We start from the raw sequence: 57,671 nt of genomic DNA on the forward strand, positions 1-57,671 counted from the left end.
AACGACGAAAGGATAAAAGAAAAATTAGGATACTTATCACCAGTAGAATATAGAAAGAAGAATACAGCATAAAAATTTCCTACCTTTAGGGGAGGAAAGATATAAAGAAATACCAGACTTAGCATTAGAGCTTACTCTGGTATTAGGTACAACTTTATGGGGTCACCTTAGTTTAGGCTGTCTTTTTTTTATATGACATTATATAATATTTATATTTTTTTAAATATTGAGTATTTTTATTGTTTCCATTTGCAATCTATTGGAATAATAGTTGTGGGCATACCTATAATTTGTATATCAAATTTCAAACTAGGCTCAACTTTAGTTGAAGCGTTGTGTATTCTAAAACTAAATTGCCATCCAGCATCAAGGTATAGTTCTAAAGTGTTTTTACTATTAGGTTTAAAATCTAAACTTACAATTCTTGTAGGTAATATTGATATTGGTATTTCAATATTTTTCTTTCTTTCATTGCCTGGTTTATTTAATGTTCCTCTTAAATTATAACTTTGTATTTGAGTTATTTTTTTATTATCAATTCCAATAATTTTATAAAAATCAAACTTACCTAGTAAATATTCAACTATTAACTTTGGAATTTCTTTTTTATTCAAAGTATTTTGTCTTTCCAACTCTTTTTTAAATGCTTTTAGCAAAGGTACATATACATCATCTTCTTTGTTAGGTAAATCACTCCATTTTGAAGATTTTTTCTTTTCGTTATCGAGATATTCAAAAATAGGTTTAATATCTCTCCAATATAGTTCTGAGCAATTTTTACCATACCATTTTTCACCAAAATCTAATTTTTTTGATAGTCTGCTATGTTTTACAGCAAAATGATTATGTTTTATACTAAGACCAATTTCCCATTCAATACCTTGTCTTATAATTAAAATATCTCTAACATCTCCTAATTTCCCTTTATCATCTGCTTGAATTTCTATCTCTAATTCATCATTACTATCGTCTAAAATTAATGGTTCAAGGTCGAAAATAGTGTTAATTCCAGCTAAAGCACTAACTTTATATAAATTTTTATTATCATCCGTTAATGTATTCCATGCTTTTTCAGCAGAAAAATAACTACTGTTTTTATTTATAATTACAGGTCTGATTTTAGAAATTTCTTTATATAAAGTTATTAAATATGAAAATTCATAAGCTCTACCTTGATTATTACTTTTTTTACTCATAAACTCCTCCAATTAAAAATTTATATTTAATTATTCTTTATTGCTGAAATAATTGCTTTTGCCATTTCGTATGCAAGATTTACAGGAACAGCATTGCCAATCATTTTATATCCGTCATTTAAATTTGTATAATAAAATTTAAAATTATCTGGGAAACCTTGAATTCTCGCACATTCTCTTACCGATAATCTTCTGTACAAATATTCTTTACCATTTTTGAATACATGTTTATTTTTTTCTATTTTAGGCATTACAGGAGCTTGTGGATGCAACTGACATTGTCTACCAGATGCTTGTACAGTAAATGCTTGTTGTTCCCATGTTCTTACTCTATTTCTACTCATAAAAATAGGTGAGTAGTCTCCAATAAAATACTCATGATTAGAAATTTTACATTTTTCTTCATTAGTTTTATTTTTTTCTAAAGCTGGTATTGCACTATCTTTCAAATCAAAAATTGCATCTTTAAATGTTAATTTAAAATTATATGATTTTGGTGGTTCATTAAATTTAATATTTAAATCTTTTCTAAATCCAACATAAAATACTCTTTTTCTATCTTGAGGAACACCATAATCGCTTGCGTTTAATAAATGAATAAAAACGTCATAACCAGCTTTTTCAAATTGAGAAACAATATTTTTAACTGCTATATTGTGTCTTTTGGCCATCATTCCCTTTACATTTTCAGCAAGAAAAAATTTTGGTTGTTTATCTTTTAATACTCGTATATATTCATAAAACAACTGACCTCTAGGGTCATCAATTCCCTTTAAAGAACCTGCTTCACTCCAAGATTGACAAGGAGGACCTCCTATAATACCATCGCATTCAGGGAACATACTTGATGGTATATTACATATATCGCCTTTTATAAGTGCTGTATTATGATTTTTTTCATATGTTTTCCAAATAGTTTTATCATATTCGTTTGCTACTACTATTTTAAATCCAGCTTTTTTAAAACCTAAATCTAATCCACCCGCACCTGAAAATAAACTTATTATATTCATATTAAGCATTCTCCTTTTTAATATCTATAATTTTAACCACTCTTTTAACTTTAAAATCTGGAGCTATATAGATTTTTATTATATTAATTTAACCTAAATATATTCAATAAAACTTATTTTTCCATATAATTCTTCTAAATTTTTTGAATTTGTTAGTATCATCAAATATTTAATTTCTCTTTGCCATTTTTTAATTTCTTCAATTAAAATTTCTTTTCCTTCATTTAATAAAATATCTAAAAAAGTTCGAGATATACCCACAGCTTTTGCTCCGAGTGCTAGACATTTAATTACGTCTAAAGGATTTCTAATTCCACCACTAGCTATAATATCAATTTCATTTTTATAAATTTTTGCTATTTCTAAGGATTTAGCAGTAGTGTAGCCTATTTCTTCTAAATATAAAGAGGGGAAAGAAGTTCGTTTATTTTCTATACGAGCAAAGTTGGTGCCATCTTTACCACTAATATCAATAGCATTTATTCCTAAATTGATTGCCATTTTAATAGTGTTTTCGTTCATTCCAAATCCTGTTTCTTTTAAAATTATCGGAATAGGAGATTTTTTACTGACTAATTCAAGGGTAGAGTACCAATTTTCAAAATTTCTATCACCCTCTGGCATTATCATTTCTTGTAGGGGATTAGTGTGAACTTGTAAGTATTTAGCCCTTGTTTCTTGAATAGCAATTAGAATTGTTTCTGCATTTTTATCCAAACCTAAATTTACAGAACGATTTTTCGGATAAGATTTTTTATCATCTTCATTTTTTAGGGCTGGAGAGTAAGAACCTGCAAAAAATTCTATATTACATTTTTCACAAATTTCTTCTAGGTCTTTATTAATTTTATTACAGTATTCTCCACCAGCAGTAATAGCATTTATAAAAAAAGGCCATTGCCATTTTTTGCCACAAATAATGGTTGAAGTATCTAAGTCCTCAATTCCAAATTTTGGAACGCTATTGTATTCTATTCTATATTTATCTAAACTTGTTTTGTTTGTTTTTTCGCTAAGTGCAATTTTAATATGGTCTTTTTTTCTCACGCTTGCTCCTTTATAGTTTTTCTAAGTCTAGGTTAATTGTAAATTTATTGGTAGTAGCTGTTCTAAATCCTAGTACCATATCGCCACAACCAGAACCGCTTTGTTTACCACATGGGAATTTCATAATATATTTTTTCATGGCAATAGTTTCCATGGGAATATTTGATATTTGTTCTAGGTATAAAAGATTTTTTCTAATATCTTTTATAATAGGTATTATGAGTTCAGGATTATTTTGTTGTAAAAATAATTTTAATCTTAAAGTAAGTTGATTAGAACGGTCAATAAATTTTTTATATTTTCTTTTTTCTAACATACGTTTTACTTTAGTTCTAAGGTGATTAGTTTTTAAATTCATTTCTTTTTTAGTTGTAGCCCAATTTTTTACATGAATTTTTGTATCTATTACTTCGCCAGTCCATTTTGCTATCATTTCAACAGGCGCTTTAACATTTATTAATTCTATTACAAGACCTTGCCACTCTAAGTAGTCAATTATTTCTTTTGGACTCTTATTTTTTATGTAGTTATTTAATTTTTCTTGATTAAATTTTTGATAATAGATTACTCCTTCATTACAAGAAGAAGCTACATCTCCCATAGAACCTTTTATACCGTTTAGTAGGCTAAAAGTAACAACGATTTTAAAGATTTTCATATTATCAAAAGGAATATTATAAAATTTTAAGATTGCTTTTGTAATTGCTACTAAGACTGCTCCTGATGAACCTAAACCATATTTTTTATTTTCTGTAATAAGTTCATTATGAATAGTTAAGAAAAAATCTGTATGAATACCGGTATATTCTCTGATAAATCTTATCAACTTTTGAATATTTGTAAAATTTTTATGCTTATCATTCATACAAATTTCTGTATTGTGCATATTATCATAAATTGTTGTTTTTTCAGCCTTGCTAATAAAAGCAAATATTTGTTTTGGCACACTTGTTATAATTGCTTTTGAGTAATCTTCTAATATGGCATATTCTCCACAAAGATATAATTTTCCATATCCTATGCCATACATTTGATTATTTTTTTCGTCCATAATTTTTTTATTTCCTTATATATGATGTCGTGATTTTCTTTTAGATAAAGGACTTTCACATTAGGACCAGCATCCATTGTAAAATAAATTTCTAGCCCTTTATTTCTAAGTGATTTTACTATTTCCATAGCCTTGTAACTATCTTCGGTTAGGAAAGTAAAGGGGGGGGTAGCATATTTTGTAGTAGAGTGCATAGCTAGGGCATTACTTTCTGTTATTTGACCTATTTTTGTAAAATTATTTTCTGCAATTGCTTTTTTTAACAAAACAAAATCTTTTTTTGCTTTTGCTAACCAGTCAGAAAAATTTGTTGAAGTTTTCACACAAAGTTCCATAGCATTTCTGCTGGATATTTTTTTTCTATTTTCATCTACTACCAATACTAACATAGCTAATTTTAAATCACATTTAATTTCTTCTACGCTACCGTCTTCTAACCAACTAGCCATTTTATAAAAGCTACGGCAAGAAGATCCTGACCCTTCTTTTGCTATTGCTACCATTTCTTGAATAGTTTTGCCGAGTTTGAAATAATCGTTACAAGCTAGGACTAAAGCCATAGTGCCACTTGAACTTGATGACAAACCAGCAGCAGTTGGCACAGTATTAAAACTTATTATTTTAATTTTTTTTCTGTTTTTAGGAACAAACTCATTTATAAAAGAAATTATTTTTGTAACTTCTTCGGCTGATTGTTTTTCATCATTAATATAAAATTCATCTTCACCTGATAGGCTAGCTTCTATTTTTGTTTTTGAATATAGATTGTCTAATCTCAATGAAATGTTTGGATTATAGGGTAAGACTGGATTTTTTGATTTTTTTCCCCAGTATTTAACCAAGGCAATATTAGCATATCCTATACTGAAACTATCCATGATAAATATCCTCTTTCTTTCAGTTTATCTTGTATAATTTTTGCTTTTTCAAAATTTTCGCTTAGGGCTATACAGCAACCACCATCACCGCCACCAGTAATTTTAGCACCGATAGCACCGCTATTTTTACAAATTTTTACAACATCATCATTTTTTTCATGACTAACACCAATTTTTCTTAAAAGTTCGTGAGCCTTATCCATAAAAAATCCTATTTTTCTTAAATCTTTTTTTAATAAATAGGGCAAAACTTTTTCTGTAATTTCACCTAATTCTTCAATATAAATTTTATTAAATTCATAATTTTCTTTTACTCTTTTTACTGCGTCTTTAGTAATTCCAATAAGGCCTGTATCTATGACAAGTAAAAAAGCATTAAGATTAAAATTTAAAGGCTTAGCTCCATCTTTTTTTGAAAAAATTAAAGGTTTTTCGCTTAAAACTTGGTTTACATCTATACCACTGGGGTTGCCATGGATAAATTTTTCGCAATCATCAGCAATTTCTTTTATATTAGGGCACTTATTTGCTCTTGCAATAGCAACAGATAAAGCAGCAGAAGAACCAAGTCCACGACCAACAGGAATTGAACTTTTAATTATTATTTGCGTAGTGTCTGCAACATTACATTTTTTAGCAATGTAGGTTAGTATTTTATCTCTTTTTTGAATGTGATTATTTTTATTTAATTCAGCAGTAACTTTCATTTCTGGCAGGGGTATAGTAATACCTTTTTTGCCATAAACAACAGAATGTTCTCCGAAAAAAATAGCTTTAGCATGTGTCATATAAACCTCAATATATTTTTGTATAAATATGGTATACTAATTATAATAAAAAACTTGTATAAAGTAAATTAATTTTTAATTTATGCTAATATATAAACTATAAAATTTATAATAGATTTTATATGTAATAAAAAAGTAATTAAAAAGTAATTTAAAACTTTGATGAAGAATTTGTTAAAATATGATATAATAAAATAAATTTATATTAAGGAAATGATTTATATAATGAAAGTAGGAAAAAGTAAGGCTAAGAAAAATATAAAAATTATTTTTGAAATATTTATAAGTGGAGTAATTATTTTTTCTGTTTTCTATTCAAGAAATGTTTATGGACACCTATTTTTGAATGAAGTTAAAAATGTTGAAAATACAGAAAGTAAAGAAAGTAATCAAAACAAACAACAAGATAATCCTTTACAAGTAAATGAAACTCAAACAAAAGAAAATAAATTATCTATCGAACAATTAAATTCTGAAATAAAAAAAATAATAAGTCAATATGAAAATAAAAATAAAAAGAACAAAATAGGTTTAGTATATAATGACTTGAATAGTGGTTACAGATTTGCTCATAACGAAAATGAATATTTTTCAATGGCAAGCACCACAAAAGTTGTTTATGCAATGCACGTTTATAATAGAATTGCTCTAGGTCAAATCAGTGAGAATGAACAAATTTCTTATAAATCTAGCTATTTACAAGCAGGCAATGGAGAAATAACTAATAATCCTAAAAAAGAAAGTTATGACCTAGATTATGTTATAATGAACATGTTGACATATTCTGATAATACAGCAACTAATATGATACTAAGAAGTGATGCTAATGCTTTACAACTTCTAAAAAAGTTTTTCTCTAACTTTAATATAAATATGCCAGACCTAATGTTAAAAAATAATAAATTAACGCCAGCAAGTATGGAAACTGCATGGATATATTTATATAAAAATCAAGATAAATATCCAAAAGTAATAGAGTATCTGAAAAAATCTAAGTCTAGTGAGTGGATAAAAGAGGGAGTAAAAAATAAAGAGATAGCTAGTAAATATGGTCAGATTAAGGGAGTAGCAAACGATACAGCAATAGTTTATGACAAAACCAAAGGGGACTATATTATACTTATATATACTGCAAATATAACAAATGCAGATAAGGTTATAGCTGAAATAGCAAATAAAATAAATAAATTACATGATAATAATGCTTAAAATGCCACAAATATTGTGGAATTTTTATTATTGAAAAAATTATTTAATTATGCTAGTGTAAAAAATTAATAATAAGTTTTTGATAATAAAAGAATGCTTAGTTATAATATAAAAAAGTTTTTAAAGGATCGGTATTTTATACTTCAGTTTATTCTGAATTAAAATTTTTAGAAAATATTTTAATAGCTATTAGAGAAAATATATTTTTAAGTAAAAAATATATTATCAAAAACAAAAAAGACTAATAATTTAATTATTAGTCTTTTCTTAATTTAATTTTTAAAATTAAACATCTTCTTCTGTATCATCATTGTCACCATTATTATGATTGTTTTTTGATTGATAAGAAGATGTATTTGTTTCTATATTTTTATCTTCTTTTTCTTTATCTTTCTTTTTATTTTCTTTTTCTTCTTCTTCTTTTTCCTCATTAATTTCTTTTATAGTTTTTTGAGTATTTTTATCAATAAGGGACCCAAATTTTTTATACATTTTCTCATCAGATAATTTTGTAAAACCACTAGGTACTAAGTCTAAAGTTGAACCAGTGTCATTATTTATTTGATTAATGCCTATATACCTAACTGTATGAGGTTGTTCAAATTTTTTATCAGCATCAACAAGTTCTGGATTATATTCATTTATAACGTTCATAAAATATGACCACTGATTATGTGCGTGCGTGAATCCAGCAATTTCTTGTGGTTGGTCATAGCCAGTCCATAAACCAAAAGTAATATTTGTAGTTCCTCCGACAGTCCATAAGTCGTGATTATATTCTGATGTACCTGTTTTTACAAAAAGGTTGTCAGAGTTAAATTTTAATCTAGCCGCTATGTCTGGAGCAATTCCTATATTAGTAATAACATCATGTAACATGTTTACTATTAGATAACTTGTTTCTTTAGAATATACTTGGACACTATTTTTTTCATGTTTATAAATAATATTTTCACTATTGTCTTCTATTTCTTCTATAATATATGCCTTATTAAATTCTCCTGAATTAGCAAGTGCGGCGAAGGCACTAGTATTCTGTGCTACGGTAAAACCATAATCTAATCCACCTATGGCAGCTGATAAAGTTGTTTCATCAGATTTAGTAAGCCCCTCAAAATCCATTTTTTTCAAATACTCGTCCATTGGATTTTCGTTAACGAAAGCAGAATATAACCTTATTGTAGATAAGTTAAGTGATTGAGCAAGAGCCTTTCTTGCAGTTAATAAATTAAATTCTCTTTTAGCATAATTTTCTGGTTTCCAACCATTCAAATCAAATTTTTTATCCAATAATAAAGAGTTAGGAGTTATATAACCTTTTTCGATAGCTGGTCCATAAACAAGTAAAGGTTTAATTGTTGAACCTGGTGATCTATAAGTTCTAGTAGCATGATTTAATTGTTGGTTATCAAAATCTCTACCGCCAATAAAAGCCAATATTTTACCTGATTTATTTTCTATTACAGTAGCTCCAAGTTGAATGTTTTGACCATTCTGGGTAATAAAACTAGGATAATTGTCACGAGCTTCTTGTAATTTATCGTGTAAATTTTTATCAATAGTAGTTTTAACCTTATAACCACCTGTAGTAAATTTTACTTTAGCTTTTTCTAATATTGTATTTCGATAATCGTTATTATTTTTAAACTCATTTAGTTTTCCTTCTTCTTCAGCCATTTTTTTTGCGAATATTTTTGTTACTTCTGTAATAACTTCATTTGTGATGTAAGGATAATTGTCAGTTTCATTTTTTAAATCGGTAATAAAAGATGATTTAATGTCAAAGTTTAAAGCCTCATTATATTCATCTTTAGTAATAAATTTTTCGCTTAGCATTCTATCTAAAACATATACTTGTCTTTGGAATCCAGCGTTTAATTCTTCATCACTTCTTAAATTACCGCTTGAATCAAAAGGTGTGTACCTAAAAGGTGATTGAACAAATCCTGCTAAATATGCAGCTTGTGCTATGTTTAAATCTTTAGAATGCATTCCGAAAACTCCAAGAGATGCTGTTTCTATACCGTTAATATTTTGCCCTAATTTATTTTTACCAAAAGGCACCATGTTTAGATAGGTTTCTAATATTTCTTCTTTAGTAAAATATTTATTTGCCCTTATTGACATTAAAATTTCTTTAGCTTTTCTTTCATAAGAGCGTGAATTATCTAAAAGCTGATTTTTTATTAATTGCTGAGTTATTGTACTGCCACCAGATATAGAACGATGTGTTAATTCATTATATGTTGCTCTTAATACAGCAAATGGCTCTACTCCCATGTTGTTGTAGAAATTTGCATCTTCACTTGCAATAATAGCATTTTTAATATTAATTCCCATATCAGATAGGGGAATAGTTTTTCTTATCAGTTCAGAATTAATAGTAGCTACTTTTTCTCCATTTGTAAAATATATATCACTGTTTATACTTATATCATTTAATTTTTCTTTCATTTCACTATAAGACAAAACAGGTTGATTTTTTACTAAGTTTCCAAAAAAACCTAAAACTATACCAAAAGATAAAGAAAATATTATTAATAATGTAGCTATAAAATATTTTTTTGAAAGATATTTTTTTAAATTTTTGTAATTGTGTTTTTTCATATTTATAACCTTTCAATTTTATTATAGATATTATACCATAAGTTTAATTATTTACATAACAATATTTAATTAAAATAAAAGTCTACTCAACTATAAATGTTGAATAGACTTTTTAATTTAATTATTATTTTTTTTGGTGTTAGCAGAAGAGGTTGAATTTGAGTTTTTTGTTTTGTCATCTTCTTCAGTTGGCAATATTTTTTTTATATTTGCTAATAAAGATGAATTATTTCTTTCTGTTCTAACTTTTTCAGATAATTTGTATTGATAAACAGAATCTAAATTTGTCCCCACATACATATTATCAGTTTCGGTGCTTCTGTCTGTTGCAAAGTAAATTTTATTTTCTTGTTTTACACTGCTAGGAACTTTAAATTTTGCAGGAATTTTATCTTTATGAGCTAATTTCATAATTCTTGCAAAAATAAGTTGTGTTGATTCTGCCTGATTTATATTTAAGGCTTTTTCTTTAGAGTCTATATTATCTGGACCTTGCCAAATTGCAACAGTATGTTCGGTTGTATATCCGACCATCCAGCTATCTTTAGTAGATCTGACAGCATCTATTCCTAAAGAATTAGCTAAATTTTCATCAAAGGTACTTGAACCAGATTTTGCCGCCATATCAAATCCCACAATTCTTCCGCCAGGTGATGTCCCAGCGCCTGATATAACATCTTTTAAAATATCTGTCATTATAAATGCTGTTGATTCATTCATTGCTCTCTTAGCTTCTTCTTTTATACCTTGTATTTCATTTCCATCTTTATCTAATATTTTTATTAAAGCAGACGGCTTATTATACATCCCCTTATTTCCAAAAGCTGCAAAAGCTCCAGCCATTTGTATAGGAGAAACTGTTTCGCTACTTCCACCTATGGCAGTAGTAACAGATTTTGATAAAATATTAATTCCTAATTTGCTAGCAAAGTATTTACTTCTTTCAAAGCCTAGTGCTTCAAATGCTCTTATTGCAGGTATGTTATAAGATTGAGCTACTGATTTACGCATAGTAACATTACCATGATAACGCCTATCCCAGTTTTGAACATAGTGATTTGTTCCTGCTATTAGATAGGCAGTATCAGAAAAAATAGTAGCAGAATCCCAACCGTAATATTCAATACCAGGAGCATAATCTAATATTGGTTTTATGGATGAACCAGGTTGTAATTTTGAATCTGTTGCGAAATTAAAATCTCCATAAGTATAATTTTTCCCACCACCAATAGCTTCTACCAATCCACTTTTAGTATCTAGGACAGTTATTGCTGCTTGAGCAGCTGATTTAATCATAGGTGAACTCTCTGTATCTAGCATTCCTTGTACAGAACTTTGTAAATCTTTATCTAAGTTTGTATAAATATTTAACCCCAAAGAAAATGGGTCTTTGTCTTCTGGAAATAAATTTAAATTTTTTATTTCTTTAACAACAAAATCTATGTAGGCAGCATATTGAGGATTTGATATTCCCTGTATCATTCTTTCTGATTTAGTTTTTTCTACAAGACCATCTGTTATCGGAACTTCAATATATTTTTCATAGTCTTCTTTAGATAATTTATTATTACTGTACATAGCATATAAGACTGTATCTCTTCTTGATTTTGCTCCTTCAGGATTGTCATAAGGATTATATGCAATAGGTTGCTGTGGAATACCAGCCAGTAAAGCAATTTGTGGTATTGTTAATTCATCTAATTCTTTTCCATAAAAATATTTAGAGGCAGTTAATATTCCATATCTATTATCCGAATAAAATATTTTGTTTAAATACATTTCTAAAATATCATTTTTATCATATTTTTTTTCTAGTTCTAAAGATAAAAATGCTTCTTGTAATTTTCTTTCGTAACTTTTTGTTGATGTTAAAAGAGATTGTTTAACAACTTGTTGGGTTATTGTACTACCACCTTCAAGAGCTTCACCAGAAATAGCATTAACAAATAAGGCTTTGATTATTCTCTTTGGGTCAATACCAGTGTGTTCATAAAATCTAGTATCTTCGATAGAGAGAACAGCTTCTTTTAAAGTGTCAGGTACTTTTTCTACTTCAATAAATTCTCTTCTTTCATTTCCCAGTATGGCTATAACATTATTATCTCTATCATAAATAGTTGTGCTTAATTTACTTGTAAGTTTATCTTTTGATATTTCTGGTAATTTGTAAAATTCTACAAGTAAAAATATAGAAATCAAAAAAGTAAGTATAGTAGTTATAAAGAATACAACAGAGCAAATATTTTTTAATATGTTTAATAAATTTTTATTCATAATTACATAAACTCACTCTCATAATCTTTTATTATTTTAATATAATCTAGTCTAATTTTGTAATTAAAATCAAGTTCAAAACTATTTTCTACAAACTCACTAAGTTTTATAGATTTTCTACCACCCTTTATTGAACGTTCATAAAAATTAATTAATTTTTTAAATGGCATGATAAAAGTTCTATTAATTTTTTTAAATCTCACTATGATAAAAGCTATACCTCCATGCCTAGTTATACTAGCCATGTGTTCAATCTGATGTTTATGAATATTATTAAGTGAAAAAGATGTTGTAGAATTAGTTTCTTTAGCTTCAAAGTCAATATATTTTCCCTTATAAATTCCATTATAGTCAGTAGTTGACGGAACCTTATAGAAGGCTTTTTTTATCATAGCATTATTTCTACTTGGATAATCTACTTTTACTATTTGTATGGGGATTGGTTTTTTGTGAATTACAGCAGTATCATTTTTTAAATAAAATTTATTTGCAAAATTAATATCATCTTCGAGGTGCATTCCACGATTAGAATATGTAATTTTTTGTGAAAATTTATTATTCCCATTAGGATAGTTTACCATATATTGCTCCAAAATCTTTTCTATACATTATACTACATTATAAAAATAAAATAAATTATTATCTTCTATTCAAGTAATTTACTTATTTTAATTGTAATGCAAACTATAAATTTTTAAAATATTATTGTATAATTATATGGTTAAATATTAAAATTAAACTTAAAAGAGATTTGAGGAAATTATTTTGGAATTGGTTGAATTAAAAAAAGAATTAGAAGATATAGAAAAAAGTATTGCTGATTTTAAAATTTCATTAAATTTAGATTCAAAAATTCAAAGAGTAGCCGAATTAGATAATTTTATGCTGGAAATTAATTTTTGGAATGACAGCGAAAAAGCTACGAGCATGGTTGCGGAATCTAAATTGTTAAAAAAAGAATTGGCAGAGTTTGAAGAATTAAATTTACTCTTAGAACATAATATAGAAATATTAGAATATCTTAAATTAGAAGAAGATATGGATATGTATGAAGAATTATTACGTAGTCAAAAAGATTTAAGAGAAAAGATGGATAGTTTTACACTTAGATTATTGCTATCAGAAAAATATGATAATAATGTTGCAATTTTTGAAATTCATGCAGGGGCTGGCGGAAGTGATGCAACAGATTGTGCAGAAATATTATTAAAAATGTATGAAAGATTTTTTCAAAAACAAGGTTTAAGTTGTAAATATTTTAATTATCAATCTGGTGATATATGTGGAGTTAAGTCAGTAACGCTTCGTGTAGATGGAGATTATGCTTACGGCTTGTTAAAAGGAGAAAAAGGCGTGCATAGATTTATTAGAATTTCACCATTTGACCCGTCAGGGAAAAGACACACTTCTTTTTGTTCTGTTGACGTAATTCCAGAGTTTACAGATTCAGAAATTTCTCTTGATTTGTCAGCAGAAGATTTAAGAATAGATACATACAGGGCAGGGGGAGCAGGTGGTCAACATATCAATACTACAGATTCAGCAGTTAGAATAACACATATTCCCACTGGCTTAGTAGTTCAATCACAGGCAGAACGTAGTCAAATTATGAATAGGGATATAGCTATGAAAGAATTAAAATCTCGTTTATACCAAAGAGAGTTAGAAGAAAAGGAAAAAGAATTAAATCAAATAAGAGGAGAACAAAAGTCTATTGCTTGGGGTTCTCAAATAAAATCTTATGTCTTTACTCCCTATACTATGGTAAAAGACCATAGAACTAACTATGAAGTTAATAATATAGATAAGGTGATGAATGGAGAAATTTTTGATTTTATTGACGCTTATCTTCATTATAATATGAACAACAAATAAAATAATTTTATAGATTGAATTGTAATAATAAAGATAAAAATTTTATTTATGAAATAATCTATAAAAAATATTCTATGAATTTTTAAAAATAAAATTTTGAAAAATTTAAAATGTATATAGTAGCACATTAAAATAATTTATGAAACATACTGTATTTAATAATTTATATAGCATATTTTGAATAAAGTAATAAACTATGTTATTATATTACTTGTAATAATATATAAGAGAGGTCTGTACAACTATGAAATTTGATAACTATGAGTATAAAAGACCTGATGTAGAGGAAACAAAAACAAAATTAGAAAATTATAAAAAACTTTTATCGCAAGCAAATAACTATAATGAATTTATCAAAGTTTTTAAAGAATATAATAAATTTTTAGAAAAAATTGCCACACAATCAACATTAGTGTCAATCAGAAATAGCCTAGATACTACTGATAAATTTTATGAAGACGAACAAGAATTTTGGAATGAATTTTCACCAGAGATAACTGCTTATGAATCTAATATTTCAAAAATAATTTATAATTCTCAATTTAAGGAAGAATTAAAAAATGAAATAGGAGAACATTACTTTAATCTTATTGAATGTGATTTAAAAATTTTTAAAGATGAAATTTTAGAAGATTTAAAAGAAGAAAATAAACTTCAAACAGAATATGTTAAATTAACTTCAAGTGCTAAAATTTCTTTTGATGGCCAAGAACATAATTTAAGTGGTATGGCAAAATATACACAAGCTGATGATAGAGAGATTAGAACTAAAGCTAATAATGTATCAACCAAATTCTTTGAAGACAATTTAGAAAAATATGATGATATTTACGACCGTATGATAAAAGTTCGTACAAGAATTGCTAAAAAATTAGGTTTTGAAAATTTTGTAGACTTAGCTTATTTACGTTTGAGAAGAACAGACTACACTTCTAAAGAAGCGGCAGGATATAGAAAACAGATTTTAGAAAATGTAGTACCTCTTGTAGAGAAAATTAAAAAAGACCAAGTAGCACGCTTAGGACTTGATAAACTGAATTTTCAAGATGAAGCGATAATGTTTAAAACTGGCAACCCAAAACCTAAGGGGGACAGAGAATTTTTAGTAAATAATGCTATAACAATGTACCGTGAATTATCAGAAGAAACTGCAGAATTTTTTGATTTTATGGTAGATAAAAATTTATTAGATTTAGATACTAAAGAAGGAAAAGCTGGTGGTGGATACTGTACCTATATTCCAGATTATCGTTCGCCATTTATTTTTGCTAATTTCAACGGCACACCTCATGACGTAGAGGTTCTTACTCATGAAGCTGGCCATGCTTTTCAAGTATTTAGAAGCCGTGATGTAAAAGTTCCTAGCTACATTTGGCCGACATACGAGGCTTGTGAAAATCACTCAATGAGCATGGAATTTTTAACTTGGTCATGGATGGATTTATTTTTCGAAGAAGATACAGAAAAATTTAAGTATTATCATATAGCATCTTCATTAAAATTTTTACCGTATGGAGTTACGGTAGATGAGTTTCAACATTTTGTTTATGAAAATCCAAAATTAAGTCCTAAAGAACGACGTGATAAGTGGCTTGAAATAGAGAAAAAATATTTACCAAGTCGTTCTTATGAAGATGTACCATCACTAAACAACGGAATGTTTTTCTATCGACAAGCTCATTTATTTACTTCTCCTTTCTATTATATTGATTATACTCTAGCCCAAGTTTGTGCTTTCCAATTTTGGAAAAAAGCTAATCAAGATACAAAAGTAGCTTGGAAAGAATATTTACATCTTTGTGATTTAGGAGGAACAAAACCATTCTTAGAATTAGTAAAAGAAGCTAATTTAGAAAATCCTTTTGTTGATGGAACAATTAGTAATATCACACCAGAGTTAGAAAAATATTTAAACTCAGTAGATACAAGTAAGTTTTAAAAATAAGCAGTAGGTTTTTTTACAAACCTGCTGCTTAAATTTTTAATTTTAACAATATATATTTGCTTAATAACAAGGTTTATAGTAGAATTATATAGAAAATATACAAAAGTGAGGAAAAAAATGATAAAGAAAAGATTATTTCAAATCTGTGTTGAATTGACTAACGGAAAATATTCTTCCAAAGCATTACAAAAATTAACAAAATCAAATGTGAGTAGATTATTAATTCAACCCTTTATAAAAACTTATAAAATTAATACTTATGAGATTTTAAAAGATGTGGCAGATTTTAAAAATCTAAATGAATTTTTTATTAGACAAGTACATCCAAGTTTGCGACCAATAGCAGAAGGAAAAAATGTAGTAGTAAGTCCAACAGACGGAGTAATATCAGAAGTTGGGACAATAGAAGATGATGCTACATTTATTGTAAAAGGACAAGAATATAGAGTTAAAACTTTACTAGCTGATAAGGACAGGGCAAAAGAATTAGCAGGAGGAACTTACATGGTTATCTATCTTAGCCCTAAAAATTATCACAGAATACATTTCCCAACTGCTGGCGAAATTGTTGGAAGTTACACTCTAGGTAAATATTCATATCCTGTTAATAATGCCGGCTTAAAATTAGGAGATACAGTTTTAAGCTATAATTATAGAAGAGTATTGACTATAAAAAATGAAAATATAAAATATAATTTGATACCTGTAGGAGCTCAAAATGTAAATTCAATTATAGAAACTTATGAGGATAATTTTGTAGAAAAAGGTGATGAGTTAGGATATTTTGAATTTGGCTCTACGGTAGTTTTATTATTTGAAAAAGATACTTTTGAAATTAATAATTTAGAATTGCCACAAGAAATAAAAATGGGACAAATAATTGGAGAAATAAAATAATTAGAGGTTAGTATGGTATTAAAAAAATTTTTTTCACCAGATGATTTTGTTGAAGAATATGAATTTATAGATGTAGAATATATGAATATGCATAACAAGAAGGTAATAATATCAGACCTAGATAATACGCTAATATCGTGGGATAGTAAAAAAAATACTAAGAAACTAACTAAGTGGCTAACGAAAATGCGTAAAGCTGGTTTTGATATAATTGTAGTTTCTAACAACTCAGAAGAAAGAGTAAGAGATTTTTGTAAAAAATTAAATTTAGAATATGTAGCAGAAGCTAAAAAACCTTTGACAAACGGTTTTAAAAAAGCCCTAAAAAAACTTAATCGAAAACCAGAAGAAGCAATAATTTTAGGAGACCAAGTACTTACAGATATTTTTGGAGCAAAAAATTTAGGTGGGGCTATGAGTGTTTTAGTAAAACCAATTTCAAGAACAGATGCCTTTAAAACTAGAATAAATAGATATTTTGAAAGCAAAATAGTTACTAATTTAAAAGAAAAAAAACAATTTCCTGTAATGAAATTACGTAAAAATAAAATAAAAAAAGTATAATTTATTATATAAGGAGATAAATATTGTTAGAAAAAATAACTTGTATAGGCTGTGGAAGTCAGATACAAACAGAAGATAGTAAAAAGCAAGGTTATCTACCAAAAAATGTTTTAGAAAAAAGTATCGATAATGAGATAATATGTAAAAGATGTTTTAGACTAAAACATCATAACGAGGTTACTGATGTTGAACTTGGAGCAGAAGATTTTTATGAATTAATAAAAACATTAGCAAAAAAAGATGCTTTAATAGTAAAGGTAGTAGATATATTTGATTTTTCTGGTTCATGGATAGAAGACGTTACAGAAATAGTTGGTAAAGATAAAGATATAGTTTTAGTTGCCAACAAAATGGACTTATTGCCAAAATCAGTCAAAGAAAATAAGATAAAGCAGTGGCTTTTTAAAATGATGAAGCAAAAAGGAATAAAAGTAAAAGATATTATCCTAATAAGTGCTATAAAAAATAATGGTATAGAAGAACTGGCCAGTAAATTAGATATATTACGCAATAAGAAAGATATTTATATAGTTGGAGCAACAAATGTAGGAAAATCAACTTTAATAAATAAACTTATTGAACTAACATCAGGCGATAAAAATATCATAACGACATCACATTTTCCAGGTACAACTCTAGGTATGATAGAAATACCTCTAGACAAGGAAACTAGTATTTACGATACGCCAGGAATTATTTTAGATTATGACATTGCACATTATTTAGATGAGAAAACATTAAAATTAGTAATTCCTAAAAAAGAAGTTAAGCCCAGAGTATTCCAACTTAATTCAAAGCAAACTATCTATTTTGCTGGTTTGTGTAGAATAGATTTTACAAAGGGAGATAGACAAAGTTTTACTATATATGCATCTAATCAGATAGACTTACACAGAACTAAATTAGAAAACGCAGATAACTTATTTGAAAAACACTTAGGAGAAATGCTAGCTCCACCATTCAAAGATAATTTATCAATTTTTTCTGAAACTATAAAAAAATCATTTAAAATACAAAATAAAAAAACGGATATTGTAATATCTGGTTTGGGTTGGATAACTGTTAATAGCGACCTTGGTTGCGAAATAGATATAGTATTACCTAAAGAAATAGAAGTATTTACAAGAGATTCAATAATTTAAAATATTAATAATAAATTTTTAAAACAAGAATTTAGTATTAATTTATTACAATAGGAGAATAAATGTTAATAGGAAAACAAAAAAGACAATTAAGAGCCTTGGCTCATAACTTAAATCCAATTTTCCAAATAGGTAAATTAGGAGTAAATCCAGATATGATAAAAGGAATATCTGATGCACTAGAAAAAAGAGAATTAATAAAAATAACTATATTACAAAATTGTTCAGAAGATAAAGAATATGTTGCCGACTTAGTATCAAGTAGAACTGGTTCAGAGTTAGTTCAAATTATTGGTAATATAATAGTTTTATACAGACAATCATCAAAAGAAAAGTATAGGAAAATAGAGTTGGTGAAATAATGAAAAAAATTGCACTTTATGGTGGGTCTTTTGACCCAGTCCATATAGGTCACCTTATAACTGCTAGTAATGTTGTAGAAGATTTAGCAATGGATAAATTAATATTTATCCCTTCTAATAAAACACCACTAAAAAATGAAAATTTAAAAGCTAGCAACAAAGATAGATACAATATGCTTGTAAAAAGTATAAGTAAGAATAAAAAATTTTCTGTTAGTAGTTATGAAATAGATAAAAACGATATTAGCTATACCTACTACACTATAAAATATTTTAAAGAAATATATACTGATGCTAGTTTGTATTTTATAATAGGAACAGATAGGGTTAAAGATTTAAAAAAGTGGCACAGAATTTCTGAACTTAGTAAAATGGTTACCTTTATATTTGTTGCTCGTAATGAAGAAAAATTAGAAGAAATAATTTCAAAAGATACTTTTTATAAAGAGATAAATTATGTTATACTAAAATCGCCAGTTATAGAGATTAGTTCTACTGATATTCGCAATAAATTAAAAAATAAAAAAAATATATCTTATTTAGTTGATAAGGATTGTGCCAATTATATAGAGGAGTTGAGTTTATATGAATTTTAATGAAATTAAAGAAAAAGTAAAAGGAATATTACCCGAAAAAAGATATGAACATACATTAAGAGTTGTAGATACAGCTGTTATGTTGGCTGAAAGATTTGGAGCTAATGTAGAAAAAGCTCGTCTTGCAGCCTTGCTACATGATATATGCAAGCCTATGGACGAAGTATTAATGAAAAAATATGTAGTTAAGTATAATCTTGATATAAAGTTACTTGACTATCCAACAGAAGTTTTACACGGACCAGTTGCTAGTGTTTATATAGAAAAAGAATTTGATGTTCAAGACGAAGAAATAAAAATGGCAATATTTAGTCATACATTTGGACGTAAACATATGTCCCTATTAGAAAAAATTATTTTTATCGCTGACTATATTGAACCACAAAGAAAACATCCTCACTTAAAAGAGGTTACAGAAGTAGCAGAGTACGACCTTGATGAAGCAGTACGTCTTGCAGCAAAATATACCTTGGTATACTTAATTGATAACGATGAAAGAATTTATCCTCCATTGTTAAAATGTTATAATTATTATAATATAAAAAATTATCAGGTAGGATTTAAAGAAAAAAATAAAGAGAAAATATTATCTGGTGAAAAAATTATTACAATAAGAAATAAGAGTGAGGCACACTTTAAAAAAGGTGATGTTTTAGAAGCTATAACTTATGATGACAGAACAAAAACAGTTTTTGCAACATTAGAAGTTGAACTTGTAAAAGCAGTAACAAGAGATAAACTAAATGACAGATATGCAAAATATTATGGAGTTAGCAGAGAAGAATTAATAGAAAAATTAGCAACTAGATATCCTGAAGATGATGAATTATATGTTATCATGTTCCGTTTGATTAAAAAATAAGAAAGAGAGAAAAAATGACAGTAGAAAAATTATTACAAGTAGTAGTAGATGCCTGTGATGAAAAAAGTGGTTATGATATAGTAGCCTATGATTTAACAAGTGCAGGATTTTTATATGATTATTCAGTTGTTTGTCATGCTCCTACTAATAGACAAGTAGAAGCTATCGCTTCTGAAGTAAAAGAAAAAGTTCAAGAAAATGGCGGTAAAATTCTTAATATAGAAGGTTGGCGTGAAGCAAAATGGGTTCTTTTAGATTTAGGAGATATTATTGTTAATATAATGACAAGAGATGACAGAGAGTATTACGCATTAGACAACCTATTTGAAAAATATCCTCTTAAAGAGGTTTAATATGTATCAAAATTTAAGTATTGTATATGATAGGATAATGGACGTTGATTACGATAAGTATAAGAATATAATTAAACAAGAATTAATGGATAGTAATAATCTGTTAATTCTTGATTTAGGTTGTGGCAGTGGAGCCTTAACAGAATATTTAGCTACTTATGGTCAAGTTTTTGCCGTAGATAAAAGCGAAGAGATGTTAGCACTCGCCAGCATTAAATTTTCCAAAGCTAATTATATAGCCCTTGATTTATTAGAAATTCAATTATTAAGTAAAAAATTTGATTTTATTATTAGTGCTTTTGATGTTTTTAATTATCTGGAAAATTTTAAAGAATTTACACTAGCTTTAGAAAATGTTTATGTAGTTTTAAAAAAGGGTGGGAAATTTATTTTTGATATACATACACCATCAAAAATAGATGAATTATTAAATGAGCAACCCTTTGCATATGAAGATGAAGAAATAAGTTATCTGTGGTTTACATATCCTACAGAAAATAAATTAGAAGTAGAAAGCGAAATAACATTTTTTGTTAAAGAAAAAGATAATCTATACAAAAAAATATATGAATATCAAAAACAGCGTACATATAATATAGATAAAATAATAGAAAAAATCTTAGAAATAGGTTTTAAAATAAAGACTTATTTTTGTGATTTTGAATTTGCTAATAGGGATTATCAAAATTCAAAACGTTTAATTTTTGTTTTAGAAAAATAGCAGTGCATAGGAAATTATGCACTGCTATTTTATATTCTTTTTAAGACAAAAAACGGACAAGCTAGATTGCAAAATTCTAATAAATATTCTTCTAGGTTCCTAATGTTTTTTGGGTGGTTCTTATCTTTATTATTGAAAAATCCAGATAATCTTAATTTTTCATAAGCTATGTCGCCAACTATAAAGGGTTTATCATCTAAAATATCAATATATTTATCTAAAAATAATTCCTTATCAAAGGCATTTTTGTAATTAAAGATTAATTCAAACTTGCCATATTCAGTTTCTAAAACTAAATTTTCTTGAGTTAATTGCATTTTATTAGTCCTCCTTTTTAGAAAAAGTTCCCTGCAATAGATATATTAAAATAAAAATAGCAACATATACTAGCAGAACAAATGCAAAGAAATATTGGCTTCTGTTGACAATAATATCAAGTTTTTCTCTTTTGTTGCGTTCTTTAAATTTATTATCTTGAATAAATGTATTTTTTAATTTAGTTAGACTTGAATTGTCTGTGTTAGACTTGTAAGAAGAAAATACAGTTCCATTATTGGCAGATAGATAATCGTAATCTTGGAATAATAATATTTTCCCATTCATTAAAAAATATTTTTTATTTGTTTGTTCATGGTCCTTGTAAAAAAAGTCGTATATATCTTCTTCAATAGTAATATTTTCATTATTTATATCATAAGTCCCAGCCTTTAGGGCAAGTTTATAATTATAATTTGCAAATAGGTAATTATATAATTCTTGGATAGTATCAAAGAAATCATCTTTTTCTTGAGCTATATCCATAATAGATACTATAAATTTAGTATTTCCACTATAAGCAATAAAAGTAGCATTTTTCCCGTCATAGTTTAGACCTAAGGCTCTAAGTATATCAGAAGGAATAAATTTAACATCATTTTCTACTTTTTCGCCACTAAGAAATTCATATTCAGGATTTTTAGTAATATCTGTTATTGTAGGATAATTTTTCAGAGTAACTTCAGTTAAATAAGCTAAGTTTTTAACACTTGTTTTATTTTCTTCACTAATTTCAAATTTATTTAATTCCGTATCTCTTAAAGTCAATTTATCCAAAATTAATTGAGCTTGAGAGATACTTATATTAAATTTTTTAAAGATTGCTAAAGCTAGGCTAGGACTATCCTCTTGTTCTAAAATAAAGATGGCGTCTTTAACACTTATAGTATTTTCAATTTTATACTTATCTAAAATTTCATCAGAAGTAACTTCTATTTTCGTTTCTAAGTTTATTTTTTCATCTCTAAGTTCTTCAGACAAAACAAATACTGCAATATGGTTTATTAAATTTTTGTAGGCTACTTGTTTATTGCCATCTTTTTCAGAAACTATTTTTCCAGTATTGTAGTCAGAAACAACAATTTTCATATTAGAATTATTTCTAAGTAATTGGTTAATTGCGTTATTATCTATAAATTTTTCATCTGCAATAGCAAAGTTACCTTGTAAAAGTAAAAAGCTAACTATTACAGAAGTAAATATTTTTTTAATTTTCATTTTAATTTCCTTTGTAACATAGTTAGTAATTAGTATATTACAAAAACAAAAAAAATTCCATAGTTAAGTGCGAGATAATAAATTTATAATTTTTTTATTAATATGGTTACTTAATGGTCTTTGTATGTCTTTCCACTACTTTTAATATATCTTGATAACTTTTTAATCATTGTATCTATATTTGTTCCTAATTTTTCTTTTAGATTTTGGTATTGTTTGGTGTTTAAATTGATATTTTGGAATTCTCCGTAAAAGTTTGTGGATAGTGGCTCATTTCCCCTCCTCTTATCTATATTATCCTTTACTAATCTATCCTTATCTTATACTAAGCTGCGTATCCAATTTGTATACATTCTGTATATATTAAGTTGTTTTTAGTTAATAAATGTTATTATCTCCTAATTGTAATAATGATTTTTCATACTGATAAACCCTTTCTTTCTACCTGTCTTTTTGTATATAGTTGTTTATCTTCCAGTGCGTAATAACTATAATTCCACTTTCAAAAGATATAATAAATCTTTTTGCTGGTAGCATTTTAAAATCATTTTCACTTGCTTCTATAATTCTTTGTATTCTTCTAGGATAGTTTACAAAGCCGTCATCATCTGCAAGTATCGTAAAGTGAATATACAGTGCTTGAGATGATAAGGGCATATCTAAAAATAAATCACTAGAAATAAGTGTTTTTGATAGCATTCTTCTTTCTGCCATTTTAGCATACCTTTCTAAATTCATATCTTTACTTGCTTGTTTCACCTTTTCATTTACATTGATTTTTTATTAGTGTTATCTAATGCTTTTTCTTTTTGATTATTTAGCTTATTCGCTAATTCTTTAAAGTGTTTTATTAAGGCCATAGTGATTGGTTTTTCAATGGTTTTGTATAAGTCTTTGTTCGCTTTGTAAAGTTTGATATAGAGTAATTTTTTATCTAGGTTTTATATTTCTTATTGTCTTGCTAGTTGGGTGTTATTTGCTTTTTCGTTTAACTCAACTGAGTTTCATAAATAACTTCTATTTTTAAATTCTCTTGCTATGTTTTGAGCTAGTAATATATCCTTGTGTAATACTCTTTCTTTTCTTGTATAGTCGTGGGTTATTCCGTCCCATTATTTTTTTATTTTCTCTCCACTAATATATGCAGCACTTGCGACTGCACTTTTTCCTTTTCCCCTTGAAATAATCTCTATTGAAAAATGGAAACTATCTGCCATTTTAAAATCTCCTTTCTTACAAGTAAAAAAGACGACTAGATTTTTATCTAATCGTCCAATATTCTACCAGTTAAAACCCTCATAAGTACTAAATGCTAATTTATATAAGGCTAACAATGTATCATTATTAATATTTTCTAATTCCTCAAATACTGTATCTTTTTGCACCTTAAGTTCTTTATTATTGGAAATGATTTTTTCAATTGTTATTGGTAACTGCTCGCATATCAAACTAAAAGCATTCTTATCTCCAGTTACTATCTCATAGAATTTATCTATTGAAATTCTTCTTAATTTTTCATTTGAAGATTGCTTTGCTTTATCGAGAGTTATTATCCAAGGTATATTTTGAGATTTTTTAGCAATAACCTCTACTAAGGCACAAATACTTTTTTCTTTATCCTCAGCATTTAATAAATGATTTTGCATTTTCATAAAAGTTTTACTAGATGATGAACTATTCATTGTATTGTGTTTATTCTTCATTTCAACATAATATGTTATATCATCATTTCTAAATATTATATCCCACTCCTCATTTGGAACTTCACATTTTTTTATACTTTTAAATAAATTTTGATGAAAATATCCAATTATATTACTATTAATTTTATCCCTTTGTCTGTGTATTTCTAATTTTATAATTTCTTCAAAACTTTTATCAAAAACATTTTTATCAAAAAGTAACTTAATTGGATCTATTAAATTACTATTAAATTTTTTTAAATTTATGCTCTTTAAAGTTTCATTATACTGTTTCAAAGTATTGGTTACATGATTTTCAAAATCTTCTTTTGAAATAAAATTTAATTTATAAGTTTCCATTTTTTAATTCCTCCAACTTTTTTAATATTTTTAAACCTACCTCTTTAGCTAAATTACACGGAACAGCATTCCCAACTTGTCTATACTGAGACCCCATTGCTCCAGTAAATATCCAATCATCTGGAAAAGATTGAATCCTTGCATTTTCTCTAACTGTAAATGGTCTAACTTCCGTTGGATGACATCTATCTGTCTGTTTCATTTGAGGCGTAGTTAAAACTGTTAAAGATGGTTCATTTAAACTTAATCTTCTCAATATACCAGTTCTTCCACCAGCCATATGCCAACAAGATTTCATATAATCTTTAGCAATATCTTCTGGAATATCTCTCCAATATCCTCCTGGTGGTACTAAAGCAAAAATATTCTCTTTAGTTTTTGAATACTTAGCACCTAAACTACTAGGAACATTTTTTAAAATATCTGATAATACTGGCTTATATTGATGTTTTTCTGGATATGAAAATTCTTTATTATTTAATAAATCTATTCTTATTCCTACAACAATTAGTCTTTCTCTTTTTTGTGCAACACCATAATCCCAAGCATTTAATACTTCATAAAATATTTTATAACCCTCTTGTTCAAAAATATTTATAATAGTTTTAAATGTTCTACCTTTATCGTGAGATAATAAACCTTTTACATTCTCAAATAATAACATTTTAGGTTGTAACTTATTTAAAAAAACTGCGTAATGATAAAACATTGTACCTCTAACATCATCAAGTCCAAGTCTTTTGCCAGCATAACTAAAACTTTGGCAAGGAGTTCCACCTGATAATAAGTCCAATTTTCCCTTTTTTATATTAAATTCTTTCTCCAAATCTCTTTTAGCAACAACTTCTATATCTTCACAAATAACATTCCATTTTGGTCTATTTATTTTCAATGTATTAACAGCATTTTTATCATATTCAACTAATCCAATATGATTAAAACCAGCTTGTTCTAACCCTAACGCCAAGCCACCTGCACCTGCAAAAAGTTCAATACTTGTATATATATTATTCATTAAACGAATTTCCTCCTGATTTACAATAACAAATAATTTCGCCAATATCACATTCAAGTGCCTCACATATTTTCTCAATATTCTTTAAAGATATATACTCATTCTTACCCATATTTGCTATGCAATTTGTTGTTAAATTTGCTTTTTCTAATAAATCTTTTTTCTTCATATTTCTTGATTTTAAAATATTCCATAACGGATCATACGATATGTTCATACTATCCTCTCTTGCCTTTTTATTTTGTTTAATTATAACAAAAAACTTGAGTTTTCTCAAGTTTCATTATCGGTTATATTAACATTTCATCGAACATATCATTCAAAAGATTACAAGGACTATTTAAGTATTCGTTATATATACTATCTAACACTTTTTCATCATCTATTCCTTTTTCTATACTGATTATCGCCTTTATATAGTTTTCATAATCTTCTTTTTCTAGTTCTTCTAATTTCTCTTTATATTCTTTCCATTTCATTTTTATTTTTCTCCATTTCTTTTAGTTCTAATAATTTAATTCCACTTTGTCTTAATCTTTTTATTTTCTCTTGTTTTAACTGTTCTCTTTTTATCTTGTATCTTTCTTCATATTCTTTTTGTTTTCCGTTAGCTTTTCGTTTTAGATAGTTATTATGTAATTTTAATCTGTGCTCTTCTTTTTTCTTTTCTTCTTATGATAATATTATCTTTTCCTCTATACTTAATTTTAATTTTTTCTTATTTTCTGTTTGTATATTTGCTCCTTTCTTGAAATAAAAAAGCGACTAAGATTTTTCTCAATCGCTTAAATATTTAATATATATTTGTTTTTATAGTATAAGAATTTTAATTTTTAACCTATGAAAGTAAATTTATTATTCTTTTCTTCTGAAAAAATATTGAATTGTTAATAATTATCCCCAAATAGCACATTTACCTGCAGATATAGCCAACTGTGCAACTATTCCTGCAACATTAGTTTTCAATCCAAATTTTACTAATTTTTTTGTTACATATTCAGCTGTTTCTCCCCACATCTTTCCTTCAATATAACCTCTTAGATTTCCAGACATCAAATCAACAAGTTCCATCCCTGGGATCATTCCTACTAATTCTTCTCCCATGCAAGATACAAAATCCCTGTCTTCTAATTCGGCCTTTAAATTTGCTGAAAGATTCTCCTATTTATAAATCCTTTCTATTCCCATTGCTACTAAGGGTGCCTTCTCATTGCCGTATTTTTCAATTAACAAATCTTTATTTACATATAAAATTCCATTTTTATAACTTGTTGCTTCTTCAAATAAAAATATTAACTCTTTTTCTATATCATTTTTTAAAGTCTCTACTTCAGATTTATTAGAAACAACCTTGTTGTCATATGCATATACAGATACAGTACTTCCAAAAGTTCCCATTAAAATATTTAAGGCTAAAAATATTGATAATATCTTTTTCATAATTAAGTCTTCCTGAAAAAATTATTTTCTTGTAAATAATTAAAATTTTCTTTTACAAAGCCGTAAATCCCCTGAAATTTATCTACTTCATAAGAATAAATTTTACCACCGGCTTTCCAAGAAATAATATGTTTTGTCATTTTTTTTTCAATATTGAAATCACTAATTTCATTATGTTTATATTTATTAAACGAAATTTCTCCTCTTTTTAAAAAATCTAGTACTTCTCCTGAAATTCTTGCTTCATATATTGCGTCACTAGTGAAAACTAGTAAATATTGTAAAGATGCATCTATAGCATTATAAGTACTATTAATAAGCAATTTTATTAAACCTTCTTTTATACTACGATTCTTTGTTACGATTAAGTAATTATTTTCTTCAGGTATATTATTATTTTGTAATAATTCAATAATCTTACTTTTATCAAAATCATTAAACAATAGACTTTTCATAAATATACACCTCCTTTTTATAACTATAACATACTAGAAAAACTACATTAAAACTTATCTCCGTTCTTATACCTCTGAGGATTAATATTTTTCATACTTAACACCTCCTATTTTTATTTTATATAGACTACTCACAACAATAGCATTTATATTCTCCGTTTCCATCCAAATCAAATAATCTATATATACAATTATCTAATGCTTTTGAAATTTTATTGGCAAATACTAATGAAGGTACTTCTCTTTTATTAGCTTCTAAAAAACTTATATACTGTCTTGAAACTCCTCCAATTCTTTCTGCTAATTCACTTTGTGTAATTTTCAATTCTTTTCTTCTCTCTTTTATTCTATTATTCAATCATTTCACCCCTTTTTTTATAGCATAGCATATCTATTTAAGTTTTGCAAGCTATTAGTTGCATTTTTTATTTGTTTTTCATATTTTTTATATAAAAACTATTCTATTTTATTTTCTCCATTTCTTTTAGTTCTGATAACTTAATTCCATTTTGCTTTAATTTTTTTAGTTTATCTTGTTTTAGTTGTTCTCGTTTTACCTTATAGCTTTCTTCATATTCTTTTTTGCTTACCGTTTGCTTTTAGTTTCAAGTAGTTATTGTGTAGTTTTATTCTTCTTTCTTCTCTTTTTAGTTCTTATTCTGCTAATATTATCTTTTCTTCCTCACTTATTTTTTTCTTGTGGAGGTTTGTAACTATCTAAATAAATATCTATCCGTTGTGGTGATGTAGGAGATCCTTTTATATCTCTTTCATATACAATAATTTTTTTCGATAAATTCATTGTTCATATATGTTGTTAGTTCTTCAAATGTATTGTATTTTCCAATTAACTTTATAAATTTTTTTATTCCATCTTTTTATGTGTTATATTTTTTATCTTTTGTTCAATTCCTTTTAATTCTTCAGTAAGTTTTAGTTGTTCATCTTCATACTGTACATTTAATACTTCATATCTTGTGCTTGGTATTTTTTCTAAAATCATATCTTCATATATTCTACACATTAGTTTTTCTAAAATTTTTATCCTATGCTTACATTCTGTTTCTCTTGCAAGATTGTATTCTATTTCCTCTTTTTCCTTTTCTTTCATTTCATCAGTTGCAGATAATATAAATTCATCTTTATCAAGTTCTATTTGCTTTTTTATATCTTCTAGTATTTGTTTGATGAGTTCTAATACATTTTCTGCCTTTATTCTGTGTGCCGTTTTGCACTGACTTCCACAAGGTGTCTTTGTATATGAACTACAAGTATAGTAAGGGATATTTTTGTAATTGTATGTTATGTGAACATACATTATGCTTCCACAATCACTACAATATAAAAGTCCACTTAGTGAGTGAAATTCGCCCCAACCATTTGGGTATCTTTTTACATTTCCTCTTATTCTTTGAACATTATTAAATGTTTCTTGCTCTATGATTGGCTCGTGTGTATTTTCGAATACCAACCACTTATCTTCTGATACATACTTACTTTTTTTGTCTTTAAAGTGTTTTCTTGTTTTAAAGTTTACTGTATGCCCTAAATATTCTTGTCTTTTTAAGATATTTGCTATGGTTGAACTACACCAACGATATGGATAATTTAATTGAGTTGTTTTATATAATCCCACTTTTAGTCTTTGTTGATGTACTGCAGGTATTGGTACTTGTTCATCTTCTAATATTCTTGCGATACGATAAGGTCCTGCTCCTTTCATTGTTAAATCAAATATTCTTTTTATTGTTTTTGCTGCTACTTTATCGACTATCCATTTATTGCTATCTATCTGTAAGGTGCTGTATTAGCCGTTGGCTTTTCGCTTTCACCTTTCACTTTAAAAGTTGACTTTATTTTCCTTGATGCACCCCTTGCATACCATTCGTTCATAATATTTCTAAAAGGGCTGAAATCATCTTCTTTGTAAAAACTATCTACATTATTATTTATGGCAATTAACCTAACTCCTTTTTGTCTTATTAATTCCATAAATTGACCAACTTTTAAATAATCACGCCCTATACAGCTCATATCTTTTACAATAACTGTTCCAATATTTCCTATATTGACTTGTTCCATCATTAATGTAAAACCAAGTCTATCAAATCTTTTTCCACTTATACCATCATCTGTAAAGTGAATGATATTATCTAAATCATTTTTGCTTGCATATTCTTCAAGTATTTTCTTTTGGTTAGAAATACTATTACTTTCTCCTTGAAATTCATCATCACGACTTAATCTCTCATAAAGTACTGTTATCTTTTTAAAATTTCTCAATGTTTAACCTTCTTTCTATCAATCTCTCTAATAAAAAAGAATTAAGCTAAACATTTTTCACTAAAACAGTGATTAAGTGTTCTTCTTAATTTTATTACTCCCTTTGTTAAATTAAATTATGATAAAAATTATAAACTAGCAAAAGAATGGATAGAGGGTGAAGATAAACAAAAACAATTTGCTTTAGAAAGAACAAAGAAAGATATTTATGACGCAATGAAGAGTTTAGAATATGAAATAAATACTTTGTATTAATTACAAGGGCAAACGCCTTTTACATCTTCAGGTTTCGACCTTGGAGAAGATTTTTTCATTCGTGAAGTTCAAAAAGCTATCTTAAAAGTAAGAATTAATAGTTTAGGAATAGAAAAAAGAACTGCCATATTTACAAAAATTATATTTACACTGAAAGATGGATTGAATTTGAAAGAAACAGATCCTAATTATGACATAAAAAAATTAGCTTTGGAATGTTCTATTAAGAGAATGTATCCTGATGTTATCATGTATTAGACACTAGTAAAAATTACTGGTTCTTGCAAAACAGCTATGTCTTACCGTTCATTTTTTCCAGCTTGGCAAGATGAAAATGGGAATAATATTGAAAGTGGTAGAATGAATTTGGGAGTAGTAACACTTAAATTAATACGCATAGCTATTGAATCAAATGGCAATAAAGAAAAATTTTGGAAAATATTACAAGAAAGATTGCATATCTGTAGAGATGCTTTAGTTTATCGTGCCAAAAGATGTGGGGAGGCAAAACTAGAAAATGCAGTAATTTTATATATGCATGGAGCTTTTGGAAAAAGGTTAGAAGCCAGTGAAAATGTTAGCAAATTATTTAAAAATAAATGTTAAACTCTATCTTTAGGATACATAGTACTTTATGAAGTTGCTGGTGTATTTTATGGAGGCGATTTGGAATAAAATAAAGAAGCAAAAGATTTTACCCTAGAAATAATGAAAGAGTTAAAACGTAATGTTGATGGATGGGCTGCCAAATATGACTAATGGTTTAGTATCTATTCTACACCCTCAGAAAGTTTAAAATATAGATTTTACCGAATATATTAAAGAAAAATACGGAAGTTTAGAAAATATTAATGACAAAGATTATTATAAAAATTCATATCACTATGATGTTAGTAAAAATCCTACTCCACTTGAGAAATTATATTTTGAAAAAGATTATCCAGATTATGCAAGTGTTGGTTTTATTCACTACTGCGATTACCCAGTTCTACGTTAAAATCCTAAAGCTCTAGAAGCTGTTTGGAATTACGCCTATGACAAGATTGGATATTTAGGAACTAATACGACCATAGAAAAATGTTATGAATGTGGTTGTTAAGGAGATTTTGAACCAAACTAAAAAAAGATTCAAATGCCCATAATGTAGCAACAGAAATACAAAAACTTGTGATATTGTTAAGAGAACGTGTGGTTACTTGGGTAATCCACAAGCACGACCAATGATTAAGGGATGGGGCAAAGAAATAGTTTTTCGTGTTAAACACATGAAATAAGCAAACAAGAATAGATTTGAAAAATCTATTCTTTTAATTTATAATAATTTTTATTTAAACTTAATTTTAATTTTTCAATTTAAAATAAAACTGTAATTAAGTTATTGTGGAGGAATGTATGAGGTTATTATTAGCAGAAGATGAAAAAGATTTGGCAGAAGCCCTAGAAGCTATGCTAAAACATAATAATTATTCAATAGATGTTGTACATAATGGTCAAGATGCTCTAGACTATCTTTTATTAGATGATTATGACGGAGCTATACTTGATGTAATGATGCCAAAAATGGACGGAATAACCGTTGTAAAAAAAATTAGAGAAGAAAAAAAAAACACACCAATTTTAATACTAACTGCAAAATCAGAAATAGAAGATAAGGTAATGGGTTTAGATAGCGGTGCAGATGATTATTTAACAAAACCTTTTGCATCAAAAGAATTGTTGGCTCGTGTCCGTTCTATGACACGCAGACAGGCAACTTTTACAAGTAATGAATTAAAATTTGGCAATGTAAAATTAAATAAATTAACATTTGAATTATCAACTAACAAAGATAGTTACAGACTATCGAACAAAGAATTTCAAATTATGGAAATGCTAATGAGAAATCCTTGGAATGTTATTCCCACAGAAAACTTTTTAGAAAAAATTTGGGGATATGACAGCGAATCAGAAATAAATGTAGTTTGGGTGAATATATCCTATTTAAGAAGAAAGCTAAAATCTCTTGGAGCAAATATTCAAATAAAAGCTACAAGAAATGTTGGCTACACTCTGGAGGAATTAAATGATTAATACCTTACGCAGAAAATTTATTTTAGTTTCTGTTTCTACTGTTACTTTTGTAATATCGGCAGTATTTATTATTATAAATTTTTTAAATTACAATAATATTTCATCAAGAAGTGATGAAGTAATAAATAAATTTAAAAATGAACCCATACTTCTTAGAGAAATTATCGAAAATGGGACAGAAAATGGAAGTAGGGGAATAGTTTCTTCGGACAAAAATTTTTATAATGGTTTCTTTATTGCTCAAATAACAGACTACAATCAAATTATTAATATTTATAACAGAGATAACAGTGTTGGAATAGTTAAGGCGAAAGAAATTATCCAAGAAGCACTTGATGAAAATAATGACGGAGGATATATCGACTATTACAAATACGGTTATGTTGATTATGGAATAGAAAAATATATAGTATGTGCCAATGTAGAAAGAGAGCTAGGAATATTTTACCAATTTCTTACAAATAGCATCATAGTGGCTCTAGTTATAATAATAGTAATTTCAATTATTCTCGTAATAAGTTCAAAAAAAATAGTTGAACCAATAGAAATAAATTATGAAAAACAAAAACAATTTGTTACCGATGCTAGTCATGAATTAAAAACACCTCTCACAATAATAATTTCTAATGCAGATGTTTTAGAAATGGAAGTAGGCAAGTCAAAATGGTTAGACAATATTCATAATCAAATTGAGAGATTAACACACTTAATAAATAGTTTGGTAGCATTCAGCAGGGCAGAAGAAAGGGAAAATTTAATTAAAAATAATTTTTCTATGACAAATTTAGTTAAGTCAAGATTAGAAGACTTTCAAGAACTTGCTAATTTTAAAGATAAGGAAATTGTAGCCGATATTGCTGAAAATATTTTTTATAGTGGCGATAAGCAAACAATTATGCAGGTAATAGATATTTTACTTGATAATGCAATAAAATATGCTGATGATAATAGTATTATTAATGTTAATCTAACTAGCAACAAGAAAAGTATAAATCTAGTTGTTAGAAATAAAACAGAGGGAATAAAAGAGGGAGATTTAAGTAAAGTCTTTGATAGATTTTATCGACTTGATGAATCAAGAAATAGTAAAACTAAGGGATATGGAATAGGTTTATCTTTAGCAAAACTTATAATAGATAGGCATAAATCACAAATCAAGGCTTATGCTCCCAAAGATGATGAATTTATTATAGATATAAAATTTTTATTATAAAGAAAAAAGCTAGCATATTGATAATTTTTAAAATTAATTACCAATATGCTAGCTTTTTATATTATTCTTCTTTTCTCGGCAAAACTAAGTTTAAAATAAAAGCAATTATTGTTGCGATTATTATAGGTGAACTACCTATAAATGTTTAGAAAGCTAAAGGTGTTTTTGCTAGCGTTGCTGGGACAGTTGTTAGTCCTAGTCCAAATGCTAGAGATATACCAAGAATACCTGCATTTCTATTTTTCATTTTTTCTCTACTTATCAATTTTATACCGTTGATAGTAATTATTGAAAATACTGATAGAGTAGCTCCTCCTAAAACAGGATATGGAATAGTTGTCATAATAGAAGAAAATTTAGGGAAAAATCCTAGTGCTAAGATAATAATACCAGCAATAGTAACTACTTTTTTACTAACAACTTTAGTAATACTAATAATTCCAATATTTTGTGCAAAAGATGAAGAAGGTAAACCACCTAAAATAGCAGTTAGAAAACCACTAAGCTCTTTACTCATTAAGGCTCCTGATACTTCATTTTTACTAGCTTCCCTGTTAATTGCACCTACTGTAAGAGATGACACGTCCCCAATAACTTGTATAGATGTTACTAGATACATAACTATCATAGTAATAATTGCTCCAGTGTGAAACTCTATACCTAATGGTAAAACTTTAGGATATGATAGGTAAGGTGCAGAAGAAACTGCAGAAAAATCAACCAAACCAAAAGCAAAAGATAATAAATATCCAACAACTATTCCTATAAGAATACTAAGTATTTTTATATATCCTTTTCCAAAATGGTCGATAGCTAAGACTACTACTAAGGTTATAATAGCAACAGCCCAGTTAGTAAGATTTCCATATTCTTGTGTGTTTGATACTCCAGCCATATAAGAAATAGCTACGGGATAAAGTGAAATTCCCATAGAAAGAACTGTTGTACCTGTAACTATTGGAGGGAAATATTTTATAATTTTTTCTATAAATAATCCAAAGAAAACTAAGAAAATACTTCCTACTAAGCAGGCACCAAAGACTGAAGAAAATCCATAGTTAGAGTTTATAGTAATAATGACAGGAACGAATGCAAAGTTAGTACCCATAACTATTGGAAGTCTAGCACCAAATTTCCAAATACCATATATTTGTAATATTGTTGCAAGTCCAGCACAAATCATAGAGGACTGCACCATCTCTGTAATTTGTGCTGGTTTCAACCCAATACTCTGAGCAATTATAATAGCTGGTGCTATATTACCAATTATCATTGCAAGGACGTGTTGAATAGATATGGGTAGAGATTTACTAAAACTAGGATTACCATCCAACTTGAATAGTTCGGAATTAGACATAAAAGATTATTCCTTTTTAATTTTTATTTTGTATTCATATATATTAATATAAAAAATAATTTATTTCAAGTAATAAAAAATATTTTTTAACGAACTTTAAATATAAAAACAAGTGTAAACTTTTTATGTTGACATAAATATAATTATAAGTTATAATGATGATTGTGTTTATGAGGTGATATTTAATGAAATGGTTAAGATCTTCTTTATTCAAAGATAATAGTGATAAATTTATTTTTGAAGAAGAATTAGATATCAATATTGAAAATTTTACTCCCGCTATAAGTAGTATAGATAATATAAAAATTAGTGGAGTTCTCACAAGAAACGGTCAAGATAAAATTTTTGTCGATTTGCTTATCACAGGAACTTATAATGTTTATTCTAGTAGGACTATGAATATAATTTCTGTTCCTTTTGATATAGAAGAAAGAGAGGAATTTATTGATAAGTCATTTCTATATGGTGATGAAGATTATGATGTTAATGTTATGGATAGATTTATTGATATAAGTCATCTTGTTACTGAACTAATAATTTTGAACGCCCCGCTAAATTATTATTTAGAAAATGAAGAAATAGAATATAGTAGTGGTAAAGATTGGAAATTAATATCTGATGATTATATTGAAGAAAAGAAAAAGGAAAATCCTTTTTCTGCTTTAAGTGATATGTTTAAAGAAAGCTAATTCTCAGAATTAAATTATATGGAGGAAGTTAACTATGGCAGTTCCTTTTAGAAGAACATCGAAAACAGCTAAAAGAAAAAGAAGAACACATAAAAAATTATCTTCACCAGCTATTACTTTAGATGCTCAAAGTGGTAACTATGTAATGGGTCATCGTATTGATAGAAAAACTGGTATGTATAAAGGTAAACAAGTTCTAGACGTAAAATAATTAGATATTACCTAAGCAACTCTTTTGAGTTGCTTTTTTTAATACTAAAACAAAAAATATGACTACAACTTAAAGTAAACTAAGTTCGCCTATAAATATATAAAATGAAGTTTGATAGTTTAGATATTTTCTAAGTCTATTGTTAATTTCCATTAAATTGTTTATTAATTTTTCTTACCTCAATGCTGATTTATATTTTTTGTTTTTCTCTGCTTTTATATCTTCATAACTTGGTTTATATATCCTAAATATTGTAAAATGCTGAAGTCTTAAAATTTCTGCTATTATTCTAGTGGAAATTCGTAATTTCTTAATAATTCTATATTCTTTCTATTATTTAATTTAATAATTTATAACTCACATTTATCTTTGTGTGTTTTTACCGTTATTAACATTTTTCACTAAGTTATTATGTTTTTGTAATGTTTGTCACGTTTTATTTTATGAGCTAAGAATTATAATAAGTATTTTTATATTTATACAAGAAAAAATATTTTTTGTAATCTTTTTTAGTCAACGTATTTGCCAAAGAAGCATTAATTTTATACTAATTTTATTTTTATAGCGAATAAATTTTTTAAAATTTTTCTTACGAAAAAAATTCATTTATGCTATAATGATTATTTATAAGTTGGAGGTGATATTTTGATAGGAATTGGAACGCTAGTAAATACTTTAGCAATTATTACAGGAGGAGTATTAGGTTTATTTTTAAAAAATGGGATACCAGATAGAATAAAAAATTCTATACTAAAAATAATGGGACTGTCTGTTTTGTTAATGGGTCTTATTGGATTTTTAGAAAATATATTTTTTATTGATAATAGTATTATTAAATCAAAGAGTACAATGGTTATAACTATTGCGTTAGTGCTTGGTGTAATTGTTGGAGAAGTAATTGATATAGAAAAATATTTTGAAAAGTTTGGTTTTTATTTAAAATCAAAAGTAAGTAGTAAGGGCGATAATAATTTTGTTGAAGGATTTGTAACAACTTCTTTAATATTTTGTATAGGAGCTATGGGGATTTTAGGTTCTATTGCTGATGGAATAAATCATGACCCGAGTATTCTTTACAATAAAGCAATGCTCGATGGTATTACTTCTATGATTTTTGCATCTATGTTAGGTTTTGGTGTAATATTTTCTGCTCTTGCAGTTTTCTGCTATCAAGGGACAATAACATTATTATCATTTTTTATTGCCGACTATTTCACACAAGATATTATGGTTGGAATTTCAACTCTAGGTTCTATAATGATTTTTTGTTTGGGAAGTAATATGCTCTTTAAAACTAATGTAAAAGTTGGAAATATGTTACCAGCCTTATTAGTTGCCATTTTGTTTAAAATTTTTCATTTATTTTAAAAAGTTTTATTTTGTTTGCTAAATTCAAAAATTATATTTTTTATTTTGAAATAGGTAGACAGAAATAGAACTTTTTATTATTAAAATATTAGAATTAGCATTTACTTATAGTTTATAGTATAATGGTATGGATATATTTATTAAGGAGTAATATTTATGTTTTTTGCAGTAGCTATTGACGGTCCTGCTGGTTCTGGTAAAAGTACAATAACAAAAAGAGTAGCCAAGGAATTAGCATTTAATTATGTTGACACAGGAGCCTTATACCGTTCATTAACCTATAATTTTTTAATTCAAGGTTTAAAAGAATTAAATGAAGAAAAAATTAAAAAAATTTTAGATAATACAAAAATAAAAGTTTACTTTGATGATTTTGTTCAGAAGCAAGAAATAAATGAACAAGATGTTACAGATAAAATTAGAACGTCAGAAGTATCTACTTACACATCATTATTTGCTAAAAGTAAGAATGTTAGAGATTTTCTTATAAATGTTCAAAGAGGTTTGGCTAATAGTTGTAATGTTATAATGGATGGCAGGGACATAGGATCGGTAGTCTTACCCAATGCCAATGTAAAAATCTATCTTACAGCTTCAGTAGAAGAAAGAGCTAATAGAAGATATAAGGAAATGCTAAAATCTGGTAATTGTAGCGATATAAGTATAGAAGAAATACAAAAACAAATTTCCCAGCGTGATTATCAAGATGAAAATCGTGATATAGCTCCCTTAATTATGGTAGAAGATGCAATAAAAATAGATACAACTGAATTTACCATAGATGAGGTAGTAGATAAAATAAAAAATATTATTTTAAAAAAATACGAGGTAACAAAGTGTATAAGTTTGTAAAATTTTCTCTAACTCTTTATTATAAAATTTTTTATAAAGTAGAAGTTGTCAATAAGGGAAAACTAGAAAATTCCAAAGGAATGGTAATATCTGGTAATCATTTAAGTAATCACGACCCCTTGCTATTTGTTCCCTTTTTTGAAAATAAAATTCGCTTTATTGCAAAAGAAGAATTATTTAGGGTACCCTTATTAAAAAACTTTCTACAATCTACAAATGCTATTCCTGTAAAAAGGGGAACTTTTGACAGAGCTTGTATAACAGAAGCAATATCAGCCTTAAAAAATGGAGATAATATTGGTATTTTTCCAGAAGGTACTCGCTCTTACGCAAAAGATTTAAAATTAGGCAAGGCTCATAATGGTGTATCTTTAATATCGACAAGAGCAGAAGCTAAAGTTTTAACTTTTGCTATTATCCCCGAGAAAAATTTTAGAATTTTTTCAAAGATTAAGATAGTAATTGGTGATGTGATAGATACAGCCGATTTAAAAAAACATGGCTATAAACATGACGACATAACTAATGAAATAATGAAATCAATTCAAAATATTATAGACAAGGAGAATCAAAAATGTACGAAAAAACTATAAAATTCAAACTAGAGAAAAAATTTTTTAATAAATACGATTATTTAGATAATAAATATATTTATGAATGGCTAACACTAGCAAGAAAATATTTTTTAAATAGTTTGGGAATAGATATTGATTCTTTAGGAAATTATGGTTTCTACTATACGGATATTGAAATAAGAATATACATAAAAAATAATATAAAATTACAAAATAAGGACTTATTTATCAAGACAACATTAGCTAAGCATAATGGTATAAAATCAATATTTAATTATGAAGCCTATATTGATGGTCAGTTGCTACTAACTGCATCTAGCACACATAATGTATTGCGTTCAGATAGTGATAGAGCTGTTAGAATGGATAGATATTTACCAAAATGGGACCAAATATTAAAAGATGTGGTAAATAATGAATTGTAATATTTTAAAAGTATCTTAAGAATAGTCATGCTATCTTTTAAGATACTTATATTTTGAATAAAGGAGAATAAAGTTTTGATATATTTGGATAATGCGGCTACTACAAAACCCTTTAAAGAAGTATTAGAAACATTTATAGAAGTCAATAAAAATTATTATGGTAACACTGCAAGTATAAATAGTTATGGCAAAACAAATGCTAAGCTATTAGAAGCTAGTAGAAATCAAATAGCAGATATTCTTAAAATAAAAAGTAACAATATTTATTTTACTTCTGGAGCAACAGAAAGTAATAATATAGCCATACTAGGTGTTGCTCTGCATAAAAAAGATTTTGGCAAACACATTATAACTTCTAAAATAGAACATCCGTCAGTATTAGAAACCTTTCGTTCTTTAGAAAATCAAGGTTTTAAATTAGATTATATAAAAATTCTTCCAAATGGAAAAATAGATTTAGAACATCTAAAAAAATTACTTAGTAAGGATACAGTTTTACTTAGCGTAATGCAGGTTAATAATGTTTTTGGAGCTATACAACCAATTTCAGAAATAATAGAAATTTTAAAAGATTATCCCAAAGTACATTTTCATGTAGACGGTGTACAAGGTGTGATTAAGGATAAAATTAATCTTGATGAAATAGACAGTTATTCAATTTCTGCCCATAAATTTCATGGTTTAAAAGGAATTGGTTTACTCTATATAAAATCTAGGAGAGCCATTCAAAATATTAATTTTGGTGGGGGTCAAGAAGATAATTTACGAAACGGTACAGTGAATTTACCTAGTATAGTCGCCATGGCTAAGGCTATGCGTCTGTATGCAGAACAAATAGAAACAATAAAAAATAATCATAAAAATTTTAAAAAATATCTAGTAGAAGAATTATCAAAACTAGAATATGTCGAGATAAATTCTCCCTTAGCTGATACTTATGTTGATTCGATAGTAAATATAAGTCTACCAAAAATAAAAGGCGAAGCTATAATCAATGCTTTAAATGATGAGGGAATAATGATTTCGACAACCAGTGCTTGCTCATCTAAAAAATTTAATGTAAATGAAGCTTTAAATGCCCGTGGATTAGATGAAGATAATATCAAGGGAAGTATCAGAATAAGTTTTTCATATTTTACAAATATGCAAGAAATAGAAAAATTTGTTGAATTATTTAAAGAAAAATATAAGCAATTTAAAGAGGTAATAGAAAGTGGAATATAGTCATATTATAGTTAGGTATGGAGAATTAACTCTAAAATCAGGAAATAGAAATGAATTTTTAAAAAAACTAACAAAAAATATAAAATTAAATTTTAAAGAATTTAAGGGTTATCATATTCAGACAAAAAGAGATAGAATGTATATTCACTTAGATAATAATGAATATTTATCTGGAATGTTAGCTGTATTTAAAAAAATACCAGGTATTCACACATTTTCTCCTGTTATTAAATCACCTTTAGAAATAGATGAAGCCGAGAAAAAAATAGATATATTATTACAAAGTAAACTTGATAAAGAATATAAGTTTAAAATACAAACAAAACGTCCGAATAAAAATTTTCATAAGAATACAAATGAACTAAATAATATTTTTGGTAGCCATGTTTTAACAAATTATAGTAATTTAAAAGTAGATGTAAAAAATCCTGATTTTGTAATAAATGTCGAAGTAAGAAGTGAGGGTATATTTATTTTTACAGATTTTCTAAAAGGCTTGGGTGGTTTTCCTGCGAATACATCTTCTAAAGCTTTGTTGTTATTATCTGGAGGGATAGATTCCCCAGTTGCAGCCCACATGTTACAGGTTAAGGGAGTAGAAGTAGATATGATTCATTTTCAATCACCACCATTTACGTCTAATGAAGCCCTTGAAAAAATATTTAGTTTATCAAAAAAACTTAGTCAAACGGTAGGTACGGTAAAAGTACATGTAGTTAATTTTACAAAACTTCAAACTGAAATAGTAAAAAGAATACCCTCGAATTACACTATGACTTCTACAAGACGTTTTATGCTTAGAATATCAGAACTAATTGCAAAAAAAGAAGGGTGCTTAGCTCTTGCCACAGGAGAGTCTTTAGGACAAGTGGCTAGTCAAACATTAGAATCTATGAATTGTATTAACAGTGTAACTAATTTACCTGTACTAAGACCCCTACTTACAATGGACAAAATTGATATTATTAAGATAGCTACTGATATAGAAACTTATGAAATTTCTAATTTGCCTTTTGAAGATTGCTGTACAATATTTACACCTAAATCACCAAAAACAAAACCAAAATTAGAAAAAATCGAAGAATATGAAAGTCGAGATGATTATTCAGACTTAATAGACTTAACACTTGAAAGTGTGAAAACATATTTAGTGAATAAAAGTTCGGTTACTTTATTTGAAGATGAACAAGAAGTAATTGATAGGGAAAAAGAAAAATTTTCAAACTTATTATAAAGTAGAAAGAGAGAAAATTATGGAAAAAATAATAGTAATAGGAGCAGGTTTAGCTGGAAGTGAAGCAGCTTGGCAAATAGCAGAAAGAGGTATTAAGGTTGAACTTTATGAAATGCGATCTAAAAAAATGACACCAGCCCACAAAACAAATAATTTTGCAGAATTAGTATGTTCTAATTCTCTTAGGGCAAATGGACTGACAAACGGAGTAGGATTATTAAAAGAAGAAATGCGTCGCATAAATTCATTAATTATTTCTTGTGCCGATGCTACACAAGTTCCAGCTGGAGGTGCTTTAGCAGTAGATAGGAAAAAATTTTCTGAAATGATAACAGAGAAAATAAAAAATCATTCTAACATCACAGTAATAGAAAAAGAAATTACTGAAATACCTAAGACAGACACTCCAGTAATTATAGCAACTGGTCCTTTAACATCCGATGCTTTAGCAGAAGAAATAAAAAAATATACAAAACAAACAGGACTTTATTTTTATGATGCGGCGGCACCTATTGTAGAAAAAGATTCGATAGATATGAATAAAGTTTACTTGAAATCTCGTTATGATAAAGGAGAGGCAGCCTATCTTAACTGCCCCATGACAAAAGAAGAATTTGAAGTATTTTATAATGAATTAATCAAGGCAGAAGTAGCCCCTTTAAAAGAATTTGAAAAAGAAATATATTTTGAAGGCTGTATGCCTTTTGAAGAAATGGCAAAGCGTGGAGAAAAAACTTTATTATTTGGACCTATGAAACCGGTAGGGTTAGAAGACCCAACTGGCAAAAGACCCTATGCAGTAGTTCAACTTCGTCAAGATAATTCTGAAGGAACACTTTATAATATAGTGGGTTTTCAAACTCATTTAAAATGGGGAGAACAAAAAAGAATAATAAATCTTATTCCAGGTTTAGAAAATGCAAATATTGTTCGTTATGGTGTTATGCACAGAAATACTTATTTAAACTCGCCAACACTTTTAAAAAGAACTTATCAATTAAGAGGGCAAGAAAATATTTATTTTGCAGGGCAAATGACAGGAGTAGAAGGTTATGTTGAAAGTGCCGCATCTGGTATTGTAGCAGCATTGAATGCCGTTAATAATTCTAAAGGTAAAGAAATAATTTTTCCAACTGAAACAATGATTGGAGCAATGGCAAATTATATCGTTGATAATACGAGTAAAAATTTTCAACCCATTAATGCAAATTTCGGAATAATAAAACCTTTAGAAGAAAGAATAAAGGATAAAAAAGAAAAATATTCTAAGTATGCAGAACGTTCATTAGAAATTTTAAGTAAATTTTTAGAAAATATAGAATAAATATTTTAAAAATTATTTACATTTTATATAAATAACTGTATAATCTTAGGGGAGTAAATTAATTATAGGAGGAGAAAATGGCAAGTCTATTACAAAAAACTAGAAAAATAAGTGCTATTTTGCAAGAAGGAAGACATTCAAAAGTTGATTTTGAAGCAATGGCTATGAGACTTAGCGCAATTCTTGACTCTGTTGTATATATTTTAGATAATGATGGAAAAATATTAGGTTATGATTCTAGTATTGATTACTCAAATGAGCGTCTTGATGATATGATAAAAACTGGACGTGTAACAAATGATTATATCAATGCGGCTCTTAAAGTTTATTCTACTAAAGTTGATATACCTTTTAGACATGAACTTTCTATTTTTCCAATAGAAGAGGAAGAAAGATTTGACGGAAGAAGTTATACTGTAATTTTACCTGTTAGGGGTGCTGGCGAAAGACTTGGAACTCTTGTTATCGGTAAACTTGGAGAAAATTTTGAAGAAGATGATCTTGTTCTTGCTGAATATGCTTCAACGGTAGTAGGAATTGAAATATTACACGAAAATCAGGATAGAGAAAAAAATATTGCACGCGATAAAGATTTAGTAGTTATGTCTATGAACTCACTATCTTATTCTGAAAAAGAAGCGGTTGAACATATTTTTAAAGAATTAGATGGTAAAGAAGGTTTATTAATAGCTAGTAAGATAGCTGACAGAGTAGGGATTACTCGTTCAGTAATAGTAAACGCACTTAGAAAATTAGAAAGTGCTGGAATTATTGAATCGAAATCACTGGGTATGAAAGGAACTTTTATAAAAGTGCAAAAAGATTATTTCCTAGAATACATACTCAGTGGAGAAGAATTAAAATAATAAAATAAAAGCGTAGACTAAGAGGTTATATATTAAAGTTTTTACAGGAAATAATTCTATAACTGAGAGAATTATAAAACTAGATATGTATTTTTAACTTATGAGTAATTGTATAAGCGCCGGTGAGTACAATCGTTTGATTTGCGTTAAAAATCAATTAAGGAGAGTTAAAAATTACTCTTGAACTTGGGTGGTACCACGAACTTATTCGTCCCTGTAACAAATATTTGTTGCGGGGATTTTTATATTATAGAAAATAAATTAAAAAAAGAAATTTAAGAAGGAGAAATTTTAATGAATTTAGAACAATTAAAAGAGGAATATCAAAATTTAGTAAAAGAGATAAAAGATGAAAAATCACTTTATGATTTAAAAGTTAAGTTTTTAGGTAAAAAAGGTGCTTTGACTGAAATTATGAAAGGAGCAAAAAAATTATCTCCTGAAGAACGACCAGCTTTTGGTAAGGCTGTAAATGAAATTAAAGAATATATAAATAATAGTTTGGAAGAAACAAAAGAATATTTAATAAATAAAGCTACGGAAATGAAATTAGCAAGTGAAGAAATAGACGTAACCCTACCTTCTCGAAAAATAAATAGGGGAGGAATGAATCCTCTAAACAAAGTTATTGAAGAAATAGAGGAATTATTTATATCTATGGGTTATTCTGTTGCTGAAGGACCAGAGGTAGAAACAGACCATTTTAATTTTGAAATGTTAAATTTACCTAAAAATCATCCAGCAAGAGATATGCAAGATTCATTTTATATAACTAATGAACTTTTAATGAGAACTCAAACATCTCCTGTACAAGCAAGAGAAATGTTAAAGGCAAAAGGTAAGGGACCAGTAAAAATTATTTGTCCAGGTAAAGTATTTAGACGTGATAATGACGATGCTACTCACTCACATCAATTTACACAAATAGAGGGATTAGTAGTTGATAAGAATATAAGTTTTTCTGACTTGAAAGGAACTTTAGAATATTTAATAAAATCAATTTTTGGAGAAAATAAAAAAATTCGTTTGCGTCCTAGCTTTTTCCCATTTACTGAACCATCTGTTGAAGTAGATATTTCTTGGGGTAATGAAGATGATGAAGAAAACATAAAATGGTTAGAAATTTTAGGTGCAGGTATGGTACACCCCAACGTTTTAAAAATGGCAGGTTTTGATCCGGAAGTTTATTCAGGTTTTGCATTTGGAATGGGACCAGAACGTATCGCTATGTTGAAATATGGAATTTCTGATATAAGAAGTTTTTATACAAATGACGTAAGATTTTTAGAACAATTTGTTAGTAAAAGAAATGATTAATTAGGAGGATAATATGTTACTTAGTTATAACTGGTTAAAAGAATTAATTGATATAGATGACAGTGTAGAAAAATTAGCTGATAAAATTACTCGTGGTGGTTTAGAAGTAGAAGAATTAATTAAATTAGATAAAGACCTATCAGGTTTAGTAGTAGGTTATGTAAAAGAAAAAGAAAAACATCCAGATGCAGAAAAATTAAATATTTGTAGCGTAGATGTAGGTGATGAAGTATTACAAATAGTATGTGGAGCAACCAACGTATCAAAAGGTCAATATGTTATAGTAGCAAAAGTAGGAGCAAAACTACCAGGTTTAAAAATAAAAAAAGCTAAACTTCGTGGCGTTGAATCACAAGGTATGATATGTTCTTTAAAAGAATTAGGTTTATCTAACTCAGTAGTTCCTAAAAATTCTCAAGAAGGAATATATGTTTTTAATAAGCCTATTCAAGTTGGTAGTGATGTTATAGAATTATTAGGTTTAAATGATACAATAATTGATATTTCTATCACACCAAATAGGGCAGATGCTTTGAGTATACGTGGAATTGTTTATGAAGTTGCTACACTCTATAATAAAAAATCAAATTTCAAAGAAATTTTAAATAATGAAAATTATCCTGCAACAAACTTAAATATAGAAATAGAAAGTGAAAATTGTTTATCTTATTGTGGGCAAATAGTAAATAATATAAAAATAGAAGAATCTCCACTTTGGTTGCAATCAAAATTAATGAGAGCAGGCATAAGACCTATTAATAATATTGTTGATATTACTAATTATGTTTTATTAGAATATGGTCAACCTATGCACGCTTTTGACAAAAATCTTTTAGGTGAAAAAATTTTAGTTCGTAATGCTAAAGAAAATGAAAAAATAATCACTCTAGATGGAGAAGAAAGAGAACTACTAGCAACAGACTTAGTTATTACAGACGGTACTCTTCCAGTAGCCTTAGCAGGAGTAATGGGCGGAGCAGATACAGAAATATCAGAAAAAACAACAAGTATTGTGCTAGAGTCTGCATATTTTTCTCCATTATCTGTAAGAAAAACTTCAGCATATCATAATTTAAGAAGCGAATCTTCAACACGTTTTGAAAAAGGAATAGATACAAAATTACAATTACTAGCACTGGGAAGAGCAGTGGAGTTAATAAAAGAATTATGCCCTGAGGCAAGTCCAGAAAAAATTGTAGCACTAGAAAAAGAAAATAAAGAAAAAGAAATAGTAGTAAGTACTGCATACATAAATAATTATATAGGTATAAAACTTACAACAAAAGAAATAGCAGATATACTTTTATCACTAAATTTTATTGTGAAAATAAATGAAGAAGAATTAATAATTACAGTTCCGACAAGAAGACCTGATATAACAATCAAGCAAGATATAGCAGAAGAAGTTGCTAGATTATACGGTTATGATAATATACCTTCAACCCTACCAAAATTTTCTAATTCAACTAAAGGCGGTTTAACATACAAACAAAATTTAGTGCGTGAGATAAGAAAATTATATGTGAATTTAGGATTTTCAGACACAATAAATTATTCTTTAGTATCAGATAAAGAAGCCAGTCAATTTACATTAGCAAAAAAAGAAAAAGTTGCTTTATTAATGCCAATGTCAGAAAATCACTCAACACTTCGTCAAACTTTGTTATCAGGATTATTAAATACGGTAGTTTATAACAAGGCACGTCGTAATGAAAATTTAAAATTACTTGAAATAGGTAAGGTATTTTTTGGCAGTGGTGATGACAATGTTCAACCACAAGAAGAATTATATATAGCTGGAGCCATAACTGGTAAAGAACAAGTAACTAAGTGGCTAAAAGAAGAAAGAAAAATAGATTTTTATGACCTTAAAGCCTATTTAGAATTATTATTTGTAAAATTAGGATTGCAAGAAAATATTTCCTACCAAAAAGCAAATATAGATTTAATGCACCCGGGTCGCACAGCAAAAGTTTTTTATAATGATGAAGAAATAGGATTTATTGGAGAAATACATCCTACTTATGCTAGAGACTTAGACTTAGAAGAAACTTATGTTTTTGAAATTAATTTGGATAAAATACTATCTAACGATAAAGTTAAACCAACTTATTTTGAAATTTCTAAGTATCCTCGTGTTAGTCGTGATATTGCCATGTTGATTGATGAAAAAGATGAATTTAAAAATATTGAAAAGTTAATTAAAAATATTCCTAATAAATTAATTACGAATATAGAATTATTTGATATTTATCAAGGAATAGGTTTACCAAGTGGGAAAAAATCTATAGCTATAACAGTATTTTATAATGATAAAGAAAAAACTTTAACAGAAGAAGAAATAACAAAAGTTCATAGCCAAGTAATAGATGAATTAGTAAAATATGGTGTAACAATAAGATAAGAGGAAAAGTATATGACGATATTTTTATTACTCTTATTATCATACTTGCTTGGTTCTATACCATTTGCTTTGATAATAGGAAAAATATTTTTTAACAAAGATATTAGAAATATGGGAAGCGGAAATTTAGGTACAACCAATATGATAAGAAATCTTGGTAAAAAAGCAGGACTTGCAGTTTTTTTCTTGGATTTTTTAAAGGGTATTCTTAGTTTAATTATTGCCAATAAAATTTTAGGAGATGTAACCTATCTAACCTTATTTGGAGCTTTTGCGATGATAGGACATATTTTTCCTGTATTTGCTAACTTCAAAGGTGGTAAGGCTGTGGCGACAGGTTCATCTGTATTCGTGTATCTTTATCCTTATCTAGCATTAGCACTAATAATAATATTTTTTATAAATTTATTTATAACGGGCTATGTGTCTCTTGGAAGTATTATAATTTCTTTTTTAGGAGCCTTATATATAGGAATATTTGGTGTCGGACTTGATAGATACATAATGGTATTTATGTGTATGTTCATAATATATATGCACAAAGATAATATTATTAGAATAATTAAGGGAACAGAAAATATTTCAAAATTAAAAATAAAAAAATAAATTTTATTATAAATATTTGATTATAAAAATATTAAGGAGATGTAATGACTTATATAATTGACGGAAAAAAAATAGCAAGTGAAATAAGAAATGAAATAAAAAATCAAGCACAGAGTTTACTTGATAGGGGAATAATACCAACTTTAGCAGTAATATTAGTAGGAGATAATAGAGCCTCAAGAAGTTATGTAAATTCTAAGCACAAGGCCTGCTTAGAAAATAAAATAAATTCTGTGAAAATAGAACTTGCAGAAAATATTTCTGAGGAAAATCTTTTGCAAGAAATAGAAAAATTAAATAATGATAATTCTGTGCATGGTATTTTAGTTCAGTTACCCCTACCTAAACATATTAATTCAGAAAAAATATTAGAAGCTATAACCATAGAAAAAGATGTTGATGGTTTTAATCCTATAAACGTAGGAAAATTAACGCTAGGCACTGCAGAACTTATTCCATGTACGCCGTTAGGAATAATGAGTTTAATAGAAAGTGTAGAAGAAAATATAGAAGGGAAAAATGCTTTAGTTATAGGTAGAAGTAATATTGTTGGCAAACCAGTTGCTAGTTTGTTACTTCAAAAAAATGCAACAGTAACGATAGCACACTCAAAAACTAAAAATTTATCAGAATTAATAGCAAGGGCAGATATTATTGTATCTTGCGTGGGGATAGCACATTTCTTAACAGATGAATATAATTATAAAAACACAGCAACTGTTATAGATGTAGGAAATAATTATAAAGATGATAAATTAGTAGGAGATGTTGATTTTGAAAAAGTTAAAGAAAAAGTAAAACATATATCTCCTGTTCCTGGTGGTGTCGGACCAATGACGATAACTATGTTAATGTATAATACTATACTGGCACAGAAAGTTCAGAATAATAAATAAAAATTAATCGGCAGAAACCCATATATGTACTTCTGTCGTACGTAAAATATAGAAACAAACTATTGAAATTTTAAAATTTTTATGATATTATACATCAGTAGGATAAAAAAAGAAATGATAAGTGCTAGGTTAGAACATAAGGCAAAATGTACAATAAAAAATTAATTTCATTTTTAGCGGTTGCAGGATTAGTTGTTACAGGATGTTATAGTCAAAGTAGCAATCAAAAAACAACTACACTAGTAAAAGAAGTAAAAACAATTACTTCAGAAGATTTTACAAAAGCATTAACTGATACGAGCTATCAACTTGTTTACACTCGTTAAGACTCATCATTTAATGGTTTTACAAATGGAGATGTAACTTATGGAGGGACATTTAAAAAATGCAATTCAATATAGTGTGTCATTTGTAGTAAAAAGTAAATTCTTCAAAACTTGCTAAATTCGTTAGTAATAAAGGTATAGCTAAAGATAAAAAAGTAGTTCTATATTATACAAATAAAGAAAATTTAACAAAAGTATCTGACTAATTAGCAAAAATAGGTTATGATGTATTAAAATTCGAAGACTACAAAACATTTGCAAATACAGAAGCAAATAAAGATAAAATTGTAGCAGAACCAAAATTTGATACATTAGTAACTGCTTCATGCTTAAAAACTTTTGGTAAAACACCAGAAACTTGTATAAATTCTAAATATAAAGTATTTGAAGTTTCTTGGGGAGAATTAGACAAGGCTAAAGATTATAATGAAGAACACATCAAAGGTTCTTATCACGTTAATACTGACTGGGTAGAAGAATAACCAGTATGTAATTATCTACCGTCAGATAAAATAAAAGAAAATCTTTTAAAACAATGTATTACAGCAGACACAACAGTTGTTCTTTACGGAAAAGCTCCTAACGGAGTAATACGTGTTTACTTAGTGCTTAAAATATTAGGAGTTAAAGATGTAAGATCCTTAAACGGAGGATTACCTGCTTGGAAAGAAGTTGGTGGAGAAGTAGAAAAAAATGCTAATACACCTAGACCTGAATCAGAATTTGGAGAAACTTCGACAAATAATGATTTCTTAATTTCTAGAGCAACAGAAATGGCTGAGAGATTAAAACAAGGAAATATTAAACTTGTAAGTATTCGAGCTTGGGATGAGAACACAGGAAAAACAAGTGGATATGATTATATTCCAAAAGCTGGAGAACCAAAAGGAGCTATATTCGGTTTCTCTGGAGAAAATGCTAATAATATGGATGACTACTTAGACCCAGACGGAACACTAAGAAACCCACAAGAAATTTATAATTTATGGGCTGGTCAAGGAATAAAAGCAGATGATACAATAGCTATGTTTTGTGGAACTGGTTGGAGAAATACAATTCCTTGGTTTATGACTGAACTTACTGGTCGTGCTAATACATACTTCTATGACGGAGGATGGAATGACTGGCAAATGACAGAAAATCTTCCTGTTGATATTAACAAAGATAAAACAACTAAACCAGACGCTAAAAACGACTGGAAATAAAAATAATAGGGACTGCATTAGTAGTCCCTATTTAAAATATTTATAAAGTAAATTATTGTAAAAAATTATTTTTATACATGTAATATTACTTGAAAATTCAGTTGAAATAATTTATTTTAAATTTAAGTTGTAATATTTAAATTTAAAAAATATTTTAAGGGAGGAAGAAATGAAAAATAGAAATATATATTTTATAATATCTTTATTAGAAATATTTTTAACTTTTGCAATATTAATTTGGAATAATTTAAAAGATGCAAAAATGGGAATTGTAAGACATATAACATTTTGGAATAATTATAAATTTAATTCTATATTCACAAGTAATATAGAATTAATAATATTAATATTTATAACTTTATTTTTTATTTATCATGGAATTAGTTTTATAAAGTTTAATATGTTAGGTAAATTAGAAATTATTTTTACATGTGTAGCTCTTATTTTATATTAAAATATAATGTTAAAATTGAATTTATATATTATTATGTAATTATTTATATTATTTTATTAAACACTTTGCAATTTTTAAAATTATTTACTATTAAGAAAATTAAATAATAGTATTGACAATAAATATATATAGTGATATACTTTTCATTAATATTAGACAGAAGCATTGATGAGTAGCATATAGAATATTTAAAGAGAGCATACGTTTGCTGAGAGTATGTAATATGAAATTTGTGAATATGGTCTATGTTTGTCAATAGAGTAAGCAATTAAAATTAGTGAACTTTATTCGTTGTGCCACGTTATAGGCAAAGGCTATGTTAGTAGCTGAAGTAAAAATCAAGGTGGTACCGCGTTTTGACGCCCTTATTGTATATGCAATAAGGGTGTTTTTATTTTTATAATATTGAAAAGGAGAAATACAATGACAAAAAAATCAATTATAGAGTTAAAAAATGTAAATAAAATCTATAAAAATAATGTTCATGCAATTAAAAATATAGACTTGAATGTCGAAAAAGGAGATATTTATGGAATAATAGGTTACTCAGGTGCAGGAAAATCTACATTAATCAGATTATTAAATGGTCTTGAAACTGCAACAGACGGTCAAGTTATTGTTTTGGGAGAAGATTTTGGAAAAATCAGTAATGAGAAACGTCGTCTAAAAAGACAAAATATTGGAATGATTTTTCAACATTTCAATTTACTTTGGAGCAGAACTGTTGCAGAAAATATTGAATTTCCTTTAGAAATTTTAGGAGTTGCTAAAGATGAAAGAAAAAAAAGAGTTGATGAACTTGTAAAACTTGTAGGTTTAGAAGATAGAAAAGATAATTATCCATCTCAATTATCTGGAGGACAAAAACAACGCGTTGGTATAGCGAGAGCCTTGGCAGGTAATCCTAAAATTTTACTTTGTGATGAAGCAACAAGTGCATTAGACCCTGAAACAACAGCTGATGTATTAGAATTAATTAATGAAATTCATAAAAAAATAAATATTACAGTTGTTTTAATAACGCATGAAATGAATGTAGTAAAAACTATCTGCACTAAAGTTGCAGTAATAGACAATGGTGAAATTGTAGAATCTGGTTTAGTGTATGATGTATTTTATAAACCGCAACAAGAAGTTACAAAACGCTTCTTAAAACAAACAGCATTTAGTTCAGAAAAATCAGCCAATAAAAATATAAAAAATTGGAAAGAAACTTTTGTTAATGGAAAAATAGTAAAATTAACATTTGATGACAAACATTTTAGCGAACCAATAGTAAGTAAACTAGCAAAAGAAAATTCAGTAACTGTTAATATTATCCAAGGTAAAATTGATAAAATAAAAACAGGGAATATCGGAACTTTATATATACAGATTGTTGGAGAAGATAATAATATAGAGCAAGCTATTAATAAATTATATGAATTAGAAATTTCTGTGGAGGTATTATAATATGGATTTTTCAAGAGTAAATTGGGACAAAATAATAGAAAAAACAATAGAAACATTGATAATGACATCAGAATCTTTAATAGCAGTTTTTATTTTAGGTATGGTTTTAGGATTATTACTTTATTTAACATCAACAAGTAATAATAAATTAGTAATAACTGTTTACACAATAATAACTGCAATAGTAAATATATTTAGGGCTATACCTTTTATTATTTTAATAGTTCTATTAATACCTTTTACAAAAGTTCTAGTCGGTACAATTTTAGGTGTGCAAGCAGCTATACCAGCCTTGATAATATCATCAGCACCATTTTATGCTCGTTTAGTAGAAATTGGCTTGCGAGAAGTTGACAAGGGAGTTATCGAAGCAGCTAAAGCAATGGGAGCAAAAAATATTACTATTATTACAAAAGTTCTTATCCCAGAAAGCAAGCCAGCTTTAATATCAGGAATTACAGTTACAGCTATCGCCCTTGTTGGTTCAACTGCTATGGCAGGTGTTATTGGCGCTGGAGGTCTTGGGAACTTAGCCTACTTAGATGGTTTTCAACGTAATAATAATGCAGTAACTTTAGTTTCTACAATAGTAATTTTGATAATAGTATTTGTCGTTCAATACCTAGGAGATTTTGCAGTTAAGAAAGTAGATAAGAGATAATTTTTTAGCAACTTTAAAATTATTTTTAGTATAAAAATTTTGAGTATAAAATAATTTTTCAATTTTAATATTATAATTTATTACAATAAATTATATACATACTTTGTATTATTGTGATAAAATAAAAATAATTATATTAAAATTTAGAGAGGAAAATGTAGTAATGAATAAAAAAACATTTTACATAACGACCCCTATTTATTATCCGAGTGGGAATTTACACATAGGGCATGCATATACTACCGTAGCCTGCGATACGATAACTAGATATAAAAAAATACAGGGTTATGACACGTTCTTTTTAACAGGAACTGATGAACATGGGCAAAAAATACAACAAAAAGCTCAAGAAAAAGGAATTAGTGAACAAGAATATGTAGATACAATGATAGAAGACATAAAAAAACTTTGGTCTTCTATGGATATAAATTACAGTAAATTTATAAGAACGACTGACACTTATCATAAAAAAGCAGTTGCTAATATTTTTGATAAGTTGCTAGAAAAAGGCGATATATATTTAGGAGAATATGAGGGCTGGTATTCAATCAGTGATGAAGAATATTTTACAGAAACTCAATTACAAGAAGTTTTTCGTGATGAAAATGGGAAAATGATTGGTGGTATTGCTCCAAGTGGTAATGAAGTTAAGCTAGTAAAAGAAGAATGTTACTTCTTTAAGATGAGTAAATATGCTGATAGATTAGTTGCTTATTATGATGAACATCCTGAATTTATCTTACCTGAAAGTCGCAAAAATGAAATGTTAAATAATTTCATCAAACCAGGTTTGGAAGATTTAGCAGTTACTCGTACAACATTTGATTGGGGAGTTAAAGTTAATTCTGCCCCTAAACATGTTGTTTACGTTTGGATTGACGCATTGGTTAATTACATAACTGCACTAGGTTATGCAACTGGTGAAAGTGATGAATTATTCAAGAAATACTGGCCAGCAGATGTTCAAGTTGTAGGAAAAGAAATTATTCGTTTCCATATTATTTATTGGCCTATATTACTTATGGCTTTAGACTTACCTTTACCTAAAAAGATTTTTGGTCATGGTTGGCTTCTTATGAAAGACGGTAAAATGTCTAAATCAAAAGGAAATGTAGTAGACCCTTATATGTTAATTTCACGTTACGGTTTAGATTCTGTTAGATACTACTTAATGCGTGAAGTTCCTTTTGGGCAAGACGGATTATTTACGCCAGAAAGTTTTATTGACAGAATAAATTCAGACTTATCTAACGACTTAGGAAATTTATTGAATAGAACAATTTCTATGATTAATAAATATTGCGATGGTTTTATTCCAGCCTTTGTTGCAACGGAAGATGAAATTGATAAAGATTTAATTTCTAATGCCAAACAAATGGTTGATGAATATGAAAATTATATGGAGAATATGCAATTTTCTAAAGCCTTAGAAAGTCTTTGGAAATTTATAACAAGAACTAATAAATATATAGACCAAACAAGTCCTTGGTTACTAGCTAAAGACGAATCAAAAAAATCAGTTCTTGATAAAGTGATGAATTATTTGGCAGAAAGTTTACGCATTACTACCATATTAATAAGTCCGTTTTTAACTAAAGCACCTAAAGAAATAAAAACTCAACTTAATCTTACAGATGAGTTACTAACTTATGCAAGTGTTAAAGAATTTGGAAAATTTGACGGAACAATCAAGGTTACAGAAAAACCAGAACCAATATTCCCTAGATTTGATAAAAATATAGAAATAGAATACATAAAAGAACAAATGTCTCCAAAAGCATTGGCTAATTTGGAAGAAGCAGAAGAAAAAAATGATAATTTTATTCCCTTGGCTGAAGAAATTACAATCGACAAATTTTTTGAAACTTCACTTCGTGTTGCACAAGTAATGAGTTGTGAAAAAGTTAAAAAAAGTTCAAAATTACTTAAATTAAAATTAGATTTAGGAAATCATACTCGTCAAATAATTTCAGGAATAGCAAAATATTACGAGCCAGAAGTATTAGTAGGAAAAAAAGTTGCAGTAGTTGCAAATTTAAAAGCAGTTAAATTATGCGGTGAACTTAGTGAAGGAATGATTTTATCTGCAGAAAAAGATGGAATACTAAAAGTAGTAGAAATAAATTATGATATTCCTAATGGTGCTGAAATAAGATAATAAAAAAACTCTTGATAATCAAGAGTTTTTTTATTGGAAAATTTATTTTAAATTTAAAATTTATAATATAAAAGATTTAATATTTAATTGATAAAAAGGCTGGTTTATGCTATTATTAGTTAGTAATTAATTAAAATGGAGGATTGTATGTCTAAGATAACAAAAGAACAGGTTGAACACATAGCTCATCTTGCAAGACTTGAAATTAAAGAAGATGAAGTAGAAATATATACTGAACAATTAGAAAAAATAGTATCTTTAGTAGAAAATTTATCTGTTGTAGATACAGAAAATATCAAACCAACATATCACGTTTTAGATTTGGTAAATGTATTTAGAGAAGACGTTGCAAAAAAAGGTCTTGATAGAGAAGAAGTATTAAAAAATTCTTATGAACAAGAGGCTGGACAATTTAAAGTTCCAACTATTATTGAATAATTACTTTTAAGGAGAAGATGAATGACTTTAATGTATGAAAGTATAGAAAGTTTAGAAGCTAAACTAAAAAATAAAGAAGTAAAACCTTCTGAATTAGTTGAAACTTCTTTAAAAAGAATTAAAGAAACTGATGAAAAAATTGGTTCTTTTATTACTTTAACAGAAGAATTAGCTTTAGATAAAGCTAAAGAGTTAGATATTAGTCAAGAAAAAAATGATTTCTCTGGGAAACTTTTTGGTGTACCTATGGGAATAAAAGACAATATAATAACAAAAAATGTAGAAACTACTTGTGCATCAAAAATATTACAAGGATTTAATCCTATATATGATGCTACAGTTATGAATAAATTGAATGCAGAAAATCCAATTTTAATAGGAAAATTAAATATGGATGAATTTGCAATGGGTGGGTCAACAGAAAATTCATATTACAAATCTTGCCGCAACCCTCATGACTTAGATGCTGTACCAGGTGGTTCTTCTGGAGGAAGTGCAACTTCTGTTTCAGTTGGGCAAGTGCCATTCACTTTGGGAAGTGATACTGGTGGTTCTGTTCGTCAACCTGCTTCTTATTGCGGGATAGTAGGACTTAAACCAACTTATGGTCGTGTATCAAGATTTGGTTTGGTTGCTTTTGCATCATCGCTAGACCAAATAGGACCTATGACTAGAACAGTAAAAGACAATGCACGAATTTTAGAAATAATTTCTGGTCTTGATGAAAATGATATGACAAGTGCTCCAGTTGATGTTCCTAAATTTAGTGAAATAATTACTGGTAACGTTAAAGGACTTAAAATAGCCCTACCTAAAGAATATTTTGGCGAAGGAATAGACAAAGAAGTTAGAAATAGTGTCTTAGAAGCTGTTAAATATTTAGAAAGTCAAGGAGCAATAGTAGAAGAAGTTTCTCTACCTAATACATCTTACTCAATAGAGTCGTATTACATTATTGCTTCTGCTGAAGCTAGTTCAAATCTTTCACGTTTTGACGGTATTCGTTACGGCTATAGAAGTGAGAATGCTAGCAACCTGGAAGAAATTTATAAAAAAACTCGTGGAGAAGGTTTTGGTGCTGAAGTAAAACGTCGTATCATGCTAGGAACTTATGTATTATCTTCTGGTTACTATGACGCTTATTATAAAAAAGCCCAAAAAGTTCGTACACTAATCAAACAAGATTTTGATAAAGTTTTTGAAAAATATGATGTAGTTATTGGACCAACAGCACCGACAGTAGCCTTTAATATTGGAGAAGAAATTACAGACCCAGTAACAATGTATGCTAATGATATTTTAACAATTCCTGTTAATATGGCTGGTTTACCTGCTATAAGTATTCCTTGTGGTTTCAAGGGTAAACGTCCTATAGGTATGCAGATAATTGGTAAACCATTTGCTGAATCAACTATATATGATGTTGCTTATAACTACGAATCACACTATAATTTACACAATAAAAAAATTGAACTTTAATATTAGGAGAAATTTATGCATTTTGAAACAGTAATCGGACTTGAAGTCCATGTAGAATTAAAAACAAATTCAAAAATTTTCTCATCATCACCAGCACATTTTGGTGCAGAACCAAACACGAATACAAGTGTTATTGATTTAGGTTATCCAGGAGTATTGCCAGTAGTTAATAAACGTGCGGTTGAATGGGGAATGAAAGCAGCTATGGCTCTTAATATGACCGTAGCAAAAGAATCAAAATTTGATAGAAAAAATTATTTTTATCCAGACAATCCCAAGGCATATCAAATTTCACAGTTTGACCAGCCAATAGGAGAAAATGGTTGGATAGATATAGAAGTTAATGGAAAAACAAAACGTATTGGTATAACTCGTGCCCATCTTGAAGAAGATGCAGGAAAATTAACTCACAGAAATGGTTATTCTCTAGTCGACCTTAATCGTCAAGGAACGCCATTAATTGA

General features: G+C 27.6%; 62 protein-coding genes and 1 pseudogene (1 of these 63 running past the window's edge). 38 read left to right on the plus strand and 25 right to left on the minus strand.

Going from position 1 to position 57,671, the window contains the following annotated elements; all coding sequences use genetic code 11:
* Positions 1-236: 236 nt before the first annotated feature.
* The 6 genes from KMP12_RS03235 to mvk form a co-directional block, all read right to left on the minus strand.
* Positions 237-1,196: a HaeIII family restriction endonuclease gene (locus KMP12_RS03235; RefSeq protein ID WP_215756311.1), complete on the minus strand. Its 960-nt coding sequence runs from the start codon at positions 1,194-1,196 to the stop codon at positions 237-239.
* Between the two features lie 26 nt (positions 1,197-1,222).
* Positions 1,223-2,209: a DNA cytosine methyltransferase gene (locus tag KMP12_RS03240; protein WP_215756312.1), complete on the minus strand. Its 987-nt coding sequence runs from the start codon at positions 2,207-2,209 to the stop codon at positions 1,223-1,225.
* A gap of 93 nt (positions 2,210-2,302) precedes the next feature.
* A complete protein-coding gene (gene fni / locus KMP12_RS03245) occupies positions 2,303-3,256 on the minus strand; it encodes a type 2 isopentenyl-diphosphate Delta-isomerase (protein WP_215756313.1) in 954 nt (317 codons plus the stop codon).
* Between the two features lie 10 nt (positions 3,257-3,266).
* Entirely contained in the window at positions 3,267-4,307 is a 1,041-nt protein-coding gene (locus KMP12_RS03250; protein ID WP_215756314.1) for a mevalonate kinase family protein, read from the minus strand.
* Positions 4,274-5,185 (minus strand): diphosphomevalonate decarboxylase, encoded by a 912-nt coding sequence (gene mvaD / locus KMP12_RS03255; protein ID WP_215756315.1) that lies wholly within the window; start codon positions 5,183-5,185, stop codon positions 4,274-4,276. Before mvaD ends, KMP12_RS03250 begins: the two co-directional genes overlap by 34 nt.
* Complete coding sequence (gene mvk / locus KMP12_RS03260) at positions 5,167-5,973, minus strand: mevalonate kinase (protein WP_215756316.1); 807 nt, start codon at positions 5,971-5,973, stop codon at positions 5,167-5,169. Before mvk ends, mvaD begins: the two co-directional genes overlap by 19 nt.
* Before the next feature lie 225 nt (positions 5,974-6,198).
* On the opposite strand from mvk, the gene KMP12_RS03265 reads away from it, so the two are divergent.
* Positions 6,199-7,182, plus strand: coding sequence for a serine hydrolase (locus KMP12_RS03265; RefSeq protein WP_215756317.1), 984 nt, complete (start codon positions 6,199-6,201; stop codon positions 7,180-7,182).
* 285 nt (positions 7,183-7,467) lie between these two features.
* On the opposite strand, the gene KMP12_RS03270 is transcribed toward KMP12_RS03265, so the two are convergent.
* The 3 genes from KMP12_RS03270 to recU all read right to left on the minus strand — a co-directional run bounded on the left by KMP12_RS03270 (position 7,468) and on the right by recU (position 12,644).
* Positions 7,468-9,789 (minus strand): transglycosylase domain-containing protein, encoded by a 2,322-nt coding sequence (locus tag KMP12_RS03270; protein WP_215756318.1) that lies wholly within the window; start codon positions 9,787-9,789, stop codon positions 7,468-7,470.
* Positions 9,790-9,906: 117 nt separating this feature from the next.
* Positions 9,907-12,063: a transglycosylase domain-containing protein gene (locus KMP12_RS03275; RefSeq protein ID WP_215756319.1), complete on the minus strand. Its 2,157-nt coding sequence runs from the start codon at positions 12,061-12,063 to the stop codon at positions 9,907-9,909.
* Between the two features lie 2 nt (positions 12,064-12,065).
* Positions 12,066-12,644, minus strand: coding sequence for a Holliday junction resolvase RecU (gene recU, locus KMP12_RS03280; RefSeq protein ID WP_215756320.1), 579 nt, complete (start codon positions 12,642-12,644; stop codon positions 12,066-12,068).
* Between the two features lie 184 nt (positions 12,645-12,828).
* Between recU and prfB the strand changes: the two genes are divergently transcribed.
* The 10 genes from prfB to KMP12_RS03330 all read left to right on the plus strand — a co-directional run bounded on the left by prfB (position 12,829) and on the right by KMP12_RS03330 (position 21,380).
* Positions 12,829-13,938 carry a peptide chain release factor 2 gene (prfB, locus tag KMP12_RS03285; protein WP_215756321.1) on the plus strand — a complete coding sequence of 370 codons (1,110 nt, stop codon included), beginning with the start codon at positions 12,829-12,831 and terminating at the stop codon, positions 13,936-13,938.
* Between the two features lie 244 nt (positions 13,939-14,182).
* On the plus strand, positions 14,183-15,877 hold the full coding sequence (locus KMP12_RS03290) for a M3 family oligoendopeptidase (RefSeq protein ID WP_215756322.1): 1,695 nt from the start codon (positions 14,183-14,185) through the stop codon (positions 15,875-15,877).
* Positions 15,878-16,000: 123 nt separating this feature from the next.
* Positions 16,001-16,780 carry a phosphatidylserine decarboxylase gene (locus KMP12_RS03295; protein WP_215756323.1) on the plus strand — a complete coding sequence of 260 codons (780 nt, stop codon included), beginning with the start codon at positions 16,001-16,003 and terminating at the stop codon, positions 16,778-16,780.
* A 12-nt stretch (positions 16,781-16,792) separates the two neighbouring features.
* Entirely contained in the window at positions 16,793-17,344 is a 552-nt protein-coding gene (locus KMP12_RS03300; protein ID WP_215756324.1) for a YqeG family HAD IIIA-type phosphatase, read from the plus strand.
* A gap of 23 nt (positions 17,345-17,367) precedes the next feature.
* Positions 17,368-18,486: a ribosome biogenesis GTPase YqeH gene (yqeH, locus tag KMP12_RS03305; protein ID WP_215756325.1), complete on the plus strand. Its 1,119-nt coding sequence runs from the start codon at positions 17,368-17,370 to the stop codon at positions 18,484-18,486.
* 62 nt (positions 18,487-18,548) lie between these two features.
* Complete coding sequence (gene yhbY / locus KMP12_RS03310; RefSeq protein ID WP_215756326.1) at positions 18,549-18,848, plus strand: ribosome assembly RNA-binding protein YhbY; 300 nt, start codon at positions 18,549-18,551, stop codon at positions 18,846-18,848.
* Positions 18,848-19,444, plus strand: coding sequence for a nicotinate-nucleotide adenylyltransferase (nadD, locus tag KMP12_RS03315; RefSeq protein WP_215756327.1), 597 nt, complete (start codon positions 18,848-18,850; stop codon positions 19,442-19,444). Before yhbY ends, nadD begins: the two co-directional genes overlap by 1 nt.
* A complete protein-coding gene (gene yqeK / locus KMP12_RS03320; protein ID WP_215756328.1) occupies positions 19,434-20,306 on the plus strand; it encodes a bis(5'-nucleosyl)-tetraphosphatase (symmetrical) YqeK in 873 nt (290 codons plus the stop codon). The genes nadD and yqeK overlap by 11 nt, the downstream gene beginning before the upstream one ends.
* Before the next feature lie 14 nt (positions 20,307-20,320).
* Entirely contained in the window at positions 20,321-20,659 is a 339-nt protein-coding gene (rsfS, locus tag KMP12_RS03325) for a ribosome silencing factor (RefSeq protein ID WP_215756329.1), read from the plus strand.
* A gap of 1 nt (position 20,660) precedes the next feature.
* Positions 20,661-21,380 (plus strand): class I SAM-dependent DNA methyltransferase, encoded by a 720-nt coding sequence (locus KMP12_RS03330; protein ID WP_215756330.1) that lies wholly within the window; start codon positions 20,661-20,663, stop codon positions 21,378-21,380.
* Positions 21,381-21,409: 29 nt separating this feature from the next.
* Here the strand turns inward: KMP12_RS03330 and KMP12_RS03335 are convergent, their stop codons facing one another.
* The 14 genes from KMP12_RS03335 to KMP12_RS07920 all read right to left on the minus strand — a co-directional run bounded on the left by KMP12_RS03335 (position 21,410) and on the right by KMP12_RS07920 (position 30,148).
* Entirely contained in the window at positions 21,410-21,697 is a 288-nt protein-coding gene (locus KMP12_RS03335; RefSeq protein ID WP_215756331.1) for a YutD-like domain-containing protein, read from the minus strand.
* A 4-nt stretch (positions 21,698-21,701) separates the two neighbouring features.
* The gene (locus tag KMP12_RS03340; protein WP_215756332.1) at positions 21,702-22,913 is read right to left on the minus strand and encodes a serine hydrolase family protein; all 1,212 of its coding nucleotides are present in this window, start codon (positions 22,911-22,913) and stop codon (positions 21,702-21,704) included.
* A 441-nt stretch (positions 22,914-23,354) separates the two neighbouring features.
* Positions 23,355-23,651 (minus strand): hypothetical protein, encoded by a 297-nt coding sequence (locus tag KMP12_RS03345; RefSeq protein WP_215756333.1) that lies wholly within the window; start codon positions 23,649-23,651, stop codon positions 23,355-23,357.
* Between the two features lie 542 nt (positions 23,652-24,193).
* The gene (locus KMP12_RS03350; protein ID WP_215756334.1) at positions 24,194-24,955 is read right to left on the minus strand and encodes an Eco47II family restriction endonuclease; all 762 of its coding nucleotides are present in this window, start codon (positions 24,953-24,955) and stop codon (positions 24,194-24,196) included.
* Entirely contained in the window at positions 24,942-25,970 is a 1,029-nt protein-coding gene (locus KMP12_RS03355; RefSeq protein WP_252344681.1) for a DNA cytosine methyltransferase, read from the minus strand. Before KMP12_RS03355 ends, KMP12_RS03350 begins: the two co-directional genes overlap by 14 nt.
* Positions 25,963-26,187 carry a helix-turn-helix domain-containing protein gene (locus tag KMP12_RS03360; protein WP_215756335.1) on the minus strand — a complete coding sequence of 75 codons (225 nt, stop codon included), beginning with the start codon at positions 26,185-26,187 and terminating at the stop codon, positions 25,963-25,965. The genes KMP12_RS03355 and KMP12_RS03360 overlap by 8 nt, the downstream gene beginning before the upstream one ends.
* A gap of 73 nt (positions 26,188-26,260) precedes the next feature.
* Positions 26,261-26,449 carry a hypothetical protein gene (locus KMP12_RS03365; protein WP_215756336.1) on the minus strand — a complete coding sequence of 63 codons (189 nt, stop codon included), beginning with the start codon at positions 26,447-26,449 and terminating at the stop codon, positions 26,261-26,263.
* Between the two features lie 415 nt (positions 26,450-26,864).
* Positions 26,865-27,074: a hypothetical protein gene (locus KMP12_RS03370; RefSeq protein WP_215756337.1), complete on the minus strand. Its 210-nt coding sequence runs from the start codon at positions 27,072-27,074 to the stop codon at positions 26,865-26,867.
* Positions 27,075-27,131: 57 nt separating this feature from the next.
* Positions 27,132-27,410 (minus strand): glycine/sarcosine/betaine reductase component B subunit, encoded by a 279-nt coding sequence (locus KMP12_RS03375; protein WP_215756338.1) that lies wholly within the window; start codon positions 27,408-27,410, stop codon positions 27,132-27,134.
* A 2-nt stretch (positions 27,411-27,412) separates the two neighbouring features.
* Complete coding sequence (locus tag KMP12_RS03380) at positions 27,413-27,865, minus strand: hypothetical protein (protein WP_215756339.1); 453 nt, start codon at positions 27,863-27,865, stop codon at positions 27,413-27,415.
* Positions 27,866-27,992: 127 nt separating this feature from the next.
* The gene (locus KMP12_RS03385; RefSeq protein WP_215756340.1) at positions 27,993-28,223 is read right to left on the minus strand and encodes a helix-turn-helix transcriptional regulator; all 231 of its coding nucleotides are present in this window, start codon (positions 28,221-28,223) and stop codon (positions 27,993-27,995) included.
* Between the two features lie 412 nt (positions 28,224-28,635).
* A complete protein-coding gene (locus KMP12_RS07910) occupies positions 28,636-28,734 on the minus strand; it encodes a DUF4368 domain-containing protein (protein WP_483867053.1) in 99 nt (32 codons plus the stop codon).
* On the minus strand, positions 28,731-29,588 hold the full coding sequence (locus tag KMP12_RS07915) for a recombinase family protein (RefSeq protein WP_483867051.1): 858 nt from the start codon (positions 29,586-29,588) through the stop codon (positions 28,731-28,733). Before KMP12_RS07915 ends, KMP12_RS07910 begins: the two co-directional genes overlap by 4 nt.
* A 65-nt stretch (positions 29,589-29,653) precedes the next feature.
* Complete coding sequence (locus KMP12_RS07920) at positions 29,654-30,148, minus strand: recombinase family protein (protein ID WP_483867052.1); 495 nt, start codon at positions 30,146-30,148, stop codon at positions 29,654-29,656.
* Positions 30,149-30,460: 312 nt separating this feature from the next.
* Here KMP12_RS07920 and nrdD (KMP12_RS07510) point away from each other — a divergent pair.
* The 4 genes and pseudogenes from nrdD (KMP12_RS07510) to KMP12_RS03405 all read left to right on the plus strand — a co-directional run bounded on the left by nrdD (KMP12_RS07510) (position 30,461) and on the right by KMP12_RS03405 (position 33,686).
* Positions 30,461-31,009: pseudogene (nrdD, locus tag KMP12_RS07510) on the plus strand (anaerobic ribonucleoside-triphosphate reductase).
* Positions 31,010-31,250: 241 nt separating this feature from the next.
* Positions 31,251-31,400 (plus strand): anaerobic ribonucleoside-triphosphate reductase, encoded by a 150-nt coding sequence (gene nrdD / locus KMP12_RS07515; protein WP_253195976.1) that lies wholly within the window; start codon positions 31,251-31,253, stop codon positions 31,398-31,400.
* A 395-nt stretch (positions 31,401-31,795) separates the two neighbouring features.
* The gene (locus KMP12_RS03400) at positions 31,796-32,473 is read left to right on the plus strand and encodes a response regulator transcription factor (RefSeq protein WP_215756341.1); all 678 of its coding nucleotides are present in this window, start codon (positions 31,796-31,798) and stop codon (positions 32,471-32,473) included.
* Positions 32,466-33,686, plus strand: coding sequence for a sensor histidine kinase (locus KMP12_RS03405; protein WP_215756342.1), 1,221 nt, complete (start codon positions 32,466-32,468; stop codon positions 33,684-33,686). Before KMP12_RS03400 ends, KMP12_RS03405 begins: the two co-directional genes overlap by 8 nt.
* A gap of 145 nt (positions 33,687-33,831) precedes the next feature.
* Here KMP12_RS03405 and KMP12_RS03410 read toward each other — a convergent pair whose 3' ends face one another.
* The gene (locus KMP12_RS03410) at positions 33,832-35,043 is read right to left on the minus strand and encodes a uracil-xanthine permease family protein (RefSeq protein WP_215756343.1); all 1,212 of its coding nucleotides are present in this window, start codon (positions 35,041-35,043) and stop codon (positions 33,832-33,834) included.
* Positions 35,044-35,228: 185 nt separating this feature from the next.
* On the opposite strand from KMP12_RS03410, the gene KMP12_RS03415 reads away from it, so the two are divergent.
* From KMP12_RS03415 to KMP12_RS07520, 15 genes are all read left to right on the plus strand, one after another.
* Positions 35,229-35,732, plus strand: coding sequence for a YceD family protein (locus tag KMP12_RS03415; RefSeq protein WP_215756344.1), 504 nt, complete (start codon positions 35,229-35,231; stop codon positions 35,730-35,732).
* A gap of 34 nt (positions 35,733-35,766) precedes the next feature.
* Positions 35,767-35,943 carry a 50S ribosomal protein L32 gene (gene rpmF / locus KMP12_RS03420; RefSeq protein WP_215756345.1) on the plus strand — a complete coding sequence of 59 codons (177 nt, stop codon included), beginning with the start codon at positions 35,767-35,769 and terminating at the stop codon, positions 35,941-35,943.
* Between the two features lie 645 nt (positions 35,944-36,588).
* The gene (locus KMP12_RS03425; RefSeq protein WP_215756346.1) at positions 36,589-37,311 is read left to right on the plus strand and encodes a DUF554 domain-containing protein; all 723 of its coding nucleotides are present in this window, start codon (positions 36,589-36,591) and stop codon (positions 37,309-37,311) included.
* Between the two features lie 156 nt (positions 37,312-37,467).
* On the plus strand, positions 37,468-38,163 hold the full coding sequence (gene cmk, locus KMP12_RS03430) for a (d)CMP kinase (RefSeq protein ID WP_215756347.1): 696 nt from the start codon (positions 37,468-37,470) through the stop codon (positions 38,161-38,163).
* Positions 38,148-38,756, plus strand: a complete 609-nt coding sequence (locus tag KMP12_RS03435) for a lysophospholipid acyltransferase family protein (RefSeq protein WP_215756348.1) — start codon at positions 38,148-38,150, stop codon at positions 38,754-38,756. The genes cmk and KMP12_RS03435 overlap by 16 nt, the downstream gene beginning before the upstream one ends.
* The gene (locus KMP12_RS03440; protein WP_215756349.1) at positions 38,738-39,163 is read left to right on the plus strand and encodes an acyl-CoA thioesterase family protein; all 426 of its coding nucleotides are present in this window, start codon (positions 38,738-38,740) and stop codon (positions 39,161-39,163) included. Before KMP12_RS03435 ends, KMP12_RS03440 begins: the two co-directional genes overlap by 19 nt.
* 75 nt (positions 39,164-39,238) lie before the next feature.
* Entirely contained in the window at positions 39,239-40,387 is a 1,149-nt protein-coding gene (locus KMP12_RS03445; RefSeq protein WP_215756350.1) for a cysteine desulfurase family protein, read from the plus strand.
* Positions 40,377-41,621, plus strand: a complete 1,245-nt coding sequence (gene thiI / locus KMP12_RS03450) for a tRNA uracil 4-sulfurtransferase ThiI (RefSeq protein WP_215756351.1) — start codon at positions 40,377-40,379, stop codon at positions 41,619-41,621. Before KMP12_RS03445 ends, thiI begins: the two co-directional genes overlap by 11 nt.
* Before the next feature lie 16 nt (positions 41,622-41,637).
* A complete protein-coding gene (trmFO, locus tag KMP12_RS03455) occupies positions 41,638-42,945 on the plus strand; it encodes an FADH(2)-oxidizing methylenetetrahydrofolate--tRNA-(uracil(54)-C(5))-methyltransferase TrmFO (RefSeq protein ID WP_215756379.1) in 1,308 nt (435 codons plus the stop codon).
* Between the two features lie 77 nt (positions 42,946-43,022).
* On the plus strand, positions 43,023-43,811 hold the full coding sequence (gene codY, locus KMP12_RS03460; protein WP_215756352.1) for a GTP-sensing pleiotropic transcriptional regulator CodY: 789 nt from the start codon (positions 43,023-43,025) through the stop codon (positions 43,809-43,811).
* Positions 43,812-44,105: 294 nt separating this feature from the next.
* Positions 44,106-45,128, plus strand: coding sequence for a phenylalanine--tRNA ligase subunit alpha (gene pheS / locus KMP12_RS03465; protein ID WP_252344683.1), 1,023 nt, complete (start codon positions 44,106-44,108; stop codon positions 45,126-45,128).
* 13 nt (positions 45,129-45,141) lie between these two features.
* On the plus strand, positions 45,142-47,532 hold the full coding sequence (gene pheT / locus KMP12_RS03470) for a phenylalanine--tRNA ligase subunit beta (RefSeq protein ID WP_215756353.1): 2,391 nt from the start codon (positions 45,142-45,144) through the stop codon (positions 47,530-47,532).
* 12 nt (positions 47,533-47,544) lie between these two features.
* Entirely contained in the window at positions 47,545-48,138 is a 594-nt protein-coding gene (gene plsY / locus KMP12_RS03475; protein WP_215756354.1) for a glycerol-3-phosphate 1-O-acyltransferase PlsY, read from the plus strand.
* 44 nt (positions 48,139-48,182) lie between these two features.
* Entirely contained in the window at positions 48,183-49,034 is an 852-nt protein-coding gene (locus KMP12_RS03480) for a bifunctional 5,10-methylenetetrahydrofolate dehydrogenase/5,10-methenyltetrahydrofolate cyclohydrolase (protein WP_215756355.1), read from the plus strand.
* A 146-nt stretch (positions 49,035-49,180) separates the two neighbouring features.
* Positions 49,181-49,360: a hypothetical protein gene (locus KMP12_RS07520; RefSeq protein WP_252344684.1), complete on the plus strand. Its 180-nt coding sequence runs from the start codon at positions 49,181-49,183 to the stop codon at positions 49,358-49,360.
* Between the two features lie 244 nt (positions 49,361-49,604).
* Here KMP12_RS07520 and KMP12_RS07525 read toward each other — a convergent pair whose 3' ends face one another.
* A complete protein-coding gene (locus KMP12_RS07525) occupies positions 49,605-49,772 on the minus strand; it encodes a hypothetical protein (protein WP_252344685.1) in 168 nt (55 codons plus the stop codon).
* 127 nt (positions 49,773-49,899) lie between these two features.
* On the opposite strand from KMP12_RS07525, the gene KMP12_RS07820 reads away from it, so the two are divergent.
* The 8 genes from KMP12_RS07820 to gatB form a co-directional block, all read left to right on the plus strand.
* On the plus strand, positions 49,900-50,565 hold the full coding sequence (locus KMP12_RS07820) for a sulfurtransferase (RefSeq protein ID WP_371821660.1): 666 nt from the start codon (positions 49,900-49,902) through the stop codon (positions 50,563-50,565).
* A 169-nt stretch (positions 50,566-50,734) separates the two neighbouring features.
* A complete protein-coding gene (locus KMP12_RS03490; RefSeq protein ID WP_215756356.1) occupies positions 50,735-51,019 on the plus strand; it encodes a hypothetical protein in 285 nt (94 codons plus the stop codon).
* Between the two features lie 438 nt (positions 51,020-51,457).
* Positions 51,458-52,471, plus strand: coding sequence for a methionine ABC transporter ATP-binding protein (locus KMP12_RS03495; protein ID WP_215756381.1), 1,014 nt, complete (start codon positions 51,458-51,460; stop codon positions 52,469-52,471).
* Between the two features lies 1 nt (position 52,472).
* The gene (locus KMP12_RS03500) at positions 52,473-53,132 is read left to right on the plus strand and encodes a methionine ABC transporter permease (protein ID WP_215756357.1); all 660 of its coding nucleotides are present in this window, start codon (positions 52,473-52,475) and stop codon (positions 53,130-53,132) included.
* Between the two features lie 163 nt (positions 53,133-53,295).
* On the plus strand, positions 53,296-55,290 hold the full coding sequence (gene metG / locus KMP12_RS03505; protein ID WP_215756358.1) for a methionine--tRNA ligase: 1,995 nt from the start codon (positions 53,296-53,298) through the stop codon (positions 55,288-55,290).
* 147 nt (positions 55,291-55,437) lie between these two features.
* Positions 55,438-55,728: an Asp-tRNA(Asn)/Glu-tRNA(Gln) amidotransferase subunit GatC gene (gatC, locus tag KMP12_RS03510; RefSeq protein ID WP_215756359.1), complete on the plus strand. Its 291-nt coding sequence runs from the start codon at positions 55,438-55,440 to the stop codon at positions 55,726-55,728.
* Between the two features lie 21 nt (positions 55,729-55,749).
* Positions 55,750-57,207 (plus strand): Asp-tRNA(Asn)/Glu-tRNA(Gln) amidotransferase subunit GatA, encoded by a 1,458-nt coding sequence (gene gatA / locus KMP12_RS03515; protein ID WP_215756360.1) that lies wholly within the window; start codon positions 55,750-55,752, stop codon positions 57,205-57,207.
* A 15-nt stretch (positions 57,208-57,222) separates the two neighbouring features.
* A protein-coding gene (gene gatB / locus KMP12_RS03520; RefSeq protein WP_215756361.1) for an Asp-tRNA(Asn)/Glu-tRNA(Gln) amidotransferase subunit GatB crosses the window boundary here: on the plus strand, positions 57,223-57,671 show its 5' portion. 979 nt of this gene lie beyond the right edge of the window; 449 of the gene's 1,428 nt are visible here — the first part of the coding sequence; it begins with the start codon at positions 57,223-57,225; its stop codon lies off the right edge, out of view.

The sequence above is a fragment of the Gemella sp. zg-1178 genome, from assembly GCF_018790995.1.
GTDB lineage: Bacteria > Bacillota > Bacilli > Staphylococcales > Gemellaceae > Gemelliphila.

What these genes read in the sequence shown, in the direction of transcription:
- nadD (WP_215756327.1), top strand. Translation starts at nt 18,848, where the DNA reads ATGAAAAAAATTGCACTTTATGGTGGGTCTTTTGACCCAGTCCATATA.
- KMP12_RS03365 (WP_215756336.1), bottom strand. Translation starts at nt 26,449, where the DNA reads ATGAAATGGAAAGAATATAAAGAGAAATTAGAAGAACTAGAAAAAGAA.
- pheS (WP_252344683.1), top strand. Translation starts at nt 44,106, where the DNA reads ATGAATTTAGAACAATTAAAAGAGGAATATCAAAATTTAGTAAAAGAG.
- KMP12_RS03480 (WP_215756355.1), top strand. Translation starts at nt 48,183, where the DNA reads ATGACTTATATAATTGACGGAAAAAAAATAGCAAGTGAAATAAGAAAT.
- KMP12_RS07520 (WP_252344684.1), top strand. Translation starts at nt 49,181, where the DNA reads ATGTACAATAAAAAATTAATTTCATTTTTAGCGGTTGCAGGATTAGTT.
- KMP12_RS03400 (WP_215756341.1), top strand. Translation starts at nt 31,796, where the DNA reads ATGAGGTTATTATTAGCAGAAGATGAAAAAGATTTGGCAGAAGCCCTA.
- gatA (WP_215756360.1), top strand. Translation starts at nt 55,750, where the DNA reads ATGACTTTAATGTATGAAAGTATAGAAAGTTTAGAAGCTAAACTAAAA.
- recU (WP_215756320.1), bottom strand. Translation starts at nt 12,644, where the DNA reads ATGGTAAACTATCCTAATGGGAATAATAAATTTTCACAAAAAATTACA.
- KMP12_RS07915 (WP_483867051.1), bottom strand. Translation starts at nt 29,588, where the DNA reads ATGAAAGGAGCAGGACCTTATCGTATCGCAAGAATATTAGAAGATGAA.
- KMP12_RS03440 (WP_215756349.1), top strand. Translation starts at nt 38,738, where the DNA reads ATGTACGAAAAAACTATAAAATTCAAACTAGAGAAAAAATTTTTTAAT.
- KMP12_RS03275 (WP_215756319.1), bottom strand. Translation starts at nt 12,063, where the DNA reads ATGAATAAAAATTTATTAAACATATTAAAAAATATTTGCTCTGTTGTA.
- KMP12_RS03265 (WP_215756317.1), top strand. Translation starts at nt 6,199, where the DNA reads ATGAAAGTAGGAAAAAGTAAGGCTAAGAAAAATATAAAAATTATTTTT.
- KMP12_RS03290 (WP_215756322.1), top strand. Translation starts at nt 14,183, where the DNA reads ATGAAATTTGATAACTATGAGTATAAAAGACCTGATGTAGAGGAAACA.
- gatC (WP_215756359.1), top strand. Translation starts at nt 55,438, where the DNA reads ATGTCTAAGATAACAAAAGAACAGGTTGAACACATAGCTCATCTTGCA.
- KMP12_RS03240 (WP_215756312.1), bottom strand. Translation starts at nt 2,209, where the DNA reads ATGAATATAATAAGTTTATTTTCAGGTGCGGGTGGATTAGATTTAGGT.
- mvk (WP_215756316.1), bottom strand. Translation starts at nt 5,973, where the DNA reads ATGACACATGCTAAAGCTATTTTTTTCGGAGAACATTCTGTTGTTTAT.
- yhbY (WP_215756326.1), top strand. Translation starts at nt 18,549, where the DNA reads ATGTTAATAGGAAAACAAAAAAGACAATTAAGAGCCTTGGCTCATAAC.
- mvaD (WP_215756315.1), bottom strand. Translation starts at nt 5,185, where the DNA reads ATGGATAGTTTCAGTATAGGATATGCTAATATTGCCTTGGTTAAATAC.
- KMP12_RS03250 (WP_215756314.1), bottom strand. Translation starts at nt 4,307, where the DNA reads ATGGACGAAAAAAATAATCAAATGTATGGCATAGGATATGGAAAATTA.
- KMP12_RS03330 (WP_215756330.1), top strand. Translation starts at nt 20,661, where the DNA reads ATGTATCAAAATTTAAGTATTGTATATGATAGGATAATGGACGTTGAT.
- KMP12_RS03415 (WP_215756344.1), top strand. Translation starts at nt 35,229, where the DNA reads ATGAAATGGTTAAGATCTTCTTTATTCAAAGATAATAGTGATAAATTT.
- codY (WP_215756352.1), top strand. Translation starts at nt 43,023, where the DNA reads ATGGCAAGTCTATTACAAAAAACTAGAAAAATAAGTGCTATTTTGCAA.
- KMP12_RS03355 (WP_252344681.1), bottom strand. Translation starts at nt 25,970, where the DNA reads ATGAATAATATATATACAAGTATTGAACTTTTTGCAGGTGCAGGTGGC.
- plsY (WP_215756354.1), top strand. Translation starts at nt 47,545, where the DNA reads ATGACGATATTTTTATTACTCTTATTATCATACTTGCTTGGTTCTATA.
- pheT (WP_215756353.1), top strand. Translation starts at nt 45,142, where the DNA reads ATGTTACTTAGTTATAACTGGTTAAAAGAATTAATTGATATAGATGAC.
- KMP12_RS03340 (WP_215756332.1), bottom strand. Translation starts at nt 22,913, where the DNA reads ATGAAAATTAAAAAAATATTTACTTCTGTAATAGTTAGCTTTTTACTT.
- KMP12_RS03370 (WP_215756337.1), bottom strand. Translation starts at nt 27,074, where the DNA reads ATGGGAGAAGAATTAGTAGGAATGATCCCAGGGATGGAACTTGTTGAT.
- KMP12_RS03375 (WP_215756338.1), bottom strand. Translation starts at nt 27,410, where the DNA reads ATGAAAAAGATATTATCAATATTTTTAGCCTTAAATATTTTAATGGGA.
- KMP12_RS03360 (WP_215756335.1), bottom strand. Translation starts at nt 26,187, where the DNA reads ATGAACATATCGTATGATCCGTTATGGAATATTTTAAAATCAAGAAAT.
- rpmF (WP_215756345.1), top strand. Translation starts at nt 35,767, where the DNA reads ATGGCAGTTCCTTTTAGAAGAACATCGAAAACAGCTAAAAGAAAAAGA.
- KMP12_RS03295 (WP_215756323.1), top strand. Translation starts at nt 16,001, where the DNA reads ATGATAAAGAAAAGATTATTTCAAATCTGTGTTGAATTGACTAACGGA.
- cmk (WP_215756347.1), top strand. Translation starts at nt 37,468, where the DNA reads ATGTTTTTTGCAGTAGCTATTGACGGTCCTGCTGGTTCTGGTAAAAGT.
- KMP12_RS03350 (WP_215756334.1), bottom strand. Translation starts at nt 24,955, where the DNA reads ATGGAAACTTATAAATTAAATTTTATTTCAAAAGAAGATTTTGAAAAT.
- KMP12_RS03405 (WP_215756342.1), top strand. Translation starts at nt 32,466, where the DNA reads ATGATTAATACCTTACGCAGAAAATTTATTTTAGTTTCTGTTTCTACT.
- KMP12_RS03380 (WP_215756339.1), bottom strand. Translation starts at nt 27,865, where the DNA reads ATGAAAAGTCTATTGTTTAATGATTTTGATAAAAGTAAGATTATTGAA.
- KMP12_RS03335 (WP_215756331.1), bottom strand. Translation starts at nt 21,697, where the DNA reads ATGCAATTAACTCAAGAAAATTTAGTTTTAGAAACTGAATATGGCAAG.
- metG (WP_215756358.1), top strand. Translation starts at nt 53,296, where the DNA reads ATGAATAAAAAAACATTTTACATAACGACCCCTATTTATTATCCGAGT.
- KMP12_RS03490 (WP_215756356.1), top strand. Translation starts at nt 50,735, where the DNA reads ATGAAAAATAGAAATATATATTTTATAATATCTTTATTAGAAATATTT.
- KMP12_RS03235 (WP_215756311.1), bottom strand. Translation starts at nt 1,196, where the DNA reads ATGAGTAAAAAAAGTAATAATCAAGGTAGAGCTTATGAATTTTCATAT.
- KMP12_RS03270 (WP_215756318.1), bottom strand. Translation starts at nt 9,789, where the DNA reads ATGAAAAAACACAATTACAAAAATTTAAAAAAATATCTTTCAAAAAAA.
- KMP12_RS03345 (WP_215756333.1), bottom strand. Translation starts at nt 23,651, where the DNA reads ATGAATTTAGAAAGGTATGCTAAAATGGCAGAAAGAAGAATGCTATCA.
- KMP12_RS03300 (WP_215756324.1), top strand. Translation starts at nt 16,793, where the DNA reads ATGGTATTAAAAAAATTTTTTTCACCAGATGATTTTGTTGAAGAATAT.
- KMP12_RS03410 (WP_215756343.1), bottom strand. Translation starts at nt 35,043, where the DNA reads ATGTCTAATTCCGAACTATTCAAGTTGGATGGTAATCCTAGTTTTAGT.
- rsfS (WP_215756329.1), top strand. Translation starts at nt 20,321, where the DNA reads ATGACAGTAGAAAAATTATTACAAGTAGTAGTAGATGCCTGTGATGAA.
- yqeK (WP_215756328.1), top strand. Translation starts at nt 19,434, where the DNA reads ATGAATTTTAATGAAATTAAAGAAAAAGTAAAAGGAATATTACCCGAA.
- KMP12_RS03500 (WP_215756357.1), top strand. Translation starts at nt 52,473, where the DNA reads ATGGATTTTTCAAGAGTAAATTGGGACAAAATAATAGAAAAAACAATA.